This window comes from Nonomuraea sp. NPDC005983 (genome assembly GCF_040614375.1).
Classification (GTDB): Bacteria; Actinomycetota; Actinomycetes; order Streptosporangiales; family Streptosporangiaceae; genus Nonomuraea.
The window spans coordinates 1-54245 of the sequence record NZ_JBEXUP010000026.1 but is presented as its reverse complement, the minus strand read 5'-3'; the positions used below and the strand labels follow the sequence as shown (position 1 = coordinate 54245).

Sequence of the window (54245 nt, the reverse complement as noted above, 5' to 3'; positions counted from 1 at the left end):
CTCGCCCACGCGCACGGCGTCAAGGTCGCCGCCCTCGCCTCCACCCCGCGCCACGCGCTCAAGCAGGTGGAGGTGGGCGTGGACGTCGTCGTCGCCCAGGGCACCGAAGCGGGCGGACACACCGGTGAGATCTCCACCATGGTGCTGATCCCGCAGGTGGTGGACGCGGTGGACGTCCCGGTGCTGGCGGCGGGCGGCATCGGCAACGGCCGCCAGATGGCCGCCGGCCTCGCTCTCGGCGCCGAGGGCGTCTGGACGGGCTCGCTCTGGCTGACGGTCGAGGAGGCCGACACCCCCGACATGGCCAAGCAGCGCATCCTGCAGGCGACCTCCCGCGACACCGTCCGCTCCAGAAGCTGGACAGGCAAGCCGGCCCGCCTCCTCAAGAACGAGTGGACCGACGCCTGGGAGGCGCAGGAGTCGCCGGGCACGCTCCCGATGCCGCTGCAGTTCATGCTGGTCTCGGACGCGCTGCGCCGGATCGGCCGCTCGGACGCCGCCGAACTCGCCACCTTCCCCGCAGGTCAGATCATCGGCCTCACCAACCAGATCCGCTCGACGAGGGACGTCATGTACTCGCTGGTGGAGGAGTACGCCGAGGCCCAGGAACGCCTCACCCGCATCACCGACTCCTGACCGTCACCCCATCTCGAGGTCGTCCTCAAGGCGGTCCTCGGTGCCGAAGAACTCGTCGGCCTCCCGGCGTATCTCTTCGTGGTCCACTCGCGGAAGTTTCTGGTGGGCGGCGACGAGTTCTTCGGCGCTCAGACGGCGCTCACATGGCTGCTCGATGGGCATGGTCAGACAGTAGTGTGCCCGCTACATTCAGTGGCCCTTGTAGGCGGGGGTGCGCTTGTCGCGGAAGGCTCGGGTGCCCTCCTTGGCGTCCTCGGAGCCGATCACCGGCCAGCCGAGGTCGTCCGAGACCTTGAGGGCCTCCGGTTCGGCGAGGCCGAGGGTGTCGCGGTAGGTGCGGAGGATGGCCTGGACCGCCAGAGGGCCGGAGGCGGCGATGTCGGTCGCCAGCTCGCGGGCCGCCGTCAGGGCCTGGCCGTCCGGGACGACCCTGTTGACCAGCCCCATCGCCAGGGCCTCGGCGGCGGTGATCGAGCGGCCGGTGAGCAGGAGGTCCATGGCGTGGCAGTACGGGATCTGGCGCGGCAGCCGGACCGCGCTGCCACCCATGGGGAACAGGGCGCGCTTGGCCTCGAAGAGGCCGAGCGTGGCCGACTCGGCCACCACCCGCAGGTCGGTGCCCACCAGGAGCTCCGTGCCGCCCGCCACCGCGTAGCCCTCCACCGCGCAGACGACGGGCTTGGTCGGCAGGTCCTCCCTGAGCAGCCCCTTCCAGTGGAAGTTGGCGATCTGGGCTGCTCGGGCCTGCACTTCCGGGTCCGTGGAGGGGCGGCCCATCGCCTTGAGGTCGGCGCCCGCGCAGAACGTGCCGTTCGCGCCGGTCAGGACGGCCACCCGGACGTCGGTCTCGGCCGAGACGTAGGCCCAGGCCGAGGCGAGGCCCACCAGCATGTCCGAGGAGAGGGCGTTGCGGGCTTCGGGCCGGTCCATAGTGACGATCACCAGGTGGCCGTCGCGTTCGATCCGGCAGTGGGGGGTGCTGATCGGCAGGAGTTCCACGGACGCCTCCACAGGAGTAGATCAAGCGCTTGCTAGGGGCCGATAGTACCTCGCGAACCGCCCTCGGACGACGGCTCGCGCGTCCGGAGGTGAGGCGGTCCACCGGCGTCGCGGCGCCTCGGAGCGATCTTCGAATCAAGCGCTTGCTCAGCGCTTTCCTCGCGGGATACGCTGCGATGGCAAACGAGAACAGGTTCTTGTTTTTTCCCGCCTGAGCACCTGATGAGGAGTTCCGATGGGCACGCTCGGTTTCTGGAGGCTGGCGCAGGCGGATCCCGGGTGGACAGCCGCCGTGGACCCCGACGGCACGCAGCACCGCGCCGGTGACCTGCTCGCCCGGGCCAACCGCCTCGTGCATGGGTTGCGGGAACTTGGCCTCAAGCCGGGGGACGGCATCTGCGGCCTGGCTCCGAACGGCGCCGACGGCCTCGTCCTCTACCTGGCGGCCCTCCAGGCGGGCTGGTACTACACCCCGATCAACTGGCACCTGACCGGCCCCGAGATCGCTTACATCGTGGCCGACAGCGAGGCCAAGGCGTTCTTCGTCCACCCCCGATACGCGAGCGAGGGCGCGCGGGCGGCCGAGGCCATCGCCCCGGAGCGCCGCTTCCTCCTCGGTACGGGCGAGGGCGGCGCCGTCGCGGCGTTCCGTCCCATGGCAGAGCTGACAGCGGGACGGCCCGACACCCTGCCGGAAGGGCGCACCGCCGGGACGACCATGCACTACACCTCGGGCACCACCGGCAAGCCGAAGGGCGTCAAGCGCCCGCTCAGCGGGCTCGACCCGGACGACGCCGCCGAGCTGATGTCGTTCCTGCCGGGCCTGTTCGGCATCACGCCGGGCCAGCCGAACGCGCATCTGGTCACGTCCCCGAACTACCACACGGCGGTCACCCAGTTCGGCGGGACGGCCCTGCACATGGGGCACACGCTCGTCTACATGGACAAGTGGGACGCCGAAGAGACGCTCAAGCTCTGCGAACGGCACCGGATCACCAACTCGCACCTGGTCCCGACGCACTTCAAGCGGCTGCTCGCGCTCCCCGAGGAGGTCAGGAACAGCTACGACCTGTCGTCGCTGCGATGGATGATCCACGCGGCGGCCCCCTGCCCGATCCCCGTGAAATGGGCGATGTTCGAGTGGTGGGGCGAGTGCATCTACGAGTACTACGCGGCCACCGAAGGCGGCGGCACGCTGGCCACCCCCGAGGGCTGGAAGTCCCATCCGGGCACGGTCGGCTCCGCCTGGCCGATCAGCGAGCTGCTCATCGTGGACGACGCGGGGGAGCCCGTCCCGACCGGCTCCCCCGGCACGATCTACATGAAGATGCTCGGCGCCACCTTCGAGTACAAGGGCGACCCCGCCAAGACCGCGGAGAACCGCCTCAAGGACTTCTTCACCGTCGGCGACATCGGCTACCTGGACGCCGACGGCTTCCTCTACCTGTGCGACCGCAAGGCCGACATGATCATCTCGGGCGGGACGAACATCTACCCGGCCGAGATCGAGAACGAGATCATGATCCACCCGAAGGTGGCGGACGTGGCCGTGTTCGGCGTCCCGGACGAGGAGTGGGGCGAGCAGATCAAGGCCGTCGTCGAGCCCGCCCCCGGCGTGGCGGCGGGCCCCGAGCTGGTGGCCGAGATCCTGGGCTCGCTGGAAGGCCGGCTGGCCAGGATGAAGTGGCCCAAGACGATCGACTTCATCGACGAGATGCCCCGCGAGCCCAACGGCAAGCTCCTCAAACGCAAGCTCCGCGCCCCGTACTGGGAGGGACACGACCGTGCCATCTGAGCCGCTGGTCGCACAGCACGTCCTGGAGTTCCCCGGCGGCTACACCCGCACGACCGGGCCGGTGATCGGCCGGTTCCTGACCGAGCTGCGCGCCGGCCGGATCGTGGGGGTTCGCACCGCCGAGGGCCGGGTGCTGGTGCCGCCCCTGGAGTACGACCCCGCCACCGGCGACTCCGTCACGGACGAGTACGTCGAGGTGGGCCCGGCAGGGACGGTCACCACCTGCGCCTGGGTGACGCAGCCGCGCGAGACGCACCCGCTCGACCGGCCCTTCGCGTGGGCGCTGATCAGGCTGGACGGCGCCGACACCGCCCTGGTGCACGCCGTGGACGCGGGCAACCCCAAGGCCCTGCGGCCGGGCGCCAGGGTGTGGCCGGTCTGGCGGCAGGAGCGAACCGGCAGTATCACCGACATTTCCCATTTCGTCCCTGAGGTCACGAGGATCGTGTCGCCCGTCCGCACCGAGTACCGGCTCCAGGTGGGCGGCGCGCTGAAGACCTTCCTCGAAGGGGTCGAACGAGGCGTCTTCCTCGGCGGCAGATGCGCGTCCTGCGACAAGGTGTACGTGCCGTACCGGCTCTCCTGCCCGCAGTGCGGCAGCGTCATCGCCGAGCAGGTCGAGCTGCCCGACACCGGCACCATCGCCACGTTCGCCATCAACAACCTGCCCGACCCGCGGGCCCCCGAGGTGCCGTTCGTCAGCGCCTACATCCTCCTCGACGGGGCCGACATCCCGATGATCGCGCTGGTCGGCGGCGTCCCCGCGCACGAGGTACGGCAGGGCATGCGCGTCCGGGCCGACTGGGTGCCGGAGAGCGAGCGGACGCCGTCCATGGCCAACATCCGGTGGTTCGCCCCCACCGGCGAGCCGGACCGGGAGCTGTGATGAGAGACGTCGCGATCGTCGCGTTCGCTCAGACCAGGCACACCGACCACGACACGGGCCTGGCCGAGCCCGAGCTGATCCTGCCCGTCATCAACGAGGTCAAGGAGCGGACCGGCCTGACGAGGTTCGGCTTCACCTGCTCGGGAAGCTGCGACTACCTCGCGGGCGCGCCGTTCTCGTTCGTCTCGGCGCTCGACGCGATCGGCGCCTGGCCGCCGATCTCCGAAAGCCACGTCGAGATGGACGCCGCCTGGGCCCTGTACGAGGCGTGGGTCCGGCTCCAGCACGGCGACGTCGACTCGGCCCTGGTGTACGGCTTCGGCAAGTCGTCGCTCGGCGATCTGCGTACGATCATGACGCTCCAGCTCGACCCGTACTACCTGGAGCCGCTCGGGCTGGACCAGCTCTCCTACGCCGCGTTACAGGCCGCCGCCGTCGGCGCGGACAGGAAGCAGCTCGACGAGATCGCCAGGCGCAGCCGGGCCGACGGGCGGAGCAACCCGTACGCGCTCGACCTGCCCGACCCAGGCGACGAGGGCGACAAGGGCGACACAGTCGAACCGCTCGGCAGCGCCCACATCGCCCCGCTCACGGACGGCGCGGCGGCGGTGGTCCTGGCGGCGGGAGACCTGATCCGCGAGCTGTGCGAGCGGCCCGCCCACATCACGGGCATCGCGCACCGCATCGAGCCCCACTACCTCGGGCTGCGCGACCTCGCCCGGTCGTCCTCCGCCGCCGAGGCCGCGCGGGCGGCCGGGGTCGGCAAGGGGCCCGTCGAGGTGGCCGAGTTGCACGCCCAGTTCGCGCACGAGGAGCTGATCCTGCGCCGCGCGCTGGAACTGCCCGACGACACGGTGATCAACCCGTCCGGCGGCCCGCTGGCGGCCAACCCGGTGATGGCCACCGGCCTCATCCGCCTCGGCGAGGCCGCCGCCCGCATCCACGACGGCCGGGCCGCCCGCACCGTCGCGCACGCGGCGAGCGGCCCCTGCCTGCAGCACAACCTCGTCACGGTCCTGGAGGCGTGAGCGACCCATGAACAGGTGTGCCGTCATCGGCGTCGGTCAGACGCACTACACCACCAAGCGCCGCGACGTGTCGATCGCCGGACTCGTCCGCGAGGCCGCCCTGCGGGCGCTGGAGGACGCCGGCCTGACGTTCAGGGACATCGACGCCGTGGTCATCGGCAAGGCCCCCGACCTGTTCGAGGGCGTGATGATGCCCGAGTCGTACCTGGCGGACGCGCTCGGCGCGGCGGGCAAGCCGATGATGCGGGTGCACACCGCGGGCAGCGTCGGCGGGTCCACGGCGCTGGTCGGAGCCGGTCTCGTCCAGGGGGGCGTGCACGACCGGGTGCTGGTGGTGGCGTTCGAGAAGCAGTCGGAGTCGAACGCCACCTGGGCCCTGTCGACGCACCTGCCGTTCAGCGCGTCGCTCGTGGTGGGTGCGGGCGGCTACTTCGCGCCGCATATCAGGGAGTACATGCGCAGATCGGGCGCCCCTGACCACATCGGGACGCTCGTCGCGGTCAAGGACCGGCTCAACGCGCTGCGCAACCCGTACGCGCACCTGAAGATCCCCGGCATCGACCGCAGGATGGTCGAGTCCACCCCGATGCTGTGGGAGCCGATCCGCTACCTGGAGACCTGCCCGTCCAGCGACGGCGCCTGCGCGATCATCCTGTCCTCCGAGGAGAAGGTCACCGGCACGCCCGCCTGGGTGCACGGCGCCGCCATGCGGTCCGAGCCGATCTTCCGTGCCGGACGTGACACGGTCAGCCCCCAGGCCGGCAAGGACTGCGCCGCCGACGTCTACCGGCAGGCAGGAATCGCCGACCCGCGACGGCAGATCGACGTCGCCGAGGTGTACGTACCGTTCTCCTGGTACGAGCCGATGTGGCTGGAGAACCTGGGATTCGCGGCAGAAGGAGAGGGGTGGAAGCTCACCGAGTCGGGGGCCACCGCGCTCGACGGCGACACCCCGTGGAACGCCTCGGGCGGAGTGCTGTCGAGCAACCCGATCGGCGCGTCCGGGCTGATCAGGTTCGCGGAAGCCGCGCTCCAGGTGCGCGGCATGGCGGGAGAGCACCAGGTGGACGGCGCCCGGCTGGCGCTCGGCCACGCGTACGGCGGGGGAGCCCAGTTCTTCGCGATGTGGATCGTCGGACGGGAGAGGCCCTGATGGAGTTCAACCACGCGGACCTGTTCGAAGCGCTCGCCGACGCCGTAGGGGACCGCGTCGCCGTCGTCTGCGGGGCCGACCGCCGCACCTACGCGGAGCTGGACGCCGAGGCCAACCGGCTCGCCCACTACCTGCGGAGCGTGGGCGTCGGGCCGGGCGAGCACGTCGGGCTGCACCTGTACAACGGCGTCGAGTACGTCGCCGGGGTGCTGGCCGCGCTCAAGCTCCGAGCCGTGCCGATCAACGTCAACTACCGGTACGTCGAGGCCGAACTGCTCTACCTCTACCGCGACTCCGACATCCGGGCGCTCGTCTACGACGTTGAGTTCGACGCGCGGGTGGCCGCCGTCGCGGGCGAGGCCCCCAAGCTGGAACAGCTGATCTCGGTGGGCGGGAGCTCGTCGATCGCGTCCGCCGTGCCGTACCAGGACGCCCTGGAACGCGGAGAGCCCACCCGCGGCTTCGAACCGCGCTCCGGCCAGGACGTGTACATCATCTACACCGGCGGGACGACCGGCATGCCGAAAGGCGTGATGTGGCACGTCGAGGACCTGTTCATGGCCTTCGGCGGCGGCAACCCGTACGGCGAGCCGCGGGCCACTCCGCAGGAGGTCGTCGGCGAGGCCGTCAAGGCGACCCCGATGGTGATGATGGCCGCGCCGCCGCTCATGCACGGGGCCGCGCAGATGGCCACGTTCATCACCTGGTGGATGGGCTCGACCGTGGTGTACGTGCGCAGGTTCGAGGCCGAGGAGGTGTGGCGGGCGGTCGAGCGCGAGAAGGTGGCCACGATGAACATCACCGGCGACGCGATGGCCAGACCGCTGGCGGAGGCGCTGGAGACGGGCACGTACGACCTCTCGTCCCTGTTCGTGATCAGCTCGACCGGGGCCATCCTGAGCGGCGCCGTCCGTGAGCGTCTCCAGGAGCTGCTGCCCAACGTGATGATCCTCGACAACTTCGGCTCCACCGAGTCGGGCTACACCGCCTCCGGGGTCGCGGGGTCCTCACCCGAGAGAGGGCTGCGCTACCAGCCGCAGTCGGCGACCCGCCTGGCCGTCCTCGACGACAAGCTCCGCCCCGTCGCGCCGGGCAGCGGCGAGCTCGGCATGGTCGCCAAGGCGGGACACGTCGCGTTCGGCTACTACAACGACCCCGACAAGACGGCGCGCACCCTGGTCACCGACGCCGAGGGCACCCGGTGGCTGCTGACCGGCGACCTGGCGTCCGTGGACCCCGACGGCACGGTCCACATGTTCGGCCGGGGGTCGCAGTGCATCAACACGGGCGGCGAGAAGGTGTTCCCCGAGGAGGTGGAGGCGGTGCTCAAGGGCCACCCCGCCGTGTTCGACGCGGTCGTGACAGGCGTGCCGGACGAACGGTGGGGGAGCAAGGTGGCGGCCGTGGTGGAGCCGCGTCCGGACGTCGAGGTCACGGCCGCCGAACTCGACGCGCACTGCAGGCAGCGGCTGTCGGGCTACAAGGTGCCGCGGACGTACGCGTTCGTGACGGAGATGGTCCGCTCCCCGGCGGGCAAGGCCGACTACCGATGGGCCAGACAGACCGTGGAGGCCATGGGGTCGTAGCGCTTCAGGCGGTTGGCTGGGAGGTCGGGCGCGGTGTGGCGCGCGGTTTCATCGAGGGGACGAGGGGAGCGCGCCGCGCCCTGCGGGACCCGGTGGCCGTGATCGGCGATCCGTGAACCGTCGCAGGCCGGCGAGGTCGCGTTCCACCTGGTCGGCCTCGTCGGAGCGGCCCGCCCTCACGAGGACGTCCAGCCTGCCCCGAAGGACCTCCCGGAGCATGTGGACCAGGTCCTCGTCGCCGCCCCGGTCGAGCAGGTGGCGCAGGAGCCGCTCCGCCACCTGCAGCGCCTCGTCGGCCGCGTCGTCCCGGCGCAGCTCCATCTGGCAGAAGCCGAGCTGGGCGTGGGCCACCGCGCTGAGCAACTCGTCCTCGATCACCTGGGTGCCACGGTGCAGCACGACGCTCGCCTCCAGCGCCCGGCCCGTCGCGAGAAGCGCGTCACTGAGCATCAGGATGGCCCGCGCCAGGTAGCCCGTCAGCACCGGATGGCCGCGCGCGAAGCGTTCCAGCGCCGCCACGACTTCCCGCAGCGGCTGCACCGCCTCCGCCTCCCTGCCCTGCAGCGCGAGCGCCGACGCCAGCGACAGGTACGCCCCGGCGCGGCCCGTGTGCACGCCCTCCGCGTCCACGCCCTCGTCGAGCAGCTCGTCGTAGAGCCAGATGGCCTCCCTCGCTCTCGCTTCTGACTCGGAGCCGTCGTCCAGCTCCAGGAGAGGCAGCAGCTCGGCGCTCTGCGCGAGCGAGTCGGCGAGCAGCGCCCGGTACGTCAGGTCGCCGGGCGACCGCCTGGCCACCTCGACCAGCTCCTCGACCAGCGGTCCTGCCTCCTGCAGGCGTCCCAGCAGCAGCAGGCACCTGACGAGCCGCTGCCTGGCCAGCACCTCCTTGAGCCCGGCTCCGTTGCCGTCGGCGAAGCTCTCTGACTTCGGCCCGGCCCGGCGGAAGTCCGCGAACCCGTCCACGGCCACCTCGGCGTAACCGATCGCCTCGCCGGCGCGGCCGTCCTCCAGCAGATCGTCCACCAGCACGGTCGCCACCTCCGCTTCCAGCAGTGACTGCGCGGGACTGCGCGGCGACGTCCGGAAAGCCTCCAACGCCCGGACGAGATGGGCCAGCCCCTCGTGCCTCCTCCCCAAGCCGCGCAACACCAGCCCACGCACCTGATCGGCCCTGGCGCGCAGCGGCAACAGCACGGACACCAGGTCCGGCCGCCCGGACAGGGCCCGCTCCTGCTCGGCCAGCGACCACGAAACGGCCTCCAACGCCGCCCTCGGACGGTCGAGCGCCGCCAGCGTCGCCCCGAGGTGGACGTACGCCGTTGCGGCGGTCACGGGCTCGTCCAGCTCGTCGCACAGATCGGCGGCGCGCTCGGCATGAGCCAGCGCCTCGACCACGCGGCCCTGCCCGAGCAGCGCCGCGGCACCAAGCGCCAACGCCCGCGCCAGCGCCACCTCACCCGCCTCCCCCAAGTGCGCCTGTGTCTGTCGGGCCTCGTGGTCGAGCAGGGTGATGGCCCATTCCAGGGTGGCGAGGTCGGGGTCCCGCAGCAGGGTCTCCATGATCTCGTTCGGAGGCAGCGGGACGACCTCCAGCGCACGAACGTAGGAGCTCGCCGCCCCGACGTCCTCCGGCGCGTCTGTCGAGGGGGTTGCCGCCTCGATGTCCGGTACCGGGCTCGCCAGCAGCGCGAAGCCCGCCCCTGAGGTGTCGCGCCGGACGCCGTCGCAGAGGCCGAGCAGGCGGTCGGCCCTGGCGCGCGCCCGTCGGTGATTGTCGCCCAGGCCGGCCGCCAGGTACGCGGCTTGCTGGAGCGAGGGGAGCGCGTCCTCGGGCCGGTCCTCGGCCAGCAGGTATTCGCCCAGGTCGAGGAGCTGCCAGACCAGGCTGTGGAGGTGCCTGCCCGGTTCGAGGGTGGCCAGGGCGCGCAGGTTGTCCGCGGCTTCACGGGCGAAGTCCGCGCCGGTGGCGAAGTCGTCCAGGCGCGCGTGGAGTTGGGCGAGGAGGCCCGCCGTCTCGGCGAGCTCCAGACGCAGCCCGGGGTCCTCAGGGGCCAGTCCGCGCAGCCGTCGCACGGCCTCCGTGGCGGGGACGACGGCCTCCTCCGTCCTGTCCTGCTCGTCGAGCAGGGTGGCGAGGGCGGCGAGGTGGTGGGCCACGTCCTGGCTGGTAGTAGCCGACCCGGCGACGGTGACAGCGGCGGCGACCGCAAGCCGCGCGCCGAGCTCCGCACGGGCGCCGGCACCCAGCGGGGCGAGCGGCGGCAACGGTGCCGGCCACAGGGCGCCGCCGGACGTCCTCGTCAGGACCGGGAGTACGCCCTCCAGGTGCTCCGCCAGCTCGGCGTCGCCTCCCGCCGCGCTGAACGCCGCGACCGCCTCGCCCAGCCGTCCGATCGAGACGAGCGCGCATGCCAGGTTGTAGTGCGCCCGCTCCGCCTGCGCCGCGAAGCGCGGATCGTCCTCGGCCAGGATGCGGAACCTGGCCGCCGCCTCCTGTGCGGGCTTGACGGCGATCGCGGGCTCCCCGGCGAGCAGCAGGGACGCGGCGAGCGTGAACAGCGCCCCAGCGTGCCGCGATGCCTGCTCGTACGGTGGCGCCGCCGCGTAGATCTCGACCGCTTCCCCGGCGACACCCACGGCCTCATCAAGCCGTCCCACGGCCGCCAGCCGCGCGGCCAACCCGGACAGCGCCTCGGCCAGCCCCATCCGGTCGCTCCGGCCGCGCAGCCGTCCGACCCGGATCTCGCTCGACGTGACCTCCAACCCGCGCAACCCCAGCCGCCCACCACCCCACGGCACCACCCCACCTGCTGCGCCGGACCACGGCGGTCCTGCGACCGGGGCGCTCGGGTCGCCTGGCGTGTCGGGCCACGGTGGTAGGGCTGTCACGGCTTCGGCCACTCGGCGGTCTTCGCGCAGGAGGTGAAGTGCTGCGTCGAGTAGGTCTCCGAGCCGGGTGTCCGGGTTCGCCGCCGCCTCGCGGACCAGTGCCGCGCACCTGCTCACCAGCAGCGTGTGCAGGGCCGAGCGGGCGGTCGGCCTGCCGCTCGCCTGGAAGAGGGTTTCCAGCATGCGCACCAGGTGCCCGGACGTCCGGAGCCCGTGATCGTGGACGGCCAGGACGAGCGAGTCGAGCCCCTCGGTCTCGGCCAGGAGCTGTTCGGCCAGGAGGTCGGGCCCGAGGGGCGACAGTCGCTCGTCACCGGGGAGCAGCTCGGACAGCCAGCCGGTCACGGCCAGCCTGCGACCCGGGCTGAGAAGCCCCGGCACGGCCGCCAGCAGTTCGTACAGCTCGTCCGGCGTCGGGGCGGTCAACGTGACCAGCGCGACGGCCTGCCGCGCCGTGACGCCGTCGATCGGATCCTGTCCGGTCAGCTCCCGCTCGGCCGGCTGGTGTCCCAGGGGGCTGCGGGTGGTTGGCCAGGTTCGGGACCAGTGTTCCTGCTCGCCGGCCAGTAAGTGGCTGAGCAGCCGGCTTCCGGGGGCGTCCCCGCGCAGCCGCAGTAACGCGGCCACGTGGACGTGCAGCGGCCGGCCGTACTCGGGGGCGTCCAGCGGGGGCGGGTCCGGGAGGTCGGGGCGGTCGGGAGCGAACGCCTTCATCGCCGCGCGGACGTGCTCAATGCGCTCGGCGGGTGTGAGCGGGTGCCGGTCGAGCTGGAGGAGCAGCGGTTGTGCGAGGAGCTGGTGGTGGCGGCGTCCTCCGGTCGCGGCGGTGAGGCGTGGCCACCAGTCGTCGTCGGGGGACTCGCGGGGCAGCAGCAGGACGCGCGACCGTGGGTTGGCGCCGTGCCCGGCGAGGCGGCGGATCAGCTCGCCGATCACGACGGCGTAAGGTTCCGGACGGTCGATGACGAGGAGCGTCGGGCGGAGGGCGTCGAGTCTGGCCGCCGGGCTGGACAGGGCGCTGCCGAGGGCGTGGACCGGGAGCAGGCCGGTGTCCCAACCGGCTCGGGACAGGTCCTCGCAGAGCTTCATGGCCAGGCGGGTCTTGCCCGCGCCTCCGCGTCCGGACACGACCGCGATCGACAGTGGCAGCGGGTCGCTGATCCACATGTGCAGGTCTGCCAGTTCGGCGGTCCGCCCGAGGAAGGGGACCACGGCGTGCCGCGGCATCAGCACGGACGGCCCGGCGCGGGCGCCTGACCGTTCGGCGCCGGTTGCCTCGGCTGGAGGGCGGTGGGGTGGGAGGAGGAGGTCGGCGAGGAGGGTGACGGGCGCGTCATCGAGCAGGTAGCCGGTGGCGGGCGTGCGGCGCTCCGGTTCGGCGGGGTCGTGACCGGAGGGGACCTCGACGACCCGGTCGAACCGTGGGTGGTGCGGTGGCCTGTCCATGGGACCGCCTATGCGTTACGTGTGCCGCCCCCGGCGCTCGGCCTGCACCAGGGGATTTCCGCCACCCGCTCACTATGGCATCCGATATCCGCCCCCGGCATGGATTCGGGGGCCTTGTTAGGCCTTCTCGGCGGTGAGCCAGGCCGCGAGGCCGAGGTAGACGAGGCCGCTGCCGACGTCGAGGCGGCGTCGGGCGCGGGCCGAGTGGCGGACGCGTCCGGCCATGGCCGAGGAGAGCAGCGCGTACGCGCCGTCGCTGGCCATGCCGAGCGCCAGCCAGAGCCCGGCGGCCCGGCCTTGGGCGACGCTTCTGGTGACGATGAAGATCACCGCGGGGCCCGGCACCACGAGCAGGGCGAGCGTTGCCGCACAGAACAGGGCGATTGTGGAGAGGTCCGGCATGGGACGATCGTAGGGACCCGGTCAACAGCTTTTCGCGCGGGCGGGACGGTCGTGGGGGAGCCGGTCAGAGGCTGGTGCGCAGGGCAGTCAGCAGCGCCTCCGTCGCCGGAGGGTAGGGCGGTGCGCCGTGGACGGCGGCGTGCACGTGGCGGGCCGAGCCGGGGACGCGGGCGATCTCGATGTCGGGGTTGCGGTGCGCCGTGAGCGCCAGGCCGGGCAGCACGGTGAGCCCCATGCCGGCCGCGACGAGCGCCTGCACGGCCACGATGTCGTCGCTGGTGAAGGAGATGCGGGGGGCGAACCCGGCTTTCGCACAGATGTCGAGCAGGTGGCCACGGCACCGGTCACAGCCGGCGATCCATGACGATTCGGCGTGGTCGGCCAGCTCTCCCGGCGGGGTGGGCGAGACCAGGTAACTGGGGTCGTCCAGGAGGTGGATCATGTGGATGTCGCCGTCCTCGGGCTCGGTGTCGTCGTAGCGGAACATCACCGCGACGTCGACGCGCCCGGCTCGCAGCAGCCGCAGCGCCTCGGGCGGTTCGGTCTCGGTGAGGTGCAGCCGCAGCCCCGGGTGCTCGCGGGCGAGCCGCATGGCGGCCCTGGGGATGAAGGTGCCGAGCGCGGACGGGAAGGCGGCCAGCCGCACCCGTCCCGACCGCAGGCCGACGTGCGCGGCGAGCTCCTCGGCGGTGTCGTCGAGGCGGCCGATGATCTCCGCTGAGCGCTCGGCGAGCAGCCTGCCCGCCTCGGTCAGCCGGATGCCGCGCCCGACGCGCTGGAGCAGCTTGGCGCCGGTCTCGGCTTCGAGACGGGCGAGGTGGTGGCTGACCGAGGGCTGGGAGTAGTGCAGTTCCTTGGCGGCCGCGGTGAGCGAGCCAGTCCTGGCGACGGCGAGCAGGACGCGAAGGCGCACGACATCGAGCATTCATCAAGCTTATCTATCGATGAGTCAAAAGACTTCTGTTGGACCTATCGATGAGCGTGTAGGACCGTAGAAGGGGAAGGCGGATTATCTCTATTCCCTAGGGGGATACCATGAATATGGCCACCACCACCGTGAGGCCGGGGCTCGACGAGCTCGTGTCGGGCATCGGCGCCATCACCGCCCAGCGTCTCGGCCCCCGCGAGAGCGCGTTCGCGGTCGCCGACCTGATGCGCGACCACCTTCCCCCGCTCGACCTGCTCACGCCGGACGAGCGAGCCGGCTCCCCTGAGCGCTACGTCTCCCACCTGCTGCACGCCCAGGACGATTTCTCGATCATGGCCGTCGTCTGGCGTCCCGGCCAGCACACGGTGATCCACGACCACGTCTCGTGGTGCACGTTCGGCATCCTGAGCGGCATCGAGTCCGAGACTCTCTACCGCGACATGGGCGACCACCTCGTGGAGATCGGCCGGGCCGAGAACCGTCCGGGAGAGGTCAGCGGCTTCGCCCCGCCCGGCGACATCCACATGGTCCGCAACACCAGCGCCGAGGTCGGGGTCTCGGTGCACGTCTACGGCGCGGACGTGAGCAAGGTGGGCAGCAGTGTCCGCCGCGTCTACGACCTGCCGGTGCGATAGGCCCGGAAGGTCACCTGATGCGGCCGTGCAGCAGCTCGACGAGCGTGGCGTGGGTCTGCGCCAGGGGACGATCCGGATGCAGGGCCCGCCGCTCGGTCGAGACCGTCAACACCATGCCGAACACCGCCGTCGCGGCCGTCTCCACGTCCAGGTCGGCCCGAACCTCGCCGGCGGCGGCGGCGCGGCGCAGCACGTCCGCGTAGACGCCCAGCGCCCTCGTGCGCAGCTGGGCCACCGCCTCCTGCCAGGCGGTCCGCCACATCTCGCTGAGCAGCACCCGGGCGAACGGCCCGTACTCCTCGAAGAAGCGGAGCTGACCGAGCACCACGGAGTCGAGCGCCTCTAGCGCGGTCTCGCCGACCGCCGCCTCCGCCAGCGCGTCGGCCAGCATGCCGATGGAGTGCTCGAGCAGCGCGCCGAACAGCGCCTCCTTGCTGCCGAAGTTGTAGAAGACGGTGCCCTTGGCCACCCCTGCGCGCTCGGCGATCGCGTCGACGGTGGTGGCCGAGTACCCCTGCTCGGCGATCAGCTCGATCGCGGCCGCGAACACCTTCATCCGCGTGTCCTGGCGGCTCACAGGGACAGCTCCGGGTGCAGGCGCTTGACGGACCAGGTACGGCCGCGCTCCACGGCGAGAGTGGTGAGCGCGAGCCCGAGGACGAGGAAGGCGGACAACACGCCGCAAGCCTGCCACACCACGGTCAGATCGCCGCCGCTGATCAGTCTGCGCAGCGCCGACACCACCCAGCTCATCGGCAGCCACGGCGAGATCGTCTGGAAGAAGCCGGGGGACGTCTCGATCGGGTACGTCCCGGCCGCCGAGGTGAGCTGGAGCATCAGCAGGGCCAGCGCGGCCACCCGTCCGGGCGGGCCGAGCAGCGCGTTGACCGCCTGCACGATCGCCAGGAACGCGGCCGCGGCCAGGAGCAGCAGGCCCGCCACGCCCGCCCAGTGCGCCGCCTCCAGCCCGAGGGCGAACCTCAGCACCGCCAGCAGCACGCCGACCTGCGCCGCGCCGAGCGCCACCGCGGGCAGCCAGCCCGACAGCGCGATCCTGAGCGCGCCCTGCGTCCCCGCCAACCTGCGCTGGTTGAGCGGCTTCAGCACCATGTAGGCGATCATCGCGCCGACCCAGAGCGCCAGCGGCAGGAAGAACGGGGCGAAGCCGGTGCCGTAGTTGGGCACCTCGTTGTTCACGGTCTTGGCCAGCCGCACCGGGTCGCTCATCACGTCCGTGCGGGCCTGGCGCTGCTGCGCGTCGTAGTCGGGGATCTGCTTGGCGCCGTCGTCGAGGCCGTCGGCGAGGTCGGTCGAGCCCTTGGCCAGCTTGTCCATGCCCTTGTCGAGCTTGATCGCGCCGTCGTGCAGCCGGTCGGTACCCGAGTGCAGCTGGGACGCGCCGTCGCTCAGCCTGACCAGGCCGCTGCCGAGGCTGCCGATGCCGCTGGTGACCTGGGCCGAGCCGTCGCGGAGCTTGGTGGCCCCCTGGTAGAGCTTGGTCGCGCCCTGGCCCGCCTTGCCCACGCCGGCGTCGACCTTGGCGGCGCCGCTCGCGAGCTTGGCCAGGCCCGCGTCGAGCGCGTCCACCTGCTTCCTGACCTCGTTGACCTTGGGGCCGAGCTGGGGGGCGACGGCCGCGATCCTGCGGGCCGCCGCGGCCAGCTCGCGTGCCTGGGCGGGCAGGTTCGACCGGCCGCCGAGCCGGTCACGCAGCTCGCTCGCCTGGTTCGCGGCCCGCTCGGCCGAGCCGGCCGCCTCGCGCAGCAGGCTGCGCACCTCGGGGTCGGCGTCCGCGTCGAGCCGGTCGAGCGCGGCGCGGGCCCGCGAGCCGGCCTCCTGGGCGTCGCCCGCCGCCCTGCCCGCCTGGGCGTCGAGCCCGTCGGCGACCTGGTCGGCCGCGCCGGCCACCGCCTCGGCGGCGTCGGCCACCTTCGGGCCCCACTCGTCCAGCACCGGGACGTACTTGTCGGCGAGCTGGTTCACCGTCTTGGTCTGCGCGTGCACCTGCTTGGACGCCTGCCGCGCGCCGTCGGCGAGCTGCCCCGTGCCGTCGCCCAGCTTGTTCAGCCCGTCGCGGAGCTGCCCGATCGCCTGCTGTGCCTGGGTGATCCCACTGGTGACCTGGGCGGAGCCGTTGCGCAGCCTGCCCGTCGCGGTGTTCGCGGTGCTCAGGCCCGCCGAGAGCTGCTGCGCGCCGTTCTCGGCGGTGCCGAGCCCGGCGCTGAGCTGGGAGACGCCGTCGCCGGCCTGCAGAGCGCCGTCACGCAGCTTGCCGGCGCCGTCGGCCGCCTCGGACGTCTTGTCGTGGATGTCGGAGATCGAGATGAAGACCTTGTCGAAGTAGCCGCGCACGGCGGTCCGCTCGGCCGCGGCCCGCACCTCGTTGAAGACCGCGTCGGAGATGCTGCCCATGATGTAGCTGCGGCCCGTGTCGAGGCGTAGCCCGAGCTGCGCCGGTGTGGGCGTGCCCGCCTGGTCGGACGGCGAGGTCAGCCGCGCGCTGAAGTCGGCGGGGATGGTCAGCGCCAGGTAGAAGCTGCCGTCGCCGACCCCGTCGGCCGCCTGCTGGGGCGTGGTCTCGTGCCAGTCGAACACCTTCCTGTCGCGCAGCTCCGCGGCCAGGTCCTGCCCGGCGTGCAGGGTCGTGCCGTCGGCGGTCGCGGGCCGGTCCTCCATCACCAGGGCGACGGGGAGCCGGTCCAGGTTGCCCTGCGGGTCCCAGAACGACCACAGGTACAGCCCGGCGTACAGCAGCGGCAGCAGGATCACCGCGGCCAGCGCCGTCCTGGTCAGGCGGGAACGCAGCATGCCCTTCATGACAACTCCACCAGGTGGTCGTAGCGGGTGGGAGCCTGGACGCAGGAGGCCACCACGGTCGCGCCGCCGGCGGCCAGGTCGCCGAGCAGGCGCCAGAGCGCCTGCTGCCGGTCGTCCGGCAGGCCGGCGTCGACGTTGTCGGCGACGATCACCTTCGGCTCGTCCAGCAGGGCGAGCGCGACGCCCAGCCGTACCTGCTGTTCGCGGTCCAGCTCCCGGACCAGCGTGCCCTCGTCCACGGTGAGACCCGCCGCCTTCAGCGCGCCCCGGTGGGGCGCCCGCCTGCGCTCGCGCAGGTGCTCCCTGACGGTCAGCGATCTGTCGAGATCCGTCACGCCGTCCACCAGGGCCAGCGCGGCGGCCTTGCGGATGGCGCGCGGCGCGGTGTGCCCGGCGACCTTCAGGGCGCCGGCGGTGGGCTTCATCCGGCCGGCCAGCGTGAGCAGCAGGCTGGTCCGCCCGCTGCCCGCGGGGCCGGCGACGGCCGTGAGCGTGCCCGGCCCGGCCTCGAACGAGACCTCGGGGTAGGCCCCCTCGACCGACAGGCCCTTGGCGACGATCACGACAGCTTTCCTCTCTTGGACTGACCAGTCAGTACAAAAGGGTAGCGCAGCCGTATTGTCAGTGCTTGGTGGGATTCGTCACGTCAAAACGGTCAGAGGTAACTCTCCAGGAGGGCGGCCAGCTCCTTGGGGCGCGACAGCATGGGGGTGTGACCGGCGTCGATCTCGTCGGGGACGACGCCGAGCCGCTCTCTGACGACCTCGCGCATGAACGCGGGGGTGAAGAAGCGGTCGTCGCGGCAGAGCACGAACTTCGTGGGGACGTCCGGCCACCTGTCCAGCGGCCACGGCTCGGCCAGGGCCTTCTCGGCGTGCTCGCGCCCCGTCGCCATCACCTCGGCCGCCAGGTCCGGCGGGACGTCCTGCAGGAAGACCGCCACCTGGTCGTCGATGCCGGGCGCGCGGAAGCCGGTGTTGCCCCACCAGTCGGCGGGCGGCTCGCCCGGAGCCGGGATCATGGCCGTCACCAGCACCAGCAGATCGGCCTTGACGCGGTCGCAGACGAGCGGGCCGACGAAGCCGCCCCACGAGTGGGCCACCACGACCAGGTCGACACGGTCGCCGACGGCCTCGACCACCGTGTCGGCGTAGTCGCCGAGCCCCGCCGACTCGTCCTCGACCGGCAGGTCCACGGCCACCACGTCATGGCCGTGGGCGCGCAGTTCGGGCTCGACCAGCCGCCAGTGCCGGGCGTTCCCGCCGCCGCCGTGGATCAGTACGAAGGTCGCCACGCTCAGCTCCGTCCCGCCAGGGCGCGGGGCAGGCGCGTCTGGAAGTCGAGGACCCCCACCCAGGACGGACGGAAGGCGATGCGCGCCATCCTGACGCCCGGCCGGTCGACCTGGGCGACGTTCCTGTCGCCCTGCTCCTGCCCGTAGTAGCGCCGGTGCGCCAGCGCGTACTCCGGGAGGATCCCGTCGACGTCCGTCACCTCCGCCCGGCCGCGCAGCAGCAGCACCTCGGGCGGCGGGCCCGCGACGTCGATGGTGACGGCGATGTCGGGACGCGCCCGCAGCGCGGCGACCTTGGCGGAGCCGGCGAACGTGGGCAGCATGAGCTCCCCGCCGGCCCAGTGGAACATCATCGGGAAGACGCGCGGGGACCCGTCGCCCGCGACGTAGGCGACGCGGGCCAGCTCGGTCGAGGCGAGTAGGCGCCGGGCGACCTCGTGCTCCAGCAGCCGGACGTCGCCCTGTGGCAGTTCACTCATCGGCTTGCTCCTCTCAGATTTGGTCCTAAACTAGTACCAAGCAGTCCTGAGTTGCAAGGAGCCCGGATGCGGAGCTACGACGACCCGTGCGGTATCGCGCGGGCGCTCGACCACGTGGGGGAGCGGTGGGCGCTGCTGATCGTCCGTGAGCTGCTCCTGGGCCCCAAACGCTTCACCGACCTGCGCTCCGGCCTGCCGGGCGCCAGCCAGAACGTGCTCGCGCAGCGCCTGCGCGAGCTGGAGGAGTCGGGTGTGGTGCGGCGGCGCAGGCTCCCGCCGCCCGCCGCGAGCCGGGTCTACGAGCTGACGGACCGCGGCCTCGACCTGGAGCCCGTGGTGCTCGCGCTGGCCCGCTGGGGCAGCCGCGCGCCGCTGCGGTCGGACGCCCCGCTGAGCGTCGACGCGCTCGTCCTGGCCCTGAAGTCGACCTTCGACGCGGAGGCCGCCCAGGGCTTCGACGCCCGGGTGGAGCTGCGGCTCGGCGAGGACCGCTTCCTGGCCGAGGTGCGCGACGCCCGGCTCTCGCTGTCCAGGGCGTTCGCCGAGTCCGACGCCGTCCTCGACACCGACGCCGGGACGCTGCGCGCGCTCGCCTTCACCGGCCTCCCGCTCGACTCCGACGGGGTAGAGGTGGAGGGCGACCGGCAGGTGGTGGAGCGCTTCCTGAAACTCTTCCCCCGTCCGGCGATGAGTTCCTGACGCCCGCACGGTCGGCACGTCCGGAAAGGAGAGCGACCATGGAACCGATCACCGAGCTGGACGCCCGATACAGCGACGAGGGCGCCACGGCGACCCCCTGGGCGGAGGCGTGCGGCCACCTGGAGCGGGCCGGCACGTTCTGGCTCACCACCGTCCGAGCCGACGGCCGCCCGCACGTCACGCCCCTGCTGGCCGTCTGGCACGACGGCGCGCTCTGGTTCTGCACCGGCCCGGCCGAGCAGAAGGCGAGGAACCTGGAGGCGAACCGCGGCGTGGCGCTGACCACCGGCGTCAACTCCCTGCACGAGGGCCTGGACGTGGTCGTGGAGGGCCCCGCTGAGCAGGTGGCCGACGCGGGCAGGCTCCAGCGCCTCGCGGACGCGTACGCGGCGAAGTACGGCGCCGACTGGCGCTTCGAGGTGCGCGACGGCGCCTTCCATCACCCCGGCGGCGGGCGGGCGCTGGTGTTCGAGGTCGTCCCGGTCACCGCGTACGGCTTCCGCAAGGGCGGGTACAGCCACACCCGCTACCGCTGGCCGAGATAGAAAATTTTTATTGCGCAAATTTCCTTGCACATCTACGCTGGTGCCATGGCCGCCGAGAAGAACCGCCGCATCACCGATCTCGACGAGCTCAAGGCGCTGGGGCACCCGTTGCGCCTGCGGCTCTACCGAGCCCTGAACGTCGCCCGCGAGGCGACGGCCTCGATGCTGGCCGAGCAGGTCGACGAGGCCGTGTCACTGGTCAGCTACCACCTGCGCAAACTGGCCGCGCACGGCCTCATCGAGGAGGCCGACCGGCCCGGTGGCGACGCCCGCGAGCGCTGGTGGCAGCTGGCCCACAGAGGCGTCAGCACCCGAGATCGCGACTTCCGCGACAGCCCCGAGGGTGTCGCCGCCCACACGGCGCTCTCGCGGGTGGCGGCCCGCCAGCGCGAGGAGATGTACGAGAGCTACCTCGACTCGCAGGCGGGCTGGGAGCAGGAGTGGCGTGATGTCGCCTTCGGCTCCGAGTCTCTGATCTGGCTTACCGCCTCCGAGCTTGGCCAGCTCAAGGGCGAGATGGAGGCGCTCGTCGCGAAGTGGCAGGCGCACGGCCGGGCCGCCCGCGAGGCCGACACCGAGGGCCGCGAGAACGTCGCCCTGCACGTGTACGGCTTCCCGTTCCGTACCGGACCAGTAGTCGAGGAGACAGCGTGATGGACGCCGACCTGTACCTGTTCGTCGAGCGCGGCCGAGCCCGCGAACTGCGGGAGAGGGCGTCGGAGTGGCGCCGGGCAAGAGTGCCGGCGGTGGTCACCCAGATGCCGGCCGTGCGCGCCCTTCGGCGGCGGCTGGGCTGGGTGCTGGTGGAGACGGGGCTCCGGCTCGTCCATTCACTAGACTGACCGGGGAAGGCCCCACTTGGCGAGGAGTGTCATGCGGGCGGACGCCCAACGCAACTACGACCTGCTGCTGGCCGCCGCCAGGCAGATCTTCGCCGAGCGCGGCCCCGATGCGCCGCTCGACGACGTCGCCCGCCGCGCCGGGGTCGGCAACGCCACCATGTACCGGCACTTCCCGACCCGCTGCGACCTGATCATCGCCGTCTACCGCGACGAGGTCGCCGAGCTCTGCGCCACGGGCGCGGCCCTGCTCGGCGCGCAGTCCCCGCAGGACGCGCTGCACGAGTGGCTGCGCCTGTTCGTCGAGCACGTGGCCACCAAGCGCGACCTCGCCCTGGCCGTCTCCCGCGAGAGCGACACCGAGCGCTCGGCGCTGCTGTCGACGTGGCACGAGTCCATGACGACGACCGCGTCCGAGCTGCTTGACCGGGCGCAGCAGGCGGGGGCCGTCCGCGCGGACCTTGACGTGCGCGACCTGCTGACCCTCGTGAACGGCGTCGCGCTGGCCACCGCCGACGGTGACCAGGCCGACCGCCTGCTCGCCGTCGTCGGACGCGGCCTGCTCCCGGAATCCTGAAACCTGTGCGGCGCGCGTGTCGATCCGCGCTCTCCCCGAGCGAGGCCTCCTCACCACCGGCACCGGAGCGCCGGCGGTGCCGCCAGGTCAGGTCGCCGCGCGGGGAGCGTCCGAGAGCGTCAGCCTTACGGAAGCGGTCATCGATGAGAGTAGACTCAAAGTACCGAGGACACTTCGTGCGTTGGCACCCAGGTCGGCGTCGCCCGCGGCGATAGACCATTCGTTAGGTTCCTTGCGGGGCCTGGGTAGGCCAGGCGATCATGACGCCGACAATTCTTTCTCGACTCAAGCCGCTGGGCGCCATCTCCGCGGTCTCCGTGATCGACTCCGCGGTCCGGCTCAGCCTGAGCCCAGCGCTGGATCGGCGGGCCGTGGTCGACGGGGTGTGGTGGCCCTACTCCCGTGACGCCGCCGCCGAGCTGCCCGGACTCATCGCCGCCGTCGATCAGCGGCTCGGCCGGGCCACGCTGAGCGTGGGCATGTATCGCGACGCGTGGGAGCACATCCCGCGACACGTTCCGGCACGGGGGCGTCAGGTGCAGGTCGGCTGCTTCCACCAGACCGATCCCCGCGTGGTCGTCCTGAGCGTCGCGGACGCCAAGCCGATCGTCCTGCTGGTCATCCCGCCGGGAACCGCCAAGGGCTCTGCCACGGCCGCGCTCACACTCACCACCCACGGCGAGGCCGACATCCTCACCGGCGCGCACCAGCCCGCCACCTCGCCCGCCACCTCGCCCGCCACCTCGCCCGCCGGCCCGGCGGACGTGGACGGCTGGGCTGACTGGGAGAACGAAGGCGGACACCTCGCCGACCAGCGATCATCCGCTCCATCGGCCGGCTGAGCATGCCGGCCACGCGATCACGGTGCCTGCACCGCCGGCCGGTCGGTTGACCGACCGGCGGCCGGCAGGCGCCGCGTTCCTACACTTCTCCGATCGGAGAACCTCATGACCATCACCGACGGCTACCCGCTCGGCAGAGCCGATCCGTCCGCTCCGACCACCATCTACCTCTCGGGAGAGATCGACATCTTCAGCACCAAGGCGCTGCGCCAGGGCCTGCTGGACCTGCTGCGTTCCAGCACCAGCACGCTCATCCTCGACCTGTCCGAGGTGTCGTTCTGTGACGCCTCCGGCCTGGCCGTCCTGGTCGGTGTGCAGCACCGCGCTCGAGCGCAGGGCATCACGCTGGCCCTGGCCGCGCCCCGCCCGTTCATGACCCGGCTGCTGCACATGACCGGCCTGGACCGCAGCCTCCCGATCACGGTGTGAGCCCGGACGCGCCGTCAAGTCCGGCAGCCCCTTTCCGCCTGGCGGGGAGGGGGAAAGGGGCGCGGTGAGTGCCTCAGATGCCGAGGGTTGACGGCAGGCCGAGCTCGTGGAGGAAGAGGGCCTCCGTGGTGGCGATCTTGCGGAGTTCCTCCAGGTTCACCCGCTCGTTGGGCGCGTGGATGGCCGCGTCCTCGTCCTCGGCGCCGAACAGCAGGATCTCCGCCGCGGGGAACTGCTTGAGCAGGGTGCTGACCAGGGGGATCGAGCCACCCGCGCCGACGTCCCGCGGAGGGCGGCCGAAGGCGCGCTCCATGGCGCGGTTGAGCGCCGACCTGGCCTTGCCGCCCGAGTCGGCCTGGAAGCCGGAGCCCACGGTGAAGTCGCCGAACGACACCTGCACGCCCCACGGCGCCACCTGCCGCAGGAAGTCCACCACCGCGTCGACCGTGGTCTTGGGGTCGCCCGCCGGAGGGACGCGGACCGTGACCCTGGCCCTGGCCGCGGGCTGCACGGCGTTGATCGCACCGGAGACCGTGGGCACGTCCAGGCCCGTCACCGTGATCGCGTAGGAGGACCACAGGCGGTCGGCGAGCGAGCCCGAGCCCACCAGCGACACGCCGTCGAGGACGCCCGCCGTCTTGCGGAACTCCTCCTCCGACGGGCCCTGGCCGAGGAAGCCGCCCCTCGGCAGGCCGGGGACGCGGATGTCGCCGTTGTCGCCGTGCAACGCGGTCAGCATCCGCATGAGCGCCGCGAGCGCGTCGGGGGCGGCGCCGCCGAAGGAGCCGCTGTGCACCGGCTCACGCAGCGTGCGCACCTCGACGGTGAAGGCCGCCATGCCGCGCAGGGACGTGGTGACGGCCGGGTCGCCGACGCGCGGGTTGCCGCAGTCGGCCACCACGATGGCGTCGGCCCGCAGCAGGTCGGGGTTGCGCTCGACGAACGCCTCCAGGCGCTCGCCCGCGTACTCCTCCTGGCCCTCGATGATGACCTTGATGCCGATGGGGAAGCGGCCCTGGAACGTGCGCAGCGCGGTGACGTGGGAGATGATGCCCGACTTGTCGTCGGCGGTGCCCCGGCCGTAGAGCTGGCCGTCGATCAGGGTGGGCTCGAAGGGCGGGGTGCGCCAGGCGGCGGGGTCGCCGGCGGGCTGGACGTCGTAGTGGGCGTACAGCAACACGGTGGGCACCCCGGGCGGGGCGGGCGACTCGCCGTACACGGCGGGGAAGCTGCCGTCGACGGGGATCTGCTGGACGCGCGCGAGCCCGGTGCTGCGCAGCAGCTCCTCGGTCGCGGCGGCGGCGGCGTAGACGGGCTCCTCTGGATGCCCGGGGAAGGCCACCGAGGGAATGGCGGCAAGCCGCTTCAGTTCCTCGACGGCCTGAGGCATCGCGGCTGCGACTGCGCTCTCGATCTGGTCAGGAGTCACGGGACGGTCCCCCGGGTCGTTCTCGATAGTTAACGTCTCATTGGATCACAGACGGTTCCGCGTTGCTGGGAACCCTTTGACCCGTGGGTTAATCTACCTGCGGATTTCGTAGCGCTTACATAGAGCTTCTACGGATCTCGGTTTTCTTGCATAGTGTTGCGACGCTTTCCCTTGGCAAACCGCAGGTGAACAGGGAGACTGTGGGAAGCTCAGACACGAGGGAAGATAACCATGAAGCAGCCGGAAAAAGACGTCCTGAAGGCCGCTCAGGACAACCTGTGGTTGCACTTCACCAGGCACAGCGCCTATCAGCAGACCGAGATCCCGACCATCGTCCGCGGTGAGGGGTCGTACATCTACGACATCCACGGCAAGCGCTACCTCGACGGCCTGGCCGGGCTCTTCGTGGTCCAGGTGGGCCACGGGCGCCACGAGCTGGCCGAAGCCGCCGCCAAGCAGGCCCAGGAGCTGGCCTTCTTTCCGCTCTGGTCCTACGCGCACCCGAAGGCCGCCGAGCTGGCCCAGCGCCTGGCTGAGCAGACCCCTGGCGAGCTGAACCGCGTCTTCTTCACCACCGGCGGAGGCGAGGCGGTCGAGACCGCCTGGAAGCTGGCCAAGCAGTACTACAAGCAGGTCGGCAAGCCTCTCAAGCACAAGGTCATCAGCCGCCAGATCGCCTACCACGGCACCCCGCAAGGCGCCCTGTCGATCACCGGCATCCCCGCGTTCAAGCAGATGTTCGAGCCGCTCGTGCCGGGTTCCGTCCGGGTGCCGAACACCAACCACTACCGCGCCGACGAGATCACCGGCGTCAAGGGCATGACGCCCGAGGAGTACGGCATCTGGGCCGCGGAACGCGTCGCCCGCGCCATCGAGATGGAGGGCCCCGACACGGTGGCCGCCGTCTTCGCCGAGCCCGTCCAGAACGCGGGCGGCTGCTTCCCGCCGCCTCCCGGCTACTGGCAGCGGCTGCGCGAGATCTGCGACGAGTACGACGTGCTGCTCGTCTCGGACGAGGTCATCTGCGCCTTCGGCCGCCTCGGCACCATGTTCGGCGGTCAGAAGTTCGACTACGTCCCCGACATCATCACCTGCGCCAAGGGGCTGACCAGCGGCTACTCCCCGATCGGCGCGATGATCGCGCACGAGCGGCTGTTCGAGCCGTTCAAGAACGGCGACACCATGTTCGCCCACGGCTACACCTTCGGCGGCCACCCCGTCTCCGCGGCCGTCGCCCTGGCCAACCTGGACATCTTCGAGCGCGAGGACCTGCTCGGCCACGTCACCAAGAACGAGCCGCTCTTCCAGGCCACCCTGGACGGCCTGCGCGACCTGCCGATCGTCGGCGACGTCCGGGGGTCCGGCTACTTCTGGGGCATCGAGCTGGTCAAGGACAAGGCCACCAAGGAGACGTTCAGCACCGAGGAGTCCGAGCGGCTGCTGCGCGGCTTCCTGTCGAAGGCGCTGTTCGACGCGGGCCTCTACTGCCGCGCCGACGACCGTGGCGACCCCGTCATCCAGCTCGCGCCCCCGCTGATCGCCGGTCCGAAGGAGTTCGACGAGATCGGGTCGATTCTCCGCAACGTGCTCACCGAAGCGTGGGCTCGCCTCTAAACACCCCCTAATCCGGCACGGCGACCCGCCGTGCCGGATCTTTCCTGAAAGGAAACGGCCATGAAGATCGGCGTGCCTGCCGAGGTCAAGAACCACGAGTACCGCGTCGCCGCCACCCCGGCAGGCGTGCACGAACTGGTCCGCAACGGCCACGACGTGACCGTCCAGCGAGGTGCGGGCCTGGGCTCGCAGATCACGGACGAGGAGTACCTCGCGGCGGGCGCGAAGATCCTCGACAGCGCCGACGCGGTCTGGGCCCAGGCCGACATGGTGCTCAAGGTCAAGGAGCCGGTCGCGGAGGAGTACCACCGGCTGCGCGAGGGCCTGGTGCTCTTCACGTACCTGCACCTGGCCGCGTCCCGGCCGTGCACCGACGCGCTGCTCGGCGCGCGGAGCACCGGCATCGCCTACGAGACCGTGCAGGTGGGCAACGCGCTGCCGCTGCTCGCCCCGATGTCCGAGGTGGCGGGCCGGCTCGCGCCCCAGGTCGGCGCGTACAACCTGATGCGCTTCAACGGCGGGCGCGGCGTGCTGCCCGGCGGCGTCCCCGGCGTGGCCCCGGCGAAGGTCGTCGTGATCGGCGGCGGCGTGTCCGGGCTGAACGCGGCGCAGATCGCCGTCGGCATGGGCGCGGACGTCACCGTCCTCGACACCAACGTCGACCGGCTGCGCTTCATCGACGCCATCTACCAGGGACGCCTCAAGACGCTCGTCTCCACCTCGTACGCCATCGAGCAGGAGGTCCTGCAGGCCGACCTGGTCATCGGCGCGGTCCTCATCCCCGGGGCCAAGGCTCCGACGCTGGTCTCCAACGACCTGGTCTCGCGGATGAAGCCGGGCTCCGTGCTCGTCGACATCGCCATCGACCAGGGCGGCTGCTTCGAGGACTCGCGCCCGACCACGCACGCCGAGCCCACTTACAAGGTGCACGAGTCGATCTTCTACTGCGTGGCCAACATGCCGGGCTCGGTGGCCAACACGTCCACCTACGCGCTGACGAACGCGACCCTCCCGTACGCGGTCAAGCTGGCCAACCTGGGCTGGAAGGAGGCGCTCCGGGTCGACGCCGGCCTCGCGGGCGGCCTCAACACCCACGACGGCAAGCTCACCAACGAGCCGGTCGCCGACGCGCTCGCGCTGCCGTACACCCCGGTCGCCGACATCCTCGCGGCCTGACCCGGTAGGGGTGCGGACGCCGCCGCGCCCCTACGCCACGTCCCTGGGCGTCTGCCCCATGATGTCGTCGGGCGTGAGCTGCTCCCTCGCGGTCGTCACCGCCCACCGGTGCCCGAACGGGTCGCGCAGCACGCCGTAGCGCTCACCCCAGAACGTCTCCTGCACCGGCATCTCCACCTCCGCCCCCGCGTCCAGCGCCTGCCGGGCCACTCCGTCGGGGTCGTCCACCTCCAGCAGGATCAGCACCGGGCTGCCGCCCAGCGTCGGCGGGGCCGGCGCGCCGAGCTCCGCTGTCTCCTCGCTCATCAGCAGCCGCCCCGCGCCGAGCTGCAACTCGACGAAGAGGATCACCCCGTTGGGCAGCGTGTTGCGGAACACCTCCACCGCGCCGAGGCCGCGCTGGTAGAAGTCGATCGCCGCCTCGGCGTCGCGCACGAACAGGTGCGGGCTCAGGCCCTGCGGCCGCAGCGATGTCACGTGATCAGACCTGCCTCTCGCGCCGCCCCCACCATCCGCGCCATCAGCGCGGCCTCGGCGCGGGCGGCCTGCTCGCCCTGCGGTGTCAGCCGGTAGTAGCGGCGCCTCGCGTCGTGCGGCGCCGCCGGGTCGCCCCCTTCGGACTCCTCGACCAGCCCGTCGGCGACGAGCCTGCTGATGGTCCGGTAGAGCGTGCCGGGGCCCAGCCTGACCGCCCCCTCGCTGATCTCCTCGACGAACCGCATCACCGCGTATCCGTGCCCGGGGCCACTGGCCAGCGCGAGGAGCACGTGGAATCCGGCAGCCGTCAGCACGATTGACACGATAACACCATCCTGGTTATATCCGTTTTGGATACAAGGAGGTTTCTCATGGCACTCGGAATCAGCCAGGTCGCGCTCTACGTCGACGACCAGCAGAAGGCCGTCGACTTCTGGGTCGGGAAGGTGGGCTGCACCGTCACCAGGGACCTGCCCTACGGACAGGACCGGTGGATCGAGATCGAACCGCCCGGCGGCGAAGCCAGGCTGGCCATCATGAAGGCGGGCCCCGGCTGGCCGAAGCTCGACACCGGCAGGCCCAGCTACGTCCTCTTCTACGCCGACGACATCGTCAAGACCCACGAGGAGCTCAGCGCCCGCGGCGTCGAGTTCACCCAGCCGCCCAAGCAGGAGCACTGGGGCTGGTCAGCCGTCTTCAAGGACGACGAGGGCAACCTGTTCCACCTCGGCCAGCGTTAACGCACGCCGAGCCGCTGCCGCAGGAGGCGGGCCGTCGTCAGCACGTGGGCGATCTCGCCCGGGCTCGGCCACGGCGCGCTGCCGGGACGCAGCAGCGTGCTGCGCACCGACGCCAGATGCTCCACGGCGCTCCGGTGCAGCCCGCTCCGCCCCACCAGCCACGACAGCACCTCCGCGGGGTCGTGCAGCGGCCTGGTCACCACGTCCCAGGTGCTGAGCAGCTCCGTCAGCTCCGGCACGGGCAGCGGCACGCCTCCCCTGCGCCCGGTCGCCGCCGAGGCCAGCTCCGCCCGCGCGACCAGCTCCGGCTCGGCCGGACGGTCCCAGGCCGGCGGAGGCGGATCGGCCAGGGGAGCGGCCGGCCACTGCCGAGCCTCGCTCTCCCGCCCCGCCGCCACGAGCAGCCCGCCGAGCTCCACGGCGGCCTGATGGTGCCCGGCCAGCGCCGCCTGACGGAACCAGTGCTGCCCGCCGCCCAGGTCGTCGAACTCGGCGATCAGCAGCAGCCCGAAGTCGAACGCAGACTCGGCGTCGCCGCTGCACGCCGCCCTGCCGAACCAGTGGCTGGCGCCGTGAGGATCGTCCAGCTCCAGGCAGACGAACCCGGCCATCCGCTGGTCCTCCAGGCGCCCGGCGTTCGCGGCCCGCTCGAACCAGGCGCGCGCCGTCCGCAGGTCGCCGTGGCCGAGCGCGATGCTCCCCAGCTGGGACGCCGCGCCGGGATGCTCGCTCCTGGCGGCCAGCCGGTAGTACGCCTCCGCCCCCTCCGGGTCGCGGCTGGCGTGCAGCAGCAGGCCCAGGTAGTAGGAGGAGTCGGCGTGGCTGTAGCGGGCGGCGTACTCCCACCACCGCACCGACTCCTCCTCCTCGCCCGTCGAATAGGCCAGGAAGCCGAGGTCGTACGCGGACGTGGCGTCGCCGTCGGCCGCCGCCCTGCGGTGCCACTCCCGCGCCGCCGGAACCTCGCCCGCGTCCTCGCAGATCAGGGCCAGCCTGCGGGCCGCCCGGGCGGAACCCGCGTGGGCCGCGCTCTCGAACCAGCTGCGCGCGGCCCCGACGTCGCCGCGCTGCTCCAGCAGCAACGTTGCCAGGTTGACCGCGGCCTCGGCGTCGCCCGTGCCGGCGGCCAGCTCGTACCAGGAGATCGCCTCCTCGAGGCTGCCGTGCTTCTCGTGCCAGATGCCCAGGTTGTAGGCGCTGTCGACGTTGCCGCTCGCGGCGGCCCGCTCCCACCACCGCCTCGCCGCGGACCGGTCGCCGCGCTGGGCGTACAGCTTGCCGAGCCGGTGCGCGGCCTCGGCGTCGCCCTCTTCGGCGGCTGTCAGCAGCTCGGGCTCGTCGCCGACGCGTGGCGCCGGAACGGCCGGCGGCGCCACCTCACCTTGCCACCACGTCGTCACGGGCACAGGGTGGCACGTAACCGTTCGGGTGCGGAGCGCAATTGCCGAGCGTACTACGAGAAATTGATGAACCCGGAGTACATGCCCATGCCGCAGACGTAGCGCAGGATGCCTGGCCGCTGCGGGGGGAGGCGCACGGTGGCTGGCAGGGCGACGTCCTGGCCGGCGATCGTGACGGTGCGGGTGCAGCCCTGGTCCACCAGCTTGAAGACCACCTCGACGGGGACGCCCGCCCTGGCCATCACCGCGCCCGGCCGGTAGCCCTCGCTCGTCGCCCAGATCGTCACGGTCTGCCCGGCCGGGGCGCCCTCTCCCGACGTGGCCGTCCGGCCCGGCGTGGTGGCCTGCTGGGACGGGGCGGGCCGGCCGGGCTTCGTGGCGGTGGCGGCGGTGGCAGGAGGCGATGACGTCGGCAGCCAGCCTCCGAGGTTCAGGCCCGCCCCGACCGTCCACACCCCGGCCGCGACCGCCACCGCCACGGCCACCTTGACGAGCCTGGTGCGGGCCACCTTCCGCAGGACGTACCCGAGCACCGCGAACGCGGGCGCGGTGCCGGCGACGAACCCCGCCATCACCGCCGCCCCACCGACCGCCGACCCGCTGGAAACCGCCGCCATCTCCATCGCGAGCGTGACCCCGCACGGGACGAGGATCGTCGCCGCCCCCAGCAGCGATGCCCGCCCCACCCCGCCGGGCGAGGGCGGCTCGTCTGGGAGGTCGTTCGGGGCGCACGCCGGGCGGTCGCGGCGGAGGAGGTTGAGCGCGTACGCGATGACGGCGATGCCCGCCGCCACCAGCAGCACCGCCCGGAGCGTGGGCGGTAAGCGGACGGCCGAACCGAGGAGGCCCAGCAGCGCGCCCGTGACGGAGTAGGCGGCCAGCCTGCCTGTGAGAAACCACGCGACCGGCGCCTGACGCTCAGCGGAACGCCGCCCGCCGGGTGTCATGCAGGCGCCGTCCGAGGGGCGGGTGAGGAGGCCGACGAGCAGCCCGCCCTGGACGGCGGTGCAGGAGGCGGTGCCCGCCACCAGCCCTGCGACGAGTCCGGTGACGAGCAGGGCGGTCGGCTGCACCTCGTCCCCCTTATGACGTCCTGGTCGCAACGTAACGTTGCCCGCCGGATGCGGCCAGTCACAGTTGTTTAACCCGATCGCCCGGTTTAACCACCCCTGAGTACGGACATCCGCTCGAAGTACTCGTCATGGCTCATCTCGCCGCGAGCGTATCGCTCGGCGAGGATCTGCTCCGCTGACGTGGTCGCCCGGACCTCGGCCCGGCGCGGCCCCCACTGGCCCTTGCGCCACGCGTGGGCGGCGAAGGCGACGACGGCGACCCAGAACAGTGCCCAGAAGAGCGGGATGAGCGGCCAGAACCCTCCGCTCCACCCCCAGTGCGTCATCGTGTTCATGGGTCCAGCGTCGCCGCCGGGGAGGCGGGGCGCATCGGGCCGTGGATGCGTCGTGAGGTCCGCCCAGGGGAGTGGCCGGGCCCGCCGTACGTACGCCCGCTGGGGTAGCGGCCGGTCCTGGGAGGTCGGCGGTCGGGTCGTCAGGTGAGGCGGGCTCGGCTGGCGGAGCGGTCGATGCGCAGTTCGTCCAGGAGTTCCGCGACCGGGTCGGGGCGGCTCTGGGCGAGCAGGACGAGCAGCAGGTGGTTGGGGGCGGTGTCGCGGGTGCGCCGGGTCGTGGCCTTGATGGCCTGGTTGATGGCGGCTCTGGCGCTCGTCGTCAGCGCGGTGCCCGGAACGGCCGGGTGCCTGCGCGGCCTGCTCTTCGGCGGCACGCCGACGTCGATGCCGATCGCCTTCAGCGCCGCCTGGTCGAGCGCGTCGAGGGCGGCCCGCGCGTCGGCCACCCGGACGCCCAGCGCCCGCGCCGTGGGCGAGTCGGGGTCGCGCAGCAGGCCAAGCAGCAGGTGTTCGGTGCCGAGGCGCCGGTCGCCGCGCTGTCTCGTCTCCTCCAGCGCCGCGGTCACGACCTTCGCGAACGGGCTTGTCTCCTTGCCGAACATGCGGCCCTCACTTCCCGTACTTGGCGTGTACCGACTGCCGTGACATGCCGAGCGCGTCGCCGATCTGCTCCCATGTCCAGCCCTGCTCGCGGGCGAGCGCGACCGAGACGGCCTCGACCTGTTCGGCGAGGCGGTGCAGGGCGCCTACGGCGCGAAGGCCCATGGCGGGGTCGTTCGACTTGATGCGCTCTGAGAGTTCTCCCATGTCCACGCTGTCAGGCTAGATTGACAACGCCGATTCTGTCAACCTGGACTGACGGCGGCGGTCCTCGTCCTGGGGAACGCTCAGCGGGAGGGTGGGCAGGGTCACGGTGACGGTGAGGCCGCCCTCCTCGCGGGGTTCGGCGGTGACGGCGCCGCCGTGCGCGTCCACGATGGCCCTGACGATCGACAGCCCGAGCCCGGCCCCCCTCGCCGAGCGGACGCGGTCGCCCTGCAGCCGGGTGAACGGCTCGAACAGGTCGTCCACCTCGTACGGCGGCACCAGGTGCCCGGTGTTCGCCACCGTGAGCCGCACGCGGTGGCCCTCCCGCCGCAGCGTCACCCACACCTCGCCCCCGCGCACGTTGTACTTGACCGCGTTCTCCAGCAGGTTGAACACGCAGCGTTCGAGGAACAGCGGGTCGCCCTCGGTGACGGCCGGATCCAGGTCGTGGTGCACGCGCACCTGCCGCCTGCGCGGCTCGAGGTCCAGCTGCTCCTGCACGGTGCGCACGAGCGACGGCAGGTCCACGGGCTTGCGGACGGCCAGCTCCTGCTCCGACTGCGCCAGCAGCAGCAGGCTCTCGATCAACCGCTCGTAGCGGGCGTTGGTGCCGAGCAGCGCGCGGGCCAGCGCCTTCAGGTCCTCCGACGCCTCGGGCTCCTCCAGTGACACCTCCAGCACCGTCCGGTTGATCGCCAGCGGGGTGCGCAGTTCGTGCGAGGCGTTGGCGATGAAGCGGCGCTGCGCGTCGAACACCCGGCCCAGCCGGTCGAGCATCGCGTCGAAGGTGTCGGCCAGCCGTTTGACCTCGTCCTGGGGGCCGCGCAGCGCGATCCGCTCGTGCAGCGTGCTCTCGGAGAGCCGCTGCGCGGTCTCGGTCATCCGGTCGAGCGGGCGCAGCGCACGGTCGGCCACCAGGTAGCCGAGCACCACCGCGATCACCCCGATCAGGACCATGACCACGACGGACGACCTCAGCATCTCGTCGAGCACGCTGGCCGCCCGCCGCGCGACCTCCTGCTTCGCGTCCTGGTCGAGCTGGGCCTGCAGCACCTGCTTGGTCGGCACATCCGGAGGGAGCGCGGAGTCGCGCCCCACCTTGAACCCCATCCCCACGATGAACTGCTGGTTCAGCGCCTTGGCCGTCAGCAGGTAGGTGATCCAGAGCAGGGCCGACCCGGTGACGAGCAGCACCCCGCCGTACAGCAGCGTGAGCCGCATGCGCAGGCCCAGTCTGATCGCCTTCACAGCCGGTACCCCTTCCCGGGGACGTTCTCGATCGCCTGGGGAGCGCCCAGCTTCTTGCGCAGGGAGGTGATGGTGACCCGCAGCACGCCGCTGGTCGCGTCGGCGTACTCGTCCCAGACGTTCCTGCGCAGCTCGGCGGAGGGGACGAGGGCTCCTGCGGCGTCCAGCAGCTCGCGCAGGACGTCGAACTCCTTGCGGTTCAGCGTGATCTGCCTGCCGTCCCTGGTGACGGTGCGGCGGGCCGGGTCGAGCCTGATCCCGGCCCGTTCCAGGGTGGGCTGCACGGCCTTAGGCGAGCGGCGGGCGAGGGTCCGGACCCTGGCCACCAGCTCGGCGAACGCGAACGGCTTGACCAGGTAGTCGTCGGCGCCCAGCGACAGCCCGTCGACCCGGTCGCGGACCTGCCCGGCCGCGGTGAGCATGAGGATGCGGCCGGCGGCACTGGAGGTCAGCAGCTCGCGGCAGACGTCGTCGCCGTGCACCTCGGGCAGGTCGCGGTCGAGGACGACCACGTCGTAGTCGGTGAAGGAGGCCAGGTCCAGCGCCTCTTCGCCGTCGTAGGCGACGTCCACGGCGATCGCGTGCAGGCGCAGGCCGCGGGCGATCGCCTCCGCCAGCCGTTCCTCGTCCTCGACGACAAGCACTCGCATGATCCGACCTTGGCCGATCGGGTGTTAGCCCTGAGTAAGGCGATCTCCCCTTACCCGGGTTTAGCACCGGTGGCGCTGGAGTGGGGGCCGCACCTGGGCGTCCGTCCCGCGGTGCTGAGGAGCGAAGTCATGAAATTTCGGCTCATGCTGGCAGGGCTGGCGCCGGTGCTGGCGATGACGCTGGCCGCGTGCGGCTCGAAGCCCGCCGACGACGGGATCGCCAGCGCGGGCGGCGGCACCGCGAAGCCGACCGCGTCCGCGTCCCCCTCGCTGGACCCGCAGGAAGCGCGGCTCAAGTTCGCGCAGTGCATGCGCGAGCACGGCGTGGACATGCCCGACCCCGACTCGTCCGGACGGGTGACGATCAAGGGCAAGAAGGGCGACCCCGACCCCAGCAAGGCGATGCAGGCCTGCCAGCACTTCATGAAGGACGCGGTCGGCAACAAGATGGGCGGCCCGATGGACCCGGCGCAGCGCGACCGGATGGTCAAGTTCGCCGCCTGCATGCGCGAGCACGGCGTCGACATGCCCGACCCCGGCCCCAACGGCGAGTTCAGGGCGAAGATCGGCAAGGGCGGCGAGCAGAAGATGAAGGCTGCCGAGGAGGCGTGCAAGGAGTTCGCGCCGGGCTTCGGGAAGAAGCAGCCGTGAAGGCCGGGCTCGCCATCGTGGCCGGGCTGCTCGCCGTGGCAGCCGCCTGGACCGCGGTCGCCGTGCTCGGCGACACGGGCACCGACGCGGCGGCGCCCGCCGCCTCCCTGCCGCCGAGCACGGCCGCGATCACCAGGCAGGACCTGATCGACACCAAGACCGTCGACGGCAGGCTCACCTACTCCGACGAGCGGGACGTGACCGCCGGCGCGTCCGGCACGGTGACGTGGGTGGCCGAGGAGGGCGCGGTGATCCGCCGCGGCCGGTCGCTGCTCAAGGTGGACCGTAAACCGGTCACCCTGATGTACGGGTCGGTGCCGCTCTACCGCACGCTGCGGCTCGGCGTCTCCGACGGCCCGGACGTCGAGCAGCTCGAACGCAACCTCAAGGCGCTCGGCTACGGCGACTACCTGACCGTGGACGACCACTTCAGCTACGCGACCCGGCTGGCCGTCAAGCAGTGGCAGGAGGACCGTGGCCTGTCCGAGACGGGGGAGGTGGACGCCGCGCAGGTGGTGTTCCTGCCCGCCGCCGTCCGGGTGACCGACGCCAAGGCCAAGGTGGGCGGCAGGGCGGCCCCTGGCAGCCCGGTGCTGACGGTCAGCGGCACCCGGCGGCTGGTGCGCGTGGACCTCGACACCTCCGACCAGGCGATGGCCAGAAAGGGCGCCAAGGTCACGGTGACGCTGCCCGGCGGCGAGGAGGCGGCCGGGAAGATCTCCTCGGTCGGTACCGTCGCCAAGTCCTCCGGGTCCGGCCAGGACGACGACGGCACGACGACCATCGACGTCGACATCACGCTGACCAAGCCGCCCAGATCGAAGCTGGACCAGGCCCCCGTCGAGGTGGAGCTGGAGAGCGAGCGGCACAAGAACGTGCTGGCCGTGCCGGTCGAGGCGCTGCTGGCGCTGCGCGAGGGCGGGTTCGGCGTCGAGGTGGTCGAGGGGAACGCCAGCCGGATCGTGGCGGTGGAGACCGGCGCCTTCGGCAGCGGCCTCGTCGAGGTCAAGGGGGACGGGCTCAGCGAGGGCATGAAGGTCGGGGTGCCCGCGTCATGATCGTGGACCTGCGGCAGGTGACCAAGACCTACGACGGCCAGGTGCAGGCGCTACGCGGGGTGGACCTCGCGGTCGAGGACGGCGAGCTGCTGGCCATCGCCGGCCCGTCCGGCTCCGGCAAGTCCACCCTGCTCCACCTGATCGGCACCCTGGACCGGCCCACCACGGGCACCGTGACCATCGCCGGTCACGACGTCGCCAAGCTGTCCGACCGTGAGCTGTCGGCGCTGCGCGGACGGCACCTGGGCTTCGTCTTCCAGCAGTTCCACCTGGCACCGGGCATGCCCGCGCTGGACAACGTGGCCGACGGCCTCCTCTACACCGGCACCCCGCTGCGGACGCGCCGGGAGCGGGCCGCCGCCGCGCTGGAACGCGTCGGGCTCGGCCATCGGCTGGACCATCGCCCCCACCAGCTGTCGGGCGGCGAGCAGCAGCGGGTGGCGGTGGCGCGCGCGGTGGTGGGCGACCCGCCACTGCTGCTCGCCGACGAGCCCACCGGCAACCTGGACTCCGCGGCGGGCACGGAGGTCCTGGGCATCCTGCGGGACCTGCACGCCGGGGGGACCACGATCGCCATCATCACGCACGACATGGAGATCGCCGAGTGGGCCCCGCGCCAGGTCCGCGTCCGCGACGGCCGGATCACGGCCGACTCGGGGCACGGCCGCACCCCTCCGACCGAGTTCGTGAAGGGAGCCGTCCGATGATGAACCGCACCCCTTCGGCCGGGTTCGTGAAGGGAGCCGTCCGATGACGAGCCACGCGCTGCCTGCCGGGTCGCGGAAGGGGGTCCGCCGATGACACGGCTGGCCCCGGCTCGGCTCAGCCCGTCCGACGTGCTGCGGGTGGGGGCGGCGGGGCTGCGGGCCCGTCCCACCCGGGTGATCCTGTCGGCGCTGGGCATCGCCATCGGCATCGCCACCATGATCGCCGTGGTCGGGATCTCGTCCTCGTCCAGGGAGCAGCTCCTGCGCCAGCTCGACCGCCTCGGCACGAACCTGCTGACGGTCGCGCCGGGCAAGACGCTCTTCGGCGAGCAGGCCAAGCTGCCCACGGCCGCACTCGACATGGTCAAGCGCGTCCGGGCGGTCCAGACGGCCTCGGCGACCGGCACGATCGACGCCACGATCAGGCGGACCAACCACATCTCCGAGGCCGTCACGGGAGGCATCGCCGTCCAGGCCGCCAGCACCGAACTGCTCACCACGCTGGAGGGCCGCGCCGTGCACGGCACCTGGCTGAACGCGGCCACCGCCCGCGAGCCGGCCGTCGTCCTCGGCGCGGAGGCGGCCAAGCGGCTCGGCCTCGCGCGGACCGGTGTGCAGGTGTGGCTGGGCAACCGCTGGTTCACCGTCATCGGCATCCTCGGCCCGATGCCGCTCGCCCCCGAGATCGAACGCTCGGCCCTGGTCGGCTTCCCGGCGGCGGAGACGTACCTGGGCTTCGACGGCCACCCCACGACCATCTACGAACGCTCGGCGGAGACGTCGGTGGAGGCGGTGCGGGCGGTCCTGCCGCGCACGGTCAACCCGGAGAACCCGAGCGAGGTCGAGGTCAGCAGGCCGTCCGACGCCCTGGCGGCCAGGGCGGCCGCGGCAGGTGCCTTCACCAACCTCCTGCTCGGCCTGGGGGCGGTGGCGCTGCTGGTGGGCGGGGTCGGAGTGGCCAACACCATGGTCATCTCGGTTCTGGAGCGCCGCAAGGAGATCGGCCTGCGCCGCTCGCTCGGCGCCACCCAAGGGCAGGTCCGCGTCCAGTTCCTGTCGGAGTCCCTGCTGCTGTCCGCCCTGGGCGGGCTGGTGGGGGCGGTCCTGGGCGCCCTGGCCACCATCGGGTACGCCCTGTCGCGGGGCTGGCCCCCGGTGGTGCCGCCGTGGGCGATCGGCGGCGCGGTCGTGGCGACGCTGGTCATCGGGACGATCGCGGGCATCTACCCGGCCATGCGCGCCGCCCGCCTGTCGCCCACGGTCGCCCTGACCACGACCTGACCCCCGGGAACGGGGTTCCCCCGGGCGAGGGACGCTCGTGGCCCGCGCGGGGGAGTCGGCCGGTACGTCCAGCAGGCGATCTTTGGGTCGGCGGCACGAAGACCTGGAGGTCACGATGGCGATAACGGCGAACCGGCAGGTGGGTCGCGGGAGTTCTGGATGGGCGGTGGTCCTGCGCCGGTGGCCGTCGTGGGCGCCCTACGCCGCGGCGGCCTGGGGGGTGGCGTACGCGGCCGTCCAGCTCGCCTGGGTGGCGAGCGGCATCGCCCTGCCGCTCGGAGCGCATCACGCGTTCCCGCCCGCGGTCCAGCTCGTCCTGGCCGGCCTGGCGCTCCTGGCCGCCGGGGCCTGCCTGGCCGCCGTCCGGGCCCGTGGCCGGTTCGCCCGGACGGCGGCCGGCGCGACGCTGCTCGTGGTCATCCCGGTCTTCGTCCTGGGGACGTTCGGCGCGCCGATCGAGTTCGTCTCCCTGATCGGGGGCGCGGGGCCCAGCGGCGCCGGCCTGGCCCACCTGCTGCTGGACATCCCCGGTGCCGGGCTCCTGCTGGTCACCGGCCTGTCCTTGCGCAGGCGGGCCCGCGGCAGGTGCCCGCGATGCGGCCAGGCGCACGCCTGGGGCAGCGACGGGCCGCTGGAGCACCCGGCCTCGTCCGGGGCGTCGGCGAAGGTCCAGGTGGCCGTCTACGCCGGTATGTGCGGAATCCTGCCGTGGGCGATCACCAAGACCATCTGGACCCTCGGCGGTGACGCCTTCGGACTCACCGCCGAGCAGTGGCGGGCGGCCAACGCCGCCGGCTCGGGGGTGACGAAGGCGCTCGCGTCGGTGGGCATCGACTTCACGGTGCTGGCCGCGATGCTGGCGTGGTTCCTGATGGTGGGTCTGATGTACCGGTGGGGGCAGGTGTTCCCCCGGTGGACGCTGTTCCTGTCGGGCAGGCGGGTGCCGCGCCTGCTGCCGCTGATTCCCGCCTGGCTGACCGGTCTCACGCTGGCCCTGTACGGGACGGGGATCCTCGCCGCCTTCCCCCTGTTCTTCGCCGGCACGGGGAGCATGGCGTGGATGACCGCGTTCGGCGGCCTCGCCTTCGCCGGCCTGGGCTTCGGCCTCCTCGTGGCCGCCCGCTCCTACGCCGCCCGCACCCGCCCGGTGTGCGGCCGGGAAGCCTGAGCCTGGCTCACAGCCAGCCGGGCCTGACCAGGCCGGACTCGTAGGCGACGACCACGAGCTGGGCGCGGTCACGTGCCTGGAGCTTCATCATGGCGCGGCTCACGTGCGTCTTGGCCGTGGCCGGGGACATGAAGAGCTTCGCGGCGATCTCGTCGTTGGTCATGCCGGTGCCCACCAGGGACAGGACCTCCCGTTCGCGGTCCGTCAGCTGGTCCAGGCCGGTCGCCTTGACCGGTTCCTTGGCCCTGGTGGCGTACTCGGCTATCAGGCGGCGGGTCACGCTCGGCGACAACAGGGCCTCGCCCGCCGCCACCACCCTGACCGCCTGGATGAGCTCCGCCGGTTCGGTGTCCTTGACCAGGAAGCCGCTGGCTCCGCCCCTGAGGGCTTCGAAGACGTATTCGTCCAGCTCGAAGGTGGTGAGGATGATGACGCGGGGGCCGGGCGGCATCTGGCGGGTGGCCGTCAGGCCGTCGGTGCCCGGCATGCGGATGTCCATGAGGACCACGTCCGGCTCGTGCTGGTGGGAGAGCTGCACCGCCTCCGCGCCGTCGGCGGCCTCCGCCACCACCGTCATGTCGGGCTGGGCGTTCAGCAGGGCCTTGAAGCCCGCTCTGACCAGGGCCTGGTCGTCAGCCAGCAGCAGCTTGATCACGAGGTCTCCTCGGGTAGGGGCAGGACGGCCTCGACCTGGAAGCCGTTGTCCAGACGTCCCGCGAACAGCGTGCCGCCCAGGGCGGAGGTGCGCTCGCGCATGCCGGGGATGCCGTTGCCGCTGCCGTCCTCGGACAGTACCGCGGGCGCCGTCGCCCCCGTGTCGGTGACGCGGATGAGCAGCTCCCGCGGCCCGTACTCGAGGTCGACCGTCACCCGCGCCCCGGGGGCGTGGCGGGCGACGTTCGTGAGCGACTCCTGGACGATGCGGTACGCCGCCCGCTCCACCTGGGGAGAGAGCGGACGCGAGCCGATCCGCTTGAGCGTGATGTCCAGGCCGGAGCGCTGCACCAGGTCGTCGAGGCGGTCGAGCCCGGCGGTGGGGGAGCGGGGGGCGCCCTCGCGCAGCACGTTCAGGACCGAGCGCATCTCGCCGAGCACCTCCTTCGAGGCGGTCTTGATGGTGGCGAGCGCGCTGCGGGCCTGCTCGGAGTCGTCGTCGATGAGGTGCAGCGCGGTGCTGGCCTGGACGTGGATCAGCGAGATGTTGTGCGCCAGCACGTCGTGCAGCTCCTGGGCCATGGTCAGGCGCTCCTCGCTGGCCTGCCGCCTGCTCTCCTCCTCGGCGGCCCGCTGCTGCTGGGCGCGGCGCTCGCGCAGGGTCCTGGCCAGCTCGGCGGCCAGCATGAACAGCAGCACGAACGCGCTGATGGCCAAGGTGTGGAAGACCCAGAACTGCGGCGAGGTGTCGCCCAGCGAGGCGTAGGCGAGGAAGACCGCGATCGTGACCCCGGCCAGGATCCAGGCGGCCGGCCGGTGCCCGTTCATGACGAGCGAGAACAGCAGGATGATCGGGGCGAGGAAGACGGGCCCGTACGGATAGCCGCCCCACACGTACGCGTACGTCGCCAGCAGCGTGACGACCGTGGACGCGACCGGAAATCTCCGGCGGGCCAGCAGCATCAGCGGCCCGAGCAGCAGCAACACGTACGCCAGCGGGTCGAGCTGCGCCCTGAAGGTCCGCTGCCCCCAGGCGGCCCCCTGCGACAGCACGACCTGGGCGACCGCGGTGATCAACGCGAGGAAGGGATCGAAGCCGGACTTCTTACGCACCCCCCAACGCTAGGCCAACCTCCTGACCAGCGCATCATCCCTCCGTGGGAGGGGGCCCTACCACGATGGGGGTACCTGAGTCATCGTGGAGACCATGCGCCGAGTGATCGTTCCCGCAGCAGCGACGACAGCACTACTCACCTCTCTCCTGGTGGCCCCGCCCGCGGTCGCCGAACCTCCGCACGCCGAACCCACGCAGGCCGAACCCACGCAGGACGGACCCGCGCAGGACGCACCTACGCAGGGCGAACCCACGCAGAAGGTGCCGGTCGCTGAGGGGTACGGGGGCGCCGTCGCCACCGTCGACCTCGACGCCAGCAAGGCCGCGATCGGCGTCCTGAACCGGGGCGGCAACGCCATGGACGCGGCGGTCGCCGCGGGTGCGGTGCTCGGCGTGACCGAGCCGTACTCCTCGGGCCTGACGGGCGGCGGCTTCATGGTCTACTACGACGCCCGCCGGCGCAGGGTCTTCACCGTCGACGGACGCGAGAAGGCCCCGCAGGCGATGACCTCCACCACGCTCGCGGGCATCCCGTTCGAGGAGGGGGTGACCAGCGGCCTGTCGGCGGGAGTGCCCGGCACGGTGGCCCAGTGGGACCTGGCCCTGCGCAGGTTCGGCACGCTCTCGCTGAAGCGGGCGCTCCAGCCGGCGATCGAGGTGGCGTCCAAGGGCTTCGTCGTGGACCAGACCTTCTACAACCAGACCGCCCAGAACGTCGCCAGGTTCAAGGACTTCACGTCCACCGCCAAGCTCTACCTGCCGAACGGCGCCCCGCCGCCCGTCGGCTCCGTCTTCAAGAACCCCGAGCTCGCCGACACCTACCGCGAGCTGGGCAGGCGCGGACCGAGCTGGCTGTACGGCGGGCAGCTCGGCAGAGAGATCGTCGCCACCGTCAAGCAGCCCCCCGTGACTCCCGGCTCCACCAGGAACGTCAGACCCGGCCTGATGGAGCTCTCTGACCTGCGCGACTACCAGGCGCTGACGCGCGAGCCCACCCGGATCGACTTCAAGGGCATGCAGGTGTACGGCATGGCGCCGCCGTCCTCCGGGGGCTCCACGGTCGGCGAGGCTCTCAACATCCTGGAGGCGCTCCCGCAGGTCGGCGTGCACGAGTACCTGGAGGCGTCCAGGCTCGCCTTCGCCGACAGGAACAAGTACGTCGGCGACCTCCCGCACGTGCCCCTCAAGGAGCTCCTGTCGGACGGGTTCGCCAAGGAACGGGCCTGCCTGATCGGCGACAGGGCGCTGCCCAGCCCGGCCGCGCCCGGCGAGCCCGACGGCGACTACGGCTCCTGCGCCACCCCGTCGGGCACCGCCACGGCGACCGTCGAGGAGGGCCCCGAGACCACACACCTGGTCGTCGCCGACCGCTGGGGCAATGTGGTGGCCTACAACCTGAGCATCGAGTCCACCGGCGGCAACGGCATCGTCGTCCCGGGGCGCGGCGTGCTGCTCAACAACGAGCTGACCGACTTCACCTTCGGCCCCGCCCCCGGCGACCCGAACCTGCCGGGGCCGGGCAAGCGCCCGCGCTCGTCGATGGCGCCCACCCTGGTGTTCCAGCACGGCAGGCCGGTGCTGGCGGCCGGGTCACCGGGCGGCTCGACGATCATCACGACCGTGCTGCAGATCCTGGTCAACCGGTACGAGTTCGGCATGAACCTGCCCGAAGCGCTCGCCGCGCCGCGGGCCACGCAGCGCAACACCCCGCAGACCCAGGCCGAGCAGGCCTTCCTCGACAAGTACGGGGCCGAGCTGAAGGCCAGAGGCCACGACCTGGTGCTGAACCCGGAGATCGGCGCGGCCACCGCGCTGGAGTTCCTCGGCAGGGGGAAGGTCCAGGCGGTCGCCGAGCCGGTCAGGCGCGGCGGCGGCAGTGCGCTGGTCGTGCGATCCGGGGTGTGCTGCAAGAGTGGCGGTTGAGCCAACCGGTTGACGTCCGCGACGACCGCAGGCGTCGACGTGGCGGACAGGCGATAGGTGTCCGGGAGGTGCCAGGGACGACTTGGCGCCTCCCGACCCGTCAAGGGAGCCGTTAGGCGGATGTCACCTTTGTGCGGGGTTCTGGCGCGGGGTGGCGGTGCTGCGGCTATCGAAGTCGTGTTGCGCCTGGTCCATGAGGGTGGACAAGTGCGCGCCCGCGCCCAGGTCGCGCATCATCGTGGTCTTCGCCTCCGCCGCGGCCTGCTCTGCCGCGTGGACCGCCGCCACCACCGCGTCGCCGAGCGTCACGCCGTCGTGCCGCCGCTTGCTCAGCTGGCTGACGTCGAGAGCCAGCAGTGTTCCTGCCGCGTCGACGGTCGCCACGACGCCGCCGTCGTCGGCGCTACCGGTGAACTCCCGCGCGCCCCACTCCGCCACGACCGCCTCGGCCTCGGCCGACATCCTCTCCAACTGCTCCGAGAGCATCCGCAGTTCATCCATGGTCACTTCTCTCTCAGGATGGCGTCGAAGTACGGCGCGAGCGGGTCGTGGCCGGGGTCGGGCCGCGGCCGACCGGTGGCCAGCGTGTCCACCATCTGGGTCAACCCCTCGGCCATCGCTACGCGGGCCGCCCCGATGGCCTGCTGGACGGCCTGGCCGATCGCGACGTGGTCGAGGTCGCGCATCGCTTTGGGGCCGATGGCCACGTGCAGCAGCCGTCCCGAGCCCGACACCGTGGCCACCACCAGGCCCGTGTCGTCGGCGCCCGTCACCTCCTGCTCGTCCAGCTCGCGCATGGCTCCTGCGAACGCGTCAACCCAGCCCTCGATCTCGCGGATCAGCCCGGGGACGTCCCCGGCGCCGCCGGCGTTGAACGCGTCGATGTGCTTCACGACTTTTCCTCGGTGACGATCTCCCAGTAGGCGGGGTTGGCGACATCCTTGTCCACGTGCAGGTCACGTGCCCCGTTAGCCGGATCGCCGCCGTTGTAGAAGGCGCCCTTGAGATCCATGACCTTCAGTTGGAGGGAGTTGAGTTCGCCCTCATTGGTCCTGTAGATGTCGACGAACTGCTTGAGGAGGGTACCGGCCATGGTGAGGAAGACGCCGGTCTGCGTCATGAGGGCGACCCTGCCGGCGGGGTGTGCGCTAAGCTTCGAGAGCGCTTTGAATATGGGTCCGTTGATGGTCCACATACCGAAGGCGGCCATGTCATATTCCAGAACTTCCTTGTACTGGTTGTGCATGGTGCCGCTCAGCTCCTTGGAGATATTGCCGAGCTGGTCGAACATGCCGATCAACTTGAACCTGAGGTACTGCTGGAGCGTTTCGACCGCGTGGCCCTTCCAGTTCGGCGACACGTCGTTGAAGTAGGTGAGCCATACATCCCATGCGCTGCCCTTGAGGTGGCCATGGATCTCCCTCCAGGTATCCCGCTGGTTGGAGAAGAGAAAGGGGTTGCCTACGTTGGCAACGACGGCGGCCTTGATCGCCCATCCGGCCCAGCCGACTCCTGAGAGGCTCAGCCCGAGGGTGATCGGTCCGTCGTAGCGCTTCATCTGGGCGATCACGTTCTTGAAGAAACCGGGGTCGGCGCGCTGACCGAAGGTGATGGTCCGGGCGACCTTCCCTTTCGGGTTGTAGACGTGCATCTGGCCCGGGCCGACGGCGCGGAAATGCTTCGGGATGGTTAGCTTGGGAGGCTCGCTCGAGGAGGTCGGCATTGTCGCACCCTTCAGTGTCGGAGCTGATCAGTGGCGGCTTCGGCATCATGATTGGCTGCGCGGTAATTCTTGGCCACCGTGACGAGCAGCTCGCCGTCGTCCTTCAGGACCGTCAGCAGGATTTCGGCGCAGTCTGACCAGGTGTCGGCGATGTTGTTCCAACCGCCGGCGAACATGAGCCCGACGGCGGGGACTCCGGTGATCGGAAGGTGATTCCACAGGCCATCGATCCTGGGCACGGCCGCCCGCAGTTGGCCGACCGCCTTGGACGCCTCCTCCATCACGTCGGCGAACTTGATGATCTCACCCGTGGCGACCTCGACGCCGTCCTTGTCGCCGCCGGCAGAAGGCGGAGAGGAAGTGTCCGGCGCAGGTTCGGCGGAGTTCGGGCTGGGCAGCAGGCTGGAAGGCAGGCACGGGCCAGGCGGGCAGGCGGGGGTGTGCGGGCACGGGCTGAGTGCCGAGGAAGAGGGGCTCGGGCTGCCGGTCGAGGGGCTGGGCATCCCACTGGGTGACTGGCTCGGCGACGGGGAGGGGCTCTCGGAGCCGCTTTCGGACGGACTCGGGCTCGGGGACGGCGAGGAAGTATCGGACGGGCTCGGGGACGGCGAGGAAGTATCGGACGGGCTCGGGGACGGCGAAGAACTCTCCGACGGGCTTCCGGATAAATCCGGATATGTCGGTTCCGTGGAGGCAGGGCCGGGCACGAGGTACACCTTCCGTTTGTTTGGCGGGGATGGCCCTCAGCGCGAGTGATCCCCCGGCGGAGGGGGCGGTGTCGGGAGGGCATCGCGCGACACGAGACGCCAGCCGTCAATGATCAGAGCCCAATCTACGGGACGATCATGGACGCCGTCCATGGGAGGGTAACGTATCCGCACCTCAGGCGAGACGAGGGAGGCCAGCGGAAGCGGCTCTGCCGTCTAGTAGATGAGCTCGTAGGCGTCGGGCTTCACCTTGCGGGTGCGCGCCCAGTACTCGAAGGTGAAGCCCGGCCAGATCGTCCGGTTCGCGCCGTGTTCGTCCAGATACCAGGAGCGGCAGCCGCCCGCGTTCCACACCAGCGGGTCGAGCCGTTCCTGGAGGCGCCGGTTGAACGCCCGCTGCCGTTCCGGCCTGACGTCCACGGCCCTGGCCTGGGTCCTGGAGAGCAGGCGCAGGCAGCTCATGACGTAACGCACCTGCGCCTCGATCATGAACACGACCGAGTGGTGCCCGAGCCCGGTGTTCGGACCGAGCAGGAAGAACAGGTTCGGGAAGCCGGAGGTGGTGATGCCGTAGTAGGTCTCGATGCCGTCCTGCCAGGCGTCCTGGATCTTCAGGCCGTTCCTGCCGATGATCCGCTGGTCCTTGAGCATGTCCGTCACCCTGAAGCCGGTGCCGAAGACGATGACGTCCGCCTCGTGCTCGCGTCCGGTGGAGTCGACGACCGCGTGTTCCCTGATCTCGGCGGCCCCGCCCGTCACCAGCGAGACGTCGTCCCTGGTCAGGGTCGGGTAGTAGTCGCTCGACAGGAGCAGCCGCTTGCAGCCGATCGTGTAGTCGGGGGTGAGGGCGCGGCGCAGCTCGGGGTCGGGGACCTGTGAGCGCAGGTGCTTGAGCGCGATCCTCTCGTGCACCTTCATCAGGCGCGGGTCGACGGTGAAGCCCAGCGCGCGGGTCTCCAGCGCCCAGTAGACGGCGCCGCGCACCGCCCTGGCCGCGCCGGGCAGCCGCAGTGCCTGCTTCATCCGGGACGTGAGGGCGAAGTCCGGCTTCGGGTGGATCCACGGGGGTGTGCGCTGGAAGACGGTGAGGTGTGCCGCCTCGGGGGCGATCTGCGGGACGAACTGGATGGCGGACGCGCCGGTGCCGATGACCGCGACGCGCTTGCCGGCGAGCTCGACCGAGTGGTCCCACTCGGAGGAGTGGAAGGCCGGGCCGGCGAACGACTCCCGCCCCGGAATATCCGGAAATGACGGTACATGGAGGGCGCCGATGCCGGAGATGACGGCGTTCGTGGTCAGGGTCGCGCCGTCGTCCGTGGCCACCTCCCAGCGGCGGGCCGCGTCGTCCCACTCCAGGGAGACGACGCGCTTGCCGTACCGGATGTGCGGGGCGATGCGGTACTTGTCGACGCACGTCCGCATGTACTCCCAGATCTCCTCCTGTGGGGAGAACATCCGCGACCAGTCGGGGTTGAGGTCGAACGAGTAGGAGTACATGTGCGACGGCACGTCGCACGCGCAGCCGGGGTAGGTGTTGTCCCGCCAGGTTCCACCCAGATCGTCGGCCTTCTCCAGGATGACGAAGTCGTGGTACCCGGCCTCCTTGAGCTTGATCGCCATGCCGATCCCGGCGAAGCCCGAACCGATGATCACTATTCCTGGCTCGACCACTGGTCCTCCCGTAGCCCCGAACTATTGGACTTACCGTCCAATGTAGTCAGCGACTCCCGTCCGATCCAGGGGTGCCGTCCCGTGAGGCCGGTCACACCGACCGGACGGTATGTGCGGGGCATGCGCCTGCCCGTCCGTCCGGCCACGGGGACGCCGCTCGACCGGACGCCAAGAACCCGCCGCGACGCTGCGGCGGGTGCTCTCCCTCCTGACGGCGGTTAGCGCAGCAGGAGGAAGGCTCCGACGCCGATGACGGCGATCACGATGACCACGGCGATGATCGGCAGGAGAGGCGACTTCTTCGGAGCCGCGGCGGCCTCCTGCTCGGACCGCTGCGCGAACGCCTTGAACTGCTGAGTGTTGCCCGCGGGGTCGATATGCTGGTCAGACATGGCCAGCAGCCTAGCGGGATCACTCGCGCCATTTGCACTGTTTAACGCGATCTGTAGGTGTGGGCTGATTGCGGGACCGGTCCACCTGGCGGATAGCTTTGAAGCATGCTCCGGACCCTGTTCTCGCCCCGCATCATGGGGCTGCATCTGCTGACGATCGGGGTCCTCGTCGCGTTCATCCTGCTCGGGCGCTGGCAGCTCGGCGTCTTCCAGGACTCCGGCATGCCGCACGCGGCGACCGATCCGGCGCCGGTGGGGGTCACCACGCTCTCTCAGGTGGGCGCGCAGATGCAGGGCACGTCCGTGGGGCGCAGGGTCACGGCCGAGGGCGTCTACGACCCGGCCAGGCAGCTGCTGGTCGCCGACAGGCGACCGAACGTCGACGCGCCCGGCGGCAACGTCTCGCGCGGCCAGGGCTACTGGGTGCTCACGCCGCTCAGGCTCGACGACGGCACGCTGATGCCCGTCGTGCGCGGCTGGGTGGCCGAGCCCGCGGGCCCGATGGCGGCGCCGGAAGGCAGGGTCACGGTCGCCGGGCGGCTGCGCCCGCCGCAGGGCACCGACAGCGTGCAGCGGCGCGCCGAGGGGCTTCCGTCGGGCCAGGTCCAGACGGTGTCCACCGGTGAGCTGATCAACCTGTGGAGCGGTCAGAAGGTGCGCAACGGCTACGTCGTGGCAGAGCCGCCCTCGGGCGCGCTGGCCCAGGTGAAGGTGCCGCCGCCGGTCGTGGGCGGCGAGCTGACCTGGCGTAACCTGGCCTACGCGGCCAACTGGTGGATCTTCGCCGGATTCGCCGTGTTCATGTGGTTCCACTTCGTACGCGACGCCGTCCGAAGTGATCGGGACCGTGCCAAGTCCCCTGAGATGGTTCTGGAAGGTTAACGGTGGAATCGGCTCTCAAGCCCTTCCGGGCGCTCGCCTACGTCGTGGGCGTGATGCTGCTCGTGCTCTGCGTGGCGATGGTCCTGCGCTACGGCTTCGACGTCGCGGGCATGTCGAAGGTCGTCGCGCCGATCCACGGCTTCCTCTACATGATCTACCTGGTCACGGTCCTGAACCTGGGCATGAAGGGCCGCTGGACCTGGCAGTACATGCTGGGCATCATGATCGGCGGCACCGTGCCGTTCCTGTCGTTCCACATCGAACGGCGGGTGACCCAGCGGGTGCACCAGGACATCGCGGCCGCGGCGGAGGCCTGAGCCCCCGCCGCCGCGCCTCATCTGCCGATGCCGCGCCTGCGGGCTCGCTTGAGCCGCTCGCGCTGCGACGGGTCCAGCATCAGGTAACCGACTACCGGGGCGGCGATCACGCCGAGGACGACCAGCAGGGTGACCCATCCGGCCCCGAAGATCATCAGCGAAAGCAGAACCGCGGCGCCCGCGCCGATGGCGTACTTCTGGACTGGCGACATCCTCAACTTCCTCCGAACGCGGAGCACGCGCCCCGCCTCTCTCACATTGTGCGTCGCCAGTTCAACGAGTGGGCCCATCGCCCGGGTTCCAATCGCGATGTATCTCAATTGTCGCGCGTGTAGAGCGTGAGGTGGATCGACCCGAACGTGCGCGTACGCCCCGGTTTTAGGCGTTTCTTCAGGGCGAGGTAGCGTTCGTCGTCGGCATACCTGGGGCCGATGCGCGGCGACACCAGCCACACCCGCTCGACGCCCGCCAGCGCCTGCCCGAGCTCGGCCGCCGTGCGCGGCTCGGCCGCGCCGGGAGCGTGGGTCAGGTCCACGAGCCGCTCGTACGGCTCGCCGTACACCGCCACGAACAGGCGGTAGCGCTGCGGCACGAACAGCACCCGGTCTCCCGGACGCTCCTCGGCGGCGAGGGCGGCGGCCAGCGAGCGCAGGTCGTCCGGGCGGCCGTTCGGCTCCCTGAGCGCGACCTGCGTCCCGTACGTGAGGACGGCGAAGGCCAGCACGGCCAGCGGCACGGTCACGGCGGGCCGGCGGTGCCGGAGCAGCGCCGCCGCGCCGATCCCTGCCAGCAGCGCGAGCCCCGGAACGGCGAACAGCACGTAACGCGGATGGTAGATCGGCTGCACCTGGGAGATCGCCATCGACAGGACCACCGGCACGACCGCCCACAAGGTCACGACCGGCACCCGCCAGGCGCCCCACAGCGCCAGCCCGAACAGCACGGCCGCCGCCGGCCAGCTCCCCGCGACCTCGACGGGGAACGCCGCCACCTCCTTCAGCCCGGGCGCCTGCAGCCAGAACACCTGCGCGCCCCGCTGCCCCGCCGCGATGGCGACCAGCGGCAGCAGCGCAACCCCCGCTCCCGCCGCGGACAGCAGGGCCGACCGGCGCCCCGCCAGCCAGGCGGCCACGAGATGGGCCGGCACCAGCAGGACCGCGTACAGGTGCAGCCAGCCGAGCAGGGCCAGGCTGGCGGCGTACCCGACGTGCAGCCACGGCGTGGGGCGCTCGACCAGCCTGACCAGCAGCCACGTGGACAGCACGGCGACCGCGCTGACCAGCGCGTACGAGCGGGCCTCCTGCGCGTACCTGTCGGCTATCGGGGTCAGCGCGTAGAACAGGCCGCCACACAGCCCCGCGACCGGCCCGGCCAGCCGCTGGCCGAGAGCCGCCACCCCGAACGCGGCGGCCGTGAACGCCACCACCGACAGCAGCCGGAACGGCACCTCCGGCGGCCCGCCGAGCGCCGCGAACGGCCGGAGGAGGACGTAGTAGAGCGCGTGCACGGTGTCGATGTCGGCCAGCAACCGGCGCAGGTCGGCGAGCGACATCCGGGCGGCCATCGCGCTGACCGACTCGTCCCGCCACAACGAGGGCACGCCCAGCCTCCAGCCGCCCAGCACGGCCGCGACCAGGGCAGGGAGGATGGCGACGAGCGCCGGCCGGCCGGCGCGGGGGAGAGCGCTCACACCCGCTGGCCGGGGGTGGCGGCGGCGCGCAGCTCCTGACGGAGGGAGTCCAGGGTGGGGCGGTAGGCCGGGTTGCCCGCCAGGAGCCGGAACAGGGCGGGGGCGAGGGCGCCCGCCCTGGTCAGCGGGGCGCCAGGAGCGGGGGGACGTCCTTCGACGGCGGCGAACAGGGTGGCGCCGAGCGACCACAGGTCGGCCGCCGGGCTGACCACCCGTTCAGGGGCGGTGAAGGCGGGCTGGACTCCGGTGGCCAGCGGCGGAGCCAGCGTGGCGTGGCCGTCGGCCCCGATCATGACGTTGGCGGGCTGCACGCCGCCGTGGCTGGTGCCGCGCAGGTGCAGTTCGGCGAGCTGTTCGAGGACGTCCAGGCCGACGGCGGCGACCTGGGCGGGCGGCATCGGGCCCGACGCGGCGATGACCTGGTCGAGGGAGCGCGTCACGGCGAGCCGCGCGAGCGTCTCCGCGACGACCTCGGTCGACGGCGGGTCCGACGGGTCGAGCATCGCCCTGATCAGGGACCTGAGCGGATCCGTGGCTGCGGCGGGCTCCAGGCCCGGCGGGCGGCCCTCCACCGCGAAGTGCAGCGTGGCGGCCAGCGACCACAGGTCGGCCGAGGCGCGCAGCCCCGGATGGTGCGCGAACCCGAACCCGGTGAGCACCGCCCTGCCCGTCGTGGTGAGCAGCACGGTGCCCGGATTGACCCGGCCGTGGATGATCCCGGCGGCGTGCGCGGCCAGCAGCGCGCCCAGCAGGCACACCCCCACCCGCGCCGTCTGCAGCATGGGCAGCGGATGGCGTGACAGCACGGCCTGTTCGAGCGACGGCCCCGACACGAACTCCATGACCAGCCATAACTCGCCGCGCTCGGCCACCACGTCCAGGACCTGCACCACCGACGGGTGCCGCAGCGCGGCGGCCCGCCTCGCCGCGGCCAGCGCGGCCTCGTGCGCCTCCGCTGGTTCGCGCAGCTGCCTGACCGCGACGTCGCGGTGCGTCACCTCGTCGAAGGCCAGCCGGACGGCGCCCCCGCCCAGCGGGTTCAGCAGCCTGTAGCGGCCGGCGAGCTTCCCGGTCTCTCCCATGTCGAGGTGCACGATAGCGGCACATCTCCGGGCAGAGCCATGGCCAGTCCCGCAAATGCCCCGATCTTTCGTATGAGGTCGGCTCAGGCGGCGGGGGTGGGTGCGCTGGGTGGGGGCGGGGTGGCCGCCAGCCAGGACTCGTGGGCCGCGTGCAGGCGGCGCCAGAGGGCGTCCTTCTCCGGGGTCGTCACGTCGTCCAGAGGGAGGCGGAAGACGTCGGCGAGGGCCGCGTAGTAGTCGCCGGACGTCTCCAGCGTGATCGAGTGCGTGCCGACGCCCAGGCGCGTCAGCACGAGCCCGCGGAGGCTGTCCACGCCGGACACGTCCCGTCGCTGGAGGCTGGCGATGCGCACGAACCCCGACTCCGGGGACGTGCTCAGATGCTCGTGCATCGCGGTGAAGGCGGACATGGCGGTGGGAGCCGGGCCGAAGTCCATGCCGGCGAACGACCCGGCGGGATCGTGGTCGAGTCGCCAGCCGCCGGGCGCGATCTCCGACGGGCGCAGCCCGTACCTGAACGGCCCCTGCTGGTAGACGCCCTCCATCAGCGGGAGCGGGCCGTGGAGCGCGTCGCCGAGCCCGACGTCCACGAGCCACGCGCCGCCCGGATTGTCCGCCGACGGCAGGCCGCTCGCCGTGAGCACCAGATGGTTCCCGGTGATGCCCGGCTCCGCGCCCCGGTTCTGCACGCCGCCCACGTGCCTGGTCACGTCGTACCCGAGCGCGAGAAGGAGCTGCGAGAGCGCCCCGTTCAGGTGGTAGCAGTAGCCGCCGCGCCCGCCGATGATCCGCTCGGCCGACTCCAGCGGATCGACCGTGGTGGTGCGTCCCAGCCAGATCTCCAGCGCCTCGTACGTGACGCGCTCGACGTGCGCGACGTGCAGCGCGCGCAGGTTCTCCGCCGAAGGCGGGGAGGTGAGAAGGGACAGGAGCCCGAGACGGTGGAGGTATCCGACGACGTTCACCCGAGCAAGTCTGCACCGGATGTGCACATATTGGGGAGTGCTGTCTGCACAGCCCACTTCTAGGCTTTCGTCCGTGGCAGAGCAGCGACGGATCCTCCTGGTTGAGGACGACGAGACGATCGCGCTGGCCGTGCGGAACAGGCTGGCCGCCGAGGGGTTCGACGTCAGGGTGGCAGGCGACGGGGAGACCGCCCTGATCCAGTACGGCAGAGCGGAGCCCGACCTGGTGATCTTGGACCGGCTCCTGCCGGGGCTCGACGGGCTGGAGGTGTGCCGCCGGATGCAGGCCGCCAGGCCGGTGCCGGTGCTCATGCTGACCGCGCTGGGCGAGGAGACCGACGTGCTGGTCGGCCTCGGCGTGGGCGCCGACGACTACCTGGCCAAGCCGTTCAGCATGCGCGAGCTCGTCGCCAGGATCCACGCCCTCCTGCGCAGGGTGGAGCGGGCCGCCCAGCTGGCCGTCGAGGACACCGTGATCAGAGTCGGGGAGGTCGAGATCGACACCGCGGCCCGCAGGGTGTTCGTGCGAGGCGCCGAGGCGCAGCTCACCAGGACCGAGTTCGACCTGCTGCGCCGTCTGGCGGAACGTCCCGGGCAGGTCTTCGAGCGTGACCGCCTGCTGTCGGACGTGTGGGGCTTCTCCGAGGCCGCCGCCACCAGGACGGTGGACAGCCACGTCCGGGCACTGCGCCGCAAACTGGGCTCCGACGTGGTGCGGACCGTCCACGGCGTCGGCTACGCGCTGGTCCGGCGATGAGGCCGCTCGACTTCCTGGGCCGGATCAAGGTCAAACTCGGCCTGGCGATCGTGCTGGCCGTGGGCACCGCGTTCGTGGTCAACGAGGTCGGCCTCAACTCCGGGATCTCCCGCGACGTCCGGATCGCCGTGGCCCTCGTCCTGGCGCTGATCATGGTGCAGGTGCTGGCCATGGGCATGACCAAGCCGCTGCGCGAGATGGCCAGGGCCGCCCAGACGGTCGCCAAGGGCAGCTACTCGCTGCGGGTCCGCGCCACGTCCCGGGACGAGGTCGGCGAGCTGGCCAGGGCGTTCAACGCGATGGCCGCGGACCTGGGAGAGGTTGACAGGCAGCGGCGCGAACTGGTCGCCAACGTCAGCCACGAGCTGCGGACCCCGATCACCGGGCTCCGCGCCATCCTGGAGAACGTCGTCGACGGCGTGTCCGCTCCCGACCCGGTGACCATGAGCACCGCGCTCGCCCAGACCGAGCGGCTCGGACGCCTCGTCGCCCAGCTCCTCGACCTGTCACGCCTCGACTCCGGCGTCCGGCTGATCGAGTCCGAGGCGCTGGAGCTGGCCCCGCTGCTCGAACAGGCGGTGCGGGAGGCCGGGCTGGCGCGGGAGGAGGTCCGGCTCGTGCCCGCGGTCCCCGACGACCTCGTGGTGCGCGCCGACCCCGACCTGCTGGCGCAGGTCCTGGCGAACCTCCTCGACAACGCGGTACGGCACAGCCCGCCGGGCGGCGTGGTCACCGTGACGGGCGCGCCGCACGGTGCCGGGGTCCGCATCACCGTCACCGATCAGGGGCCCGGCATCCCCGTCTCCGCCCGGGGGCGGGTGTTCGAACGCTTCTCCCGCCTGGACGCGGGCCGCGCGGCGGACGCCGGAGGCGCCGGGCTCGGGCTGGCGATCGTCAAGGAGATCGTCGAAATGCACGGGGGTTCGATCCGCATCGACGACTGCGCGGGGTGCCGCATGGTCGTCGACTTACCAGGAAGGACGACGATGGCGGACTCGCCATTGGAGCTCGACCAGCAGCCGGGGGCGCTGCCGGAACGGCCTGCCGACGCGATGTCGGCCGAGGGGGAGCCGGCGCCCGCGGCGCTTCACGAACAGCCGGGCGCGTCGACCGCCGAAACCGGCTCGCCGCCGCCCATCGTGGAGGCGCTGCCTGTCGGCTCGGCGCCAGCCGCTGACGGCGACCAGCTGGGAGCGGTCGCTCAGAACGATGGAGCGGGGATGGGGGCGAGCGTGGCCGCGCCGGTGCCGGAGCCCGCGCCCGGGGAGCGTCCCGAAGGGGCACCCGTGCAGGTGGCGCACCCTCACGCGGTGCCCGCCGAGGTGGGGCACGTCCATCCATCTCCCCAGGTGGAGGCGCGGCCGGGGAGCGCGTTGGCGCGGCTGGTCGTCGGTACCGTTCTCGGGCTGATCGTCGGCTTCATGGTCGGACTGTTCGCCGCGGTGTTCGCCGGCATGACGCTGGGCGCCGGGGCCGCGCTCGTCACGCTGGTCCTGTGCACCGCGCTGGCCGGTGCGATCGGGGCCGCTCTAGGGGCCGGCCCCGGGCGCCGGCAGGCGAACACGTCCCCGTACTGGCCGCCCGTGCACCGCCTGTGAACGGCTCTAGCAGGCGGCCTCCGGTAGGGCGCAGATCTTCACGGTCATCTCC

60 protein-coding genes (1 of these 60 running past the window's edge) are annotated in these 54245 nt (G+C 71.7%); 28 read left to right on the top strand and 32 right to left on the bottom strand.

Translation table 11 applies throughout. The features are described 5' to 3' along the window. Positions 1–636, top strand: the 3' portion of a protein-coding gene (locus tag ABZ297_RS14955) for a nitronate monooxygenase family protein (protein WP_355345106.1). It extends 471 nt beyond the left edge of the window; only the last 636 of its 1107 coding nucleotides appear in the window; its start codon lies off the left edge, out of view; it ends in the stop codon at positions 634–636. Between the two features lie 3 nt (positions 637–639). Here the strand turns inward: ABZ297_RS14955 and ABZ297_RS14950 are convergent, their stop codons facing one another. Both ABZ297_RS14950 and ABZ297_RS14945 read right to left on the bottom strand, forming a co-directional pair. After that, positions 640–798: a hypothetical protein gene (locus ABZ297_RS14950; protein WP_355345103.1), complete on the bottom strand. Its 159-nt coding sequence runs from the start codon at positions 796–798 to the stop codon at positions 640–642. Between the two features lie 27 nt (positions 799–825). Beyond that, positions 826–1635 carry a crotonase/enoyl-CoA hydratase family protein gene (locus ABZ297_RS14945; protein WP_355345100.1) on the bottom strand — a complete coding sequence of 270 codons (810 nt, stop codon included), beginning with the start codon at positions 1633–1635 and terminating at the stop codon, positions 826–828. 235 nt (positions 1636–1870) lie between these two features. On the opposite strand from ABZ297_RS14945, the gene ABZ297_RS14940 reads away from it, so the two are divergent. Genes ABZ297_RS14940 through ABZ297_RS14920 form a run of 5 tightly spaced genes read left to right on the top strand, consistent with a single transcriptional unit; the run spans position 1871 to position 8083 of the window. Beyond that, the gene (locus tag ABZ297_RS14940; protein WP_355345097.1) at positions 1871–3430 is read left to right on the top strand and encodes an acyl-CoA synthetase; all 1560 of its coding nucleotides are present in this window, start codon (positions 1871–1873) and stop codon (positions 3428–3430) included. Further along, positions 3420–4316 carry an OB-fold domain-containing protein gene (locus ABZ297_RS14935; RefSeq protein WP_355345094.1) on the top strand — a complete coding sequence of 299 codons (897 nt, stop codon included), beginning with the start codon at positions 3420–3422 and terminating at the stop codon, positions 4314–4316. The genes ABZ297_RS14940 and ABZ297_RS14935 overlap by 11 nt, the downstream gene beginning before the upstream one ends. Then, a complete protein-coding gene (locus ABZ297_RS14930) occupies positions 4316–5344 on the top strand; it encodes a lipid-transfer protein (RefSeq protein ID WP_355345091.1) in 1029 nt (342 codons plus the stop codon). The genes ABZ297_RS14935 and ABZ297_RS14930 overlap by 1 nt, the downstream gene beginning before the upstream one ends. Positions 5345–5351: 7 nt before the next feature. Beyond that, a complete protein-coding gene (locus ABZ297_RS14925; protein WP_355345088.1) occupies positions 5352–6497 on the top strand; it encodes a thiolase domain-containing protein in 1146 nt (381 codons plus the stop codon). Further along, positions 6497–8083, top strand: coding sequence for an acyl-CoA synthetase (locus ABZ297_RS14920; protein WP_355345085.1), 1587 nt, complete (start codon positions 6497–6499; stop codon positions 8081–8083). The genes ABZ297_RS14925 and ABZ297_RS14920 overlap by 1 nt, the downstream gene beginning before the upstream one ends. 48 nt (positions 8084–8131) lie before the next feature. On the opposite strand, the gene ABZ297_RS14915 is transcribed toward ABZ297_RS14920, so the two are convergent. From ABZ297_RS14915 to ABZ297_RS14905, 3 genes are all read right to left on the bottom strand, one after another. Beyond that, positions 8132–12418 (bottom strand): hypothetical protein, encoded by a 4287-nt coding sequence (locus ABZ297_RS14915; RefSeq protein ID WP_355345082.1) that lies wholly within the window; start codon positions 12416–12418, stop codon positions 8132–8134. A gap of 117 nt (positions 12419–12535) precedes the next feature. Beyond that, a complete protein-coding gene (locus ABZ297_RS14910; RefSeq protein ID WP_355345079.1) occupies positions 12536–12820 on the bottom strand; it encodes a hypothetical protein in 285 nt (94 codons plus the stop codon). Positions 12821–12884: 64 nt separating this feature from the next. Further along, complete coding sequence (locus ABZ297_RS14905; protein ID WP_355345076.1) at positions 12885–13745, bottom strand: LysR family transcriptional regulator; 861 nt, start codon at positions 13743–13745, stop codon at positions 12885–12887. A gap of 116 nt (positions 13746–13861) precedes the next feature. On the opposite strand from ABZ297_RS14905, the gene ABZ297_RS14900 reads away from it, so the two are divergent. Continuing rightward, positions 13862–14383, top strand: coding sequence for a cysteine dioxygenase family protein (locus ABZ297_RS14900; RefSeq protein WP_355345073.1), 522 nt, complete (start codon positions 13862–13864; stop codon positions 14381–14383). Positions 14384–14393: 10 nt separating this feature from the next. Here ABZ297_RS14900 and ABZ297_RS14895 read toward each other — a convergent pair whose 3' ends face one another. The 5 genes from ABZ297_RS14895 to ABZ297_RS14875 form a co-directional block, all read right to left on the bottom strand. Beyond that, complete coding sequence (locus ABZ297_RS14895) at positions 14394–14939, bottom strand: TetR/AcrR family transcriptional regulator (RefSeq protein WP_355345070.1); 546 nt, start codon at positions 14937–14939, stop codon at positions 14394–14396. Between the two features lie 17 nt (positions 14940–14956). After that, positions 14957–17191: a YhgE/Pip domain-containing protein gene (locus ABZ297_RS14890; RefSeq protein ID WP_355345067.1), complete on the bottom strand. Its 2235-nt coding sequence runs from the start codon at positions 17189–17191 to the stop codon at positions 14957–14959. 5 nt (positions 17192–17196) lie between these two features. After that, positions 17197–17763: an ATP-binding cassette domain-containing protein gene (locus ABZ297_RS14885; RefSeq protein ID WP_355345064.1), complete on the bottom strand. Its 567-nt coding sequence runs from the start codon at positions 17761–17763 to the stop codon at positions 17197–17199. Between the two features lie 92 nt (positions 17764–17855). After that, positions 17856–18494, bottom strand: a complete 639-nt coding sequence (locus ABZ297_RS14880) for an alpha/beta hydrolase (protein WP_355345061.1) — start codon at positions 18492–18494, stop codon at positions 17856–17858. A gap of 2 nt (positions 18495–18496) precedes the next feature. Further along, the gene (locus ABZ297_RS14875; protein ID WP_355345058.1) at positions 18497–18973 is read right to left on the bottom strand and encodes a pyridoxamine 5'-phosphate oxidase family protein; all 477 of its coding nucleotides are present in this window, start codon (positions 18971–18973) and stop codon (positions 18497–18499) included. Between the two features lie 66 nt (positions 18974–19039). On the opposite strand from ABZ297_RS14875, the gene ABZ297_RS14870 reads away from it, so the two are divergent. The 7 genes from ABZ297_RS14870 (at position 19040) to ABZ297_RS14840 (ending at position 22904) form a co-directional block, all read left to right on the top strand. Beyond that, complete coding sequence (locus tag ABZ297_RS14870) at positions 19040–19672, top strand: winged helix-turn-helix transcriptional regulator (protein WP_355345055.1); 633 nt, start codon at positions 19040–19042, stop codon at positions 19670–19672. A gap of 38 nt (positions 19673–19710) precedes the next feature. Continuing rightward, positions 19711–20217 carry a pyridoxamine 5'-phosphate oxidase family protein gene (locus tag ABZ297_RS14865; protein WP_355345052.1) on the top strand — a complete coding sequence of 169 codons (507 nt, stop codon included), beginning with the start codon at positions 19711–19713 and terminating at the stop codon, positions 20215–20217. 45 nt (positions 20218–20262) lie between these two features. Further along, positions 20263–20871 carry a helix-turn-helix domain-containing protein gene (locus ABZ297_RS14860; RefSeq protein ID WP_355345049.1) on the top strand — a complete coding sequence of 203 codons (609 nt, stop codon included), beginning with the start codon at positions 20263–20265 and terminating at the stop codon, positions 20869–20871. Next, on the top strand, positions 20871–21059 hold the full coding sequence (locus ABZ297_RS14855; protein ID WP_355345046.1) for a hypothetical protein: 189 nt from the start codon (positions 20871–20873) through the stop codon (positions 21057–21059). Before ABZ297_RS14860 ends, ABZ297_RS14855 begins: the two co-directional genes overlap by 1 nt. Positions 21060–21090: 31 nt before the next feature. Beyond that, the gene (locus tag ABZ297_RS14850; RefSeq protein ID WP_355345043.1) at positions 21091–21633 is read left to right on the top strand and encodes a helix-turn-helix domain-containing protein; all 543 of its coding nucleotides are present in this window, start codon (positions 21091–21093) and stop codon (positions 21631–21633) included. A 260-nt stretch (positions 21634–21893) separates the two neighbouring features. Next, positions 21894–22475 (top strand): DUF5994 family protein, encoded by a 582-nt coding sequence (locus tag ABZ297_RS14845; protein WP_355345040.1) that lies wholly within the window; start codon positions 21894–21896, stop codon positions 22473–22475. A 105-nt stretch (positions 22476–22580) separates the two neighbouring features. Then, positions 22581–22904 (top strand): STAS domain-containing protein, encoded by a 324-nt coding sequence (locus tag ABZ297_RS14840; RefSeq protein WP_355345037.1) that lies wholly within the window; start codon positions 22581–22583, stop codon positions 22902–22904. A gap of 73 nt (positions 22905–22977) precedes the next feature. On the opposite strand, the gene ABZ297_RS14835 is transcribed toward ABZ297_RS14840, so the two are convergent. Further along, the gene (locus ABZ297_RS14835; protein WP_355345034.1) at positions 22978–24333 is read right to left on the bottom strand and encodes a dipeptidase; all 1356 of its coding nucleotides are present in this window, start codon (positions 24331–24333) and stop codon (positions 22978–22980) included. Between the two features lie 231 nt (positions 24334–24564). Between ABZ297_RS14835 and ABZ297_RS14830 the strand changes: the two genes are divergently transcribed. Continuing rightward, the gene (locus tag ABZ297_RS14830) at positions 24565–25947 is read left to right on the top strand and encodes an aspartate aminotransferase family protein (protein WP_355345030.1); all 1383 of its coding nucleotides are present in this window, start codon (positions 24565–24567) and stop codon (positions 25945–25947) included. A 60-nt stretch (positions 25948–26007) separates the two neighbouring features. Next, entirely contained in the window at positions 26008–27123 is a 1116-nt protein-coding gene (gene ald, locus ABZ297_RS14825) for an alanine dehydrogenase (RefSeq protein WP_355345027.1), read from the top strand. Between the two features lie 30 nt (positions 27124–27153). Here ald and ABZ297_RS14820 read toward each other — a convergent pair whose 3' ends face one another. Together ABZ297_RS14820 and ABZ297_RS14815 are read right to left on the bottom strand one after the other, a co-directional pair. Then, entirely contained in the window at positions 27154–27600 is a 447-nt protein-coding gene (locus tag ABZ297_RS14820) for a VOC family protein (protein WP_355345024.1), read from the bottom strand. Then, entirely contained in the window at positions 27597–27923 is a 327-nt protein-coding gene (locus tag ABZ297_RS14815; RefSeq protein ID WP_355345021.1) for a PadR family transcriptional regulator, read from the bottom strand. The genes ABZ297_RS14820 and ABZ297_RS14815 overlap by 4 nt, the downstream gene beginning before the upstream one ends. Before the next feature lie 48 nt (positions 27924–27971). Between ABZ297_RS14815 and ABZ297_RS14810 the strand changes: the two genes are divergently transcribed. Continuing rightward, positions 27972–28340 (top strand): VOC family protein, encoded by a 369-nt coding sequence (locus tag ABZ297_RS14810; RefSeq protein ID WP_355345018.1) that lies wholly within the window; start codon positions 27972–27974, stop codon positions 28338–28340. On the opposite strand, the gene ABZ297_RS14805 is transcribed toward ABZ297_RS14810, so the two are convergent. From ABZ297_RS14805 to ABZ297_RS14775, 7 genes are all read right to left on the bottom strand, one after another. Next, positions 28337–29740, bottom strand: a complete 1404-nt coding sequence (locus ABZ297_RS14805; RefSeq protein ID WP_355345015.1) for a tetratricopeptide repeat protein — start codon at positions 29738–29740, stop codon at positions 28337–28339. The genes ABZ297_RS14810 and ABZ297_RS14805 overlap by 4 nt on opposite strands. A 53-nt stretch (positions 29741–29793) precedes the next feature. Then, on the bottom strand, positions 29794–30813 hold the full coding sequence (locus ABZ297_RS14800) for a sulfite exporter TauE/SafE family protein (RefSeq protein WP_355345012.1): 1020 nt from the start codon (positions 30811–30813) through the stop codon (positions 29794–29796). A gap of 86 nt (positions 30814–30899) precedes the next feature. After that, complete coding sequence (locus ABZ297_RS14795) at positions 30900–31148, bottom strand: hypothetical protein (RefSeq protein ID WP_355345009.1); 249 nt, start codon at positions 31146–31148, stop codon at positions 30900–30902. A 140-nt stretch (positions 31149–31288) separates the two neighbouring features. Next, positions 31289–31750: a Clp protease N-terminal domain-containing protein gene (locus ABZ297_RS14790; protein WP_355345006.1), complete on the bottom strand. Its 462-nt coding sequence runs from the start codon at positions 31748–31750 to the stop codon at positions 31289–31291. A 7-nt stretch (positions 31751–31757) separates the two neighbouring features. Further along, positions 31758–31955, bottom strand: a complete 198-nt coding sequence (locus ABZ297_RS14785; protein WP_214633670.1) for a helix-turn-helix domain-containing protein — start codon at positions 31953–31955, stop codon at positions 31758–31760. A gap of 15 nt (positions 31956–31970) precedes the next feature. Further along, complete coding sequence (locus tag ABZ297_RS14780) at positions 31971–33203, bottom strand: HAMP domain-containing sensor histidine kinase (RefSeq protein ID WP_355345003.1); 1233 nt, start codon at positions 33201–33203, stop codon at positions 31971–31973. Beyond that, positions 33200–33853 (bottom strand): response regulator transcription factor, encoded by a 654-nt coding sequence (locus ABZ297_RS14775; RefSeq protein WP_355345000.1) that lies wholly within the window; start codon positions 33851–33853, stop codon positions 33200–33202. The genes ABZ297_RS14780 and ABZ297_RS14775 overlap by 4 nt, the downstream gene beginning before the upstream one ends. Positions 33854–33982: 129 nt before the next feature. Here ABZ297_RS14775 and ABZ297_RS14770 point away from each other — a divergent pair, with 129 nt between their 5' ends. From ABZ297_RS14770 to ABZ297_RS14750, 5 genes are all read left to right on the top strand, one after another. Then, positions 33983–34504, top strand: a complete 522-nt coding sequence (locus ABZ297_RS14770) for a hypothetical protein (protein ID WP_355344997.1) — start codon at positions 33983–33985, stop codon at positions 34502–34504. Then, a complete protein-coding gene (locus ABZ297_RS14765) occupies positions 34501–35562 on the top strand; it encodes a peptidoglycan-binding protein (protein WP_355344994.1) in 1062 nt (353 codons plus the stop codon). The genes ABZ297_RS14770 and ABZ297_RS14765 overlap by 4 nt, the downstream gene beginning before the upstream one ends. Beyond that, a complete protein-coding gene (locus tag ABZ297_RS14760; RefSeq protein WP_355344991.1) occupies positions 35559–36269 on the top strand; it encodes an ABC transporter ATP-binding protein in 711 nt (236 codons plus the stop codon). The genes ABZ297_RS14765 and ABZ297_RS14760 overlap by 4 nt, the downstream gene beginning before the upstream one ends. Before the next feature lie 90 nt (positions 36270–36359). Beyond that, a complete protein-coding gene (locus ABZ297_RS14755) occupies positions 36360–37550 on the top strand; it encodes an ABC transporter permease (RefSeq protein ID WP_355344988.1) in 1191 nt (396 codons plus the stop codon). A gap of 166 nt (positions 37551–37716) precedes the next feature. Next, positions 37717–38718: a hypothetical protein gene (locus ABZ297_RS14750; protein ID WP_355344985.1), complete on the top strand. Its 1002-nt coding sequence runs from the start codon at positions 37717–37719 to the stop codon at positions 38716–38718. Positions 38719–38725: 7 nt separating this feature from the next. On the opposite strand, the gene ABZ297_RS14745 is transcribed toward ABZ297_RS14750, so the two are convergent. Together ABZ297_RS14745 and ABZ297_RS14740 are read right to left on the bottom strand one after the other, a co-directional pair. Then, a complete protein-coding gene (locus ABZ297_RS14745; RefSeq protein WP_355344982.1) occupies positions 38726–39373 on the bottom strand; it encodes a response regulator transcription factor in 648 nt (215 codons plus the stop codon). Beyond that, positions 39370–40485, bottom strand: a complete 1116-nt coding sequence (locus tag ABZ297_RS14740; protein WP_355344979.1) for a histidine kinase — start codon at positions 40483–40485, stop codon at positions 39370–39372. The genes ABZ297_RS14745 and ABZ297_RS14740 overlap by 4 nt, the downstream gene beginning before the upstream one ends. A 94-nt stretch (positions 40486–40579) precedes the next feature. Between ABZ297_RS14740 and ggt the strand changes: the two genes are divergently transcribed. Then, positions 40580–42409 (top strand): gamma-glutamyltransferase, encoded by a 1830-nt coding sequence (gene ggt / locus ABZ297_RS14735; protein ID WP_355344976.1) that lies wholly within the window; start codon positions 40580–40582, stop codon positions 42407–42409. A 123-nt stretch (positions 42410–42532) separates the two neighbouring features. Here the strand turns inward: ggt and ABZ297_RS14730 are convergent, their stop codons facing one another. The 4 genes from ABZ297_RS14730 to ABZ297_RS14715 are packed head-to-tail and all read right to left on the bottom strand — an operon-like array spanning position 42533 to position 44416. Continuing rightward, positions 42533–42910, bottom strand: a complete 378-nt coding sequence (locus ABZ297_RS14730) for a YbaB/EbfC family nucleoid-associated protein (RefSeq protein ID WP_355344973.1) — start codon at positions 42908–42910, stop codon at positions 42533–42535. Between the two features lie 2 nt (positions 42911–42912). Continuing rightward, positions 42913–43302 (bottom strand): YbaB/EbfC family nucleoid-associated protein, encoded by a 390-nt coding sequence (locus tag ABZ297_RS14725; RefSeq protein WP_355344970.1) that lies wholly within the window; start codon positions 43300–43302, stop codon positions 42913–42915. Beyond that, on the bottom strand, positions 43299–44132 hold the full coding sequence (locus ABZ297_RS14720) for a hypothetical protein (RefSeq protein ID WP_355344967.1): 834 nt from the start codon (positions 44130–44132) through the stop codon (positions 43299–43301). Before ABZ297_RS14720 ends, ABZ297_RS14725 begins: the two co-directional genes overlap by 4 nt. A gap of 11 nt (positions 44133–44143) precedes the next feature. After that, a complete protein-coding gene (locus tag ABZ297_RS14715; RefSeq protein ID WP_355344964.1) occupies positions 44144–44416 on the bottom strand; it encodes a hypothetical protein in 273 nt (90 codons plus the stop codon). A 25-nt stretch (positions 44417–44441) separates the two neighbouring features. Between ABZ297_RS14715 and ABZ297_RS14710 the strand changes: the two genes are divergently transcribed. Next, positions 44442–44888, top strand: a complete 447-nt coding sequence (locus ABZ297_RS14710) for a hypothetical protein (protein ID WP_355344961.1) — start codon at positions 44442–44444, stop codon at positions 44886–44888. Positions 44889–45055: 167 nt separating this feature from the next. Here ABZ297_RS14710 and ABZ297_RS14705 read toward each other — a convergent pair whose 3' ends face one another. Then, on the bottom strand, positions 45056–46495 hold the full coding sequence (locus ABZ297_RS14705; protein WP_355345148.1) for an NAD(P)/FAD-dependent oxidoreductase: 1440 nt from the start codon (positions 46493–46495) through the stop codon (positions 45056–45058). Positions 46496–46728: 233 nt separating this feature from the next. Next, entirely contained in the window at positions 46729–46902 is a 174-nt protein-coding gene (locus ABZ297_RS14700; protein WP_355344958.1) for a hypothetical protein, read from the bottom strand. A gap of 105 nt (positions 46903–47007) precedes the next feature. Between ABZ297_RS14700 and ABZ297_RS14695 the strand changes: the two genes are divergently transcribed. Continuing rightward, on the top strand, positions 47008–47784 hold the full coding sequence (locus ABZ297_RS14695; protein ID WP_355344955.1) for an SURF1 family protein: 777 nt from the start codon (positions 47008–47010) through the stop codon (positions 47782–47784). A 2-nt stretch (positions 47785–47786) separates the two neighbouring features. Beyond that, positions 47787–48101 (top strand): DUF3817 domain-containing protein, encoded by a 315-nt coding sequence (locus ABZ297_RS14690; RefSeq protein WP_355344952.1) that lies wholly within the window; start codon positions 47787–47789, stop codon positions 48099–48101. A gap of 17 nt (positions 48102–48118) precedes the next feature. On the opposite strand, the gene ABZ297_RS14685 is transcribed toward ABZ297_RS14690, so the two are convergent. The 4 genes from ABZ297_RS14685 to ABZ297_RS14670 all read right to left on the bottom strand — a co-directional run bounded on the left by ABZ297_RS14685 (position 48119) and on the right by ABZ297_RS14670 (position 51838). Beyond that, the gene (locus tag ABZ297_RS14685; RefSeq protein ID WP_350811905.1) at positions 48119–48313 is read right to left on the bottom strand and encodes a hypothetical protein; all 195 of its coding nucleotides are present in this window, start codon (positions 48311–48313) and stop codon (positions 48119–48121) included. A gap of 104 nt (positions 48314–48417) precedes the next feature. Further along, positions 48418–49791: a glycosyltransferase family 39 protein gene (locus ABZ297_RS14680; RefSeq protein WP_355344948.1), complete on the bottom strand. Its 1374-nt coding sequence runs from the start codon at positions 49789–49791 to the stop codon at positions 48418–48420. Then, positions 49788–50873, bottom strand: a complete 1086-nt coding sequence (locus ABZ297_RS14675; RefSeq protein ID WP_355344946.1) for a protein kinase — start codon at positions 50871–50873, stop codon at positions 49788–49790. Before ABZ297_RS14675 ends, ABZ297_RS14680 begins: the two co-directional genes overlap by 4 nt. 83 nt (positions 50874–50956) lie before the next feature. Beyond that, positions 50957–51838, bottom strand: coding sequence for an arylamine N-acetyltransferase (locus tag ABZ297_RS14670; RefSeq protein WP_355344943.1), 882 nt, complete (start codon positions 51836–51838; stop codon positions 50957–50959). Between the two features lie 97 nt (positions 51839–51935). Between ABZ297_RS14670 and ABZ297_RS14665 the strand changes: the two genes are divergently transcribed. Beyond that, positions 51936–52595 (top strand): response regulator transcription factor, encoded by a 660-nt coding sequence (locus tag ABZ297_RS14665; RefSeq protein WP_350811938.1) that lies wholly within the window; start codon positions 51936–51938, stop codon positions 52593–52595. Next, positions 52592–54193, top strand: coding sequence for an ATP-binding protein (locus tag ABZ297_RS14660; RefSeq protein ID WP_355344940.1), 1602 nt, complete (start codon positions 52592–52594; stop codon positions 54191–54193). The genes ABZ297_RS14665 and ABZ297_RS14660 overlap by 4 nt, the downstream gene beginning before the upstream one ends. Positions 54194–54245 lie beyond the last annotated feature (52 nt).

Coding starts and splice junctions, on each gene's coding strand:
- ABZ297_RS14950 (WP_355345103.1), bottom strand. CDS start 798: ATGCCCATCGAGCAGCCATGTGAGCGCCGTCTGAGCGCCGAAGAACTC.
- ABZ297_RS14940 (WP_355345097.1), top strand. CDS start 1,871: ATGGGCACGCTCGGTTTCTGGAGGCTGGCGCAGGCGGATCCCGGGTGG.
- ABZ297_RS14930 (WP_355345091.1), top strand. CDS start 4,316: ATGAGAGACGTCGCGATCGTCGCGTTCGCTCAGACCAGGCACACCGAC.
- ABZ297_RS14925 (WP_355345088.1), top strand. CDS start 5,352: ATGAACAGGTGTGCCGTCATCGGCGTCGGTCAGACGCACTACACCACC.
- ABZ297_RS14920 (WP_355345085.1), top strand. CDS start 6,497: ATGGAGTTCAACCACGCGGACCTGTTCGAAGCGCTCGCCGACGCCGTA.
- ABZ297_RS14915 (WP_355345082.1), bottom strand. CDS start 12,418: ATGGACAGGCCACCGCACCACCCACGGTTCGACCGGGTCGTCGAGGTC.
- ABZ297_RS14910 (WP_355345079.1), bottom strand. CDS start 12,820: ATGCCGGACCTCTCCACAATCGCCCTGTTCTGTGCGGCAACGCTCGCC.
- ABZ297_RS14905 (WP_355345076.1), bottom strand. CDS start 13,745: ATGCTCGATGTCGTGCGCCTTCGCGTCCTGCTCGCCGTCGCCAGGACT.
- ABZ297_RS14900 (WP_355345073.1), top strand. CDS start 13,862: ATGGCCACCACCACCGTGAGGCCGGGGCTCGACGAGCTCGTGTCGGGC.
- ABZ297_RS14895 (WP_355345070.1), bottom strand. CDS start 14,939: ATGAAGGTGTTCGCGGCCGCGATCGAGCTGATCGCCGAGCAGGGGTAC.
- ABZ297_RS14890 (WP_355345067.1), bottom strand. CDS start 17,191: ATGCTGCGTTCCCGCCTGACCAGGACGGCGCTGGCCGCGGTGATCCTG.
- ABZ297_RS14875 (WP_355345058.1), bottom strand. CDS start 18,973: ATGAGTGAACTGCCACAGGGCGACGTCCGGCTGCTGGAGCACGAGGTC.
- ABZ297_RS14870 (WP_355345055.1), top strand. CDS start 19,040: ATGCGGAGCTACGACGACCCGTGCGGTATCGCGCGGGCGCTCGACCAC.
- ABZ297_RS14865 (WP_355345052.1), top strand. CDS start 19,711: ATGGAACCGATCACCGAGCTGGACGCCCGATACAGCGACGAGGGCGCC.
- ABZ297_RS14860 (WP_355345049.1), top strand. CDS start 20,263: ATGGCCGCCGAGAAGAACCGCCGCATCACCGATCTCGACGAGCTCAAG.
- ABZ297_RS14855 (WP_355345046.1), top strand. CDS start 20,871: ATGGACGCCGACCTGTACCTGTTCGTCGAGCGCGGCCGAGCCCGCGAA.
- ABZ297_RS14850 (WP_355345043.1), top strand. CDS start 21,091: ATGCGGGCGGACGCCCAACGCAACTACGACCTGCTGCTGGCCGCCGCC.
- ABZ297_RS14845 (WP_355345040.1), top strand. CDS start 21,894: ATGACGCCGACAATTCTTTCTCGACTCAAGCCGCTGGGCGCCATCTCC.
- ABZ297_RS14840 (WP_355345037.1), top strand. CDS start 22,581: ATGACCATCACCGACGGCTACCCGCTCGGCAGAGCCGATCCGTCCGCT.
- ABZ297_RS14830 (WP_355345030.1), top strand. CDS start 24,565: ATGAAGCAGCCGGAAAAAGACGTCCTGAAGGCCGCTCAGGACAACCTG.
- ald (WP_355345027.1), top strand. CDS start 26,008: ATGAAGATCGGCGTGCCTGCCGAGGTCAAGAACCACGAGTACCGCGTC.
- ABZ297_RS14810 (WP_355345018.1), top strand. CDS start 27,972: ATGGCACTCGGAATCAGCCAGGTCGCGCTCTACGTCGACGACCAGCAG.
- ABZ297_RS14795 (WP_355345009.1), bottom strand. CDS start 31,148: ATGAACACGATGACGCACTGGGGGTGGAGCGGAGGGTTCTGGCCGCTC.
- ABZ297_RS14790 (WP_355345006.1), bottom strand. CDS start 31,750: ATGTTCGGCAAGGAGACAAGCCCGTTCGCGAAGGTCGTGACCGCGGCG.
- ABZ297_RS14785 (WP_214633670.1), bottom strand. CDS start 31,955: ATGGGAGAACTCTCAGAGCGCATCAAGTCGAACGACCCCGCCATGGGC.
- ABZ297_RS14775 (WP_355345000.1), bottom strand. CDS start 33,853: ATGCGAGTGCTTGTCGTCGAGGACGAGGAACGGCTGGCGGAGGCGATC.
- ABZ297_RS14770 (WP_355344997.1), top strand. CDS start 33,983: ATGAAATTTCGGCTCATGCTGGCAGGGCTGGCGCCGGTGCTGGCGATG.
- ABZ297_RS14760 (WP_355344991.1), top strand. CDS start 35,559: ATGATCGTGGACCTGCGGCAGGTGACCAAGACCTACGACGGCCAGGTG.
- ABZ297_RS14755 (WP_355344988.1), top strand. CDS start 36,360: ATGACACGGCTGGCCCCGGCTCGGCTCAGCCCGTCCGACGTGCTGCGG.
- ggt (WP_355344976.1), top strand. CDS start 40,580: ATGCGCCGAGTGATCGTTCCCGCAGCAGCGACGACAGCACTACTCACC.
- ABZ297_RS14730 (WP_355344973.1), bottom strand. CDS start 42,910: ATGGATGAACTGCGGATGCTCTCGGAGCAGTTGGAGAGGATGTCGGCC.
- ABZ297_RS14720 (WP_355344967.1), bottom strand. CDS start 44,132: ATGCCGACCTCCTCGAGCGAGCCTCCCAAGCTAACCATCCCGAAGCAT.
- ABZ297_RS14700 (WP_355344958.1), bottom strand. CDS start 46,902: ATGTCTGACCAGCATATCGACCCCGCGGGCAACACTCAGCAGTTCAAG.
- ABZ297_RS14695 (WP_355344955.1), top strand. CDS start 47,008: ATGCTCCGGACCCTGTTCTCGCCCCGCATCATGGGGCTGCATCTGCTG.
- ABZ297_RS14685 (WP_350811905.1), bottom strand. CDS start 48,313: ATGTCGCCAGTCCAGAAGTACGCCATCGGCGCGGGCGCCGCGGTTCTG.
- ABZ297_RS14675 (WP_355344946.1), bottom strand. CDS start 50,873: ATGGGAGAGACCGGGAAGCTCGCCGGCCGCTACAGGCTGCTGAACCCG.
- ABZ297_RS14660 (WP_355344940.1), top strand. CDS start 52,592: ATGAGGCCGCTCGACTTCCTGGGCCGGATCAAGGTCAAACTCGGCCTG.